The organism is Salmonella sp. 32020114201800008SM, assembly GCF_017572025.1.
GTDB classification, from domain to species: Bacteria; Pseudomonadota; Gammaproteobacteria; order Enterobacterales; family Enterobacteriaceae; genus Salmonella; species Salmonella enterica.
On record NZ_JAGEQM010000003.1, the window covers coordinates 1 to 57,513 of the forward strand.

61 protein-coding genes and 2 pseudogenes (1 of these 63 only partly in view) are annotated in these 57,513 nt (G+C 51.0%); 17 read left to right on the forward strand and 46 right to left on the reverse strand.

The genetic code is table 11. The features are described 5' to 3' along the window. Nucleotides 1-277: 277 nt before the first annotated feature. Nucleotides 278-499, reverse strand: a pseudogene (locus tag J4613_RS09345) (recombinase family protein); the annotation flags it as partial. 209 nt (nt 500-708) lie between these two features. On the opposite strand from J4613_RS09345, the gene sopE reads away from it, so the two are divergent. Next, the gene (sopE, locus tag J4613_RS09350; RefSeq protein WP_000161705.1) at nt 709-1,431 is read left to right on the forward strand and encodes an SPI-1 type III secretion system guanine nucleotide exchange factor SopE; all 723 of its coding nucleotides are present in this window, start codon (nt 709-711) and stop codon (nt 1,429-1,431) included. A 196-nt stretch (nt 1,432-1,627) separates the two neighbouring features. On the opposite strand, the gene J4613_RS09355 is transcribed toward sopE, so the two are convergent. The 9 genes and pseudogenes from J4613_RS09355 to J4613_RS09400 all read right to left on the reverse strand — a co-directional run bounded on the left by J4613_RS09355 (nt 1,628) and on the right by J4613_RS09400 (nt 11,196). Beyond that, on the reverse strand, nt 1,628-2,209 hold the full coding sequence (locus J4613_RS09355; protein WP_000143158.1) for a tail fiber assembly protein: 582 nt from the start codon (nt 2,207-2,209) through the stop codon (nt 1,628-1,630). Then, a complete protein-coding gene (locus J4613_RS22660; protein ID WP_000593434.1) occupies nt 2,199-3,023 on the reverse strand; it encodes a macro domain-containing protein in 825 nt (274 codons plus the stop codon). Before J4613_RS22660 ends, J4613_RS09355 begins: the two co-directional genes overlap by 11 nt. Continuing rightward, nucleotides 3,020-5,395, reverse strand: coding sequence for a phage tail protein (locus J4613_RS09370; protein WP_001532020.1), 2,376 nt, complete (start codon nt 5,393-5,395; stop codon nt 3,020-3,022). Before J4613_RS09370 ends, J4613_RS22660 begins: the two co-directional genes overlap by 4 nt. 53 nt (nt 5,396-5,448) lie before the next feature. After that, nucleotides 5,449-5,691, reverse strand: coding sequence for a hypothetical protein (locus J4613_RS09375; RefSeq protein ID WP_000178849.1), 243 nt, complete (start codon nt 5,689-5,691; stop codon nt 5,449-5,451). A gap of 38 nt (nt 5,692-5,729) precedes the next feature. Then, nucleotides 5,730-6,512, reverse strand: coding sequence for a DUF1983 domain-containing protein (locus J4613_RS09380; RefSeq protein WP_072105270.1), 783 nt, complete (start codon nt 6,510-6,512; stop codon nt 5,730-5,732). 119 nt (nt 6,513-6,631) lie between these two features. Continuing rightward, nucleotides 6,632-9,080, reverse strand: a pseudogene (locus J4613_RS09385) (host specificity protein J). 71 nt (nt 9,081-9,151) lie between these two features. Then, nucleotides 9,152-9,856, reverse strand: a complete 705-nt coding sequence (locus J4613_RS09390; RefSeq protein ID WP_020867839.1) for a tail assembly protein — start codon at nt 9,854-9,856, stop codon at nt 9,152-9,154. Next, complete coding sequence (locus tag J4613_RS09395; RefSeq protein WP_000606356.1) at nt 9,754-10,491, reverse strand: C40 family peptidase; 738 nt, start codon at nt 10,489-10,491, stop codon at nt 9,754-9,756. The genes J4613_RS09390 and J4613_RS09395 overlap by 103 nt, the downstream gene beginning before the upstream one ends. Nucleotides 10,492-10,500: 9 nt before the next feature. After that, complete coding sequence (locus J4613_RS09400; protein ID WP_001152416.1) at nt 10,501-11,196, reverse strand: phage minor tail protein L; 696 nt, start codon at nt 11,194-11,196, stop codon at nt 10,501-10,503. Nucleotides 11,197-11,285: 89 nt separating this feature from the next. Between J4613_RS09400 and sodC1 the strand changes: the two genes are divergently transcribed. Next, on the forward strand, nt 11,286-11,819 hold the full coding sequence (gene sodC1 / locus J4613_RS09405; protein ID WP_000877926.1) for a superoxide dismutase [Cu-Zn] SodC1: 534 nt from the start codon (nt 11,286-11,288) through the stop codon (nt 11,817-11,819). Between the two features lie 89 nt (nt 11,820-11,908). On the opposite strand, the gene J4613_RS09410 is transcribed toward sodC1, so the two are convergent. The 27 genes from J4613_RS09410 to J4613_RS09535 form a co-directional block, all read right to left on the reverse strand. Continuing rightward, nucleotides 11,909-12,433 (reverse strand): Ail/Lom family outer membrane beta-barrel protein, encoded by a 525-nt coding sequence (locus J4613_RS09410; protein WP_111742388.1) that lies wholly within the window; start codon nt 12,431-12,433, stop codon nt 11,909-11,911. A 98-nt stretch (nt 12,434-12,531) separates the two neighbouring features. Further along, nucleotides 12,532-12,864, reverse strand: coding sequence for a phage tail protein (locus J4613_RS09415; protein ID WP_000978295.1), 333 nt, complete (start codon nt 12,862-12,864; stop codon nt 12,532-12,534). After that, a complete protein-coding gene (locus J4613_RS09420) occupies nt 12,861-15,848 on the reverse strand; it encodes a phage tail tape measure protein (RefSeq protein ID WP_065305406.1) in 2,988 nt (995 codons plus the stop codon). The genes J4613_RS09415 and J4613_RS09420 overlap by 4 nt, the downstream gene beginning before the upstream one ends. Before the next feature lie 79 nt (nt 15,849-15,927). Next, nucleotides 15,928-16,257, reverse strand: a complete 330-nt coding sequence (locus tag J4613_RS09425; RefSeq protein WP_010989009.1) for a phage tail assembly protein T — start codon at nt 16,255-16,257, stop codon at nt 15,928-15,930. Beyond that, a complete protein-coding gene (locus tag J4613_RS09430; protein WP_000478858.1) occupies nt 16,254-16,652 on the reverse strand; it encodes a phage minor tail protein G in 399 nt (132 codons plus the stop codon). Before J4613_RS09430 ends, J4613_RS09425 begins: the two co-directional genes overlap by 4 nt. A 45-nt stretch (nt 16,653-16,697) precedes the next feature. Continuing rightward, on the reverse strand, nt 16,698-17,447 hold the full coding sequence (locus J4613_RS09435) for a phage tail protein (RefSeq protein WP_000132755.1): 750 nt from the start codon (nt 17,445-17,447) through the stop codon (nt 16,698-16,700). Nucleotides 17,448-17,458: 11 nt separating this feature from the next. Then, on the reverse strand, nt 17,459-17,860 hold the full coding sequence (locus J4613_RS09440) for a phage minor tail U family protein (RefSeq protein ID WP_000196703.1): 402 nt from the start codon (nt 17,858-17,860) through the stop codon (nt 17,459-17,461). Then, complete coding sequence (locus tag J4613_RS09445) at nt 17,857-18,423, reverse strand: phage tail protein (RefSeq protein ID WP_111742389.1); 567 nt, start codon at nt 18,421-18,423, stop codon at nt 17,857-17,859. Before J4613_RS09445 ends, J4613_RS09440 begins: the two co-directional genes overlap by 4 nt. Then, nucleotides 18,404-18,703 (reverse strand): ATP-binding protein, encoded by a 300-nt coding sequence (locus tag J4613_RS09450; protein ID WP_000774239.1) that lies wholly within the window; start codon nt 18,701-18,703, stop codon nt 18,404-18,406. The genes J4613_RS09445 and J4613_RS09450 overlap by 20 nt, the downstream gene beginning before the upstream one ends. Continuing rightward, nucleotides 18,696-19,019: a DUF2190 family protein gene (locus tag J4613_RS09455; RefSeq protein WP_001107908.1), complete on the reverse strand. Its 324-nt coding sequence runs from the start codon at nt 19,017-19,019 to the stop codon at nt 18,696-18,698. Before J4613_RS09455 ends, J4613_RS09450 begins: the two co-directional genes overlap by 8 nt. Nucleotides 19,020-19,109: 90 nt before the next feature. Beyond that, complete coding sequence (locus J4613_RS09460; RefSeq protein WP_077909833.1) at nt 19,110-21,188, reverse strand: ClpP-like prohead protease/major capsid protein fusion protein; 2,079 nt, start codon at nt 21,186-21,188, stop codon at nt 19,110-19,112. After that, nucleotides 21,112-22,659: a phage portal protein gene (locus J4613_RS09465; protein ID WP_001009205.1), complete on the reverse strand. Its 1,548-nt coding sequence runs from the start codon at nt 22,657-22,659 to the stop codon at nt 21,112-21,114. The genes J4613_RS09460 and J4613_RS09465 overlap by 77 nt, the downstream gene beginning before the upstream one ends. Beyond that, nucleotides 22,656-22,862: a hypothetical protein gene (locus J4613_RS09470; RefSeq protein ID WP_000196190.1), complete on the reverse strand. Its 207-nt coding sequence runs from the start codon at nt 22,860-22,862 to the stop codon at nt 22,656-22,658. Before J4613_RS09470 ends, J4613_RS09465 begins: the two co-directional genes overlap by 4 nt. Next, complete coding sequence (locus tag J4613_RS09475) at nt 22,859-24,997, reverse strand: phage terminase large subunit family protein (RefSeq protein WP_000989238.1); 2,139 nt, start codon at nt 24,995-24,997, stop codon at nt 22,859-22,861. The genes J4613_RS09470 and J4613_RS09475 overlap by 4 nt, the downstream gene beginning before the upstream one ends. After that, on the reverse strand, nt 24,954-25,487 hold the full coding sequence (locus J4613_RS09480; RefSeq protein ID WP_000371784.1) for a DUF1441 family protein: 534 nt from the start codon (nt 25,485-25,487) through the stop codon (nt 24,954-24,956). Before J4613_RS09480 ends, J4613_RS09475 begins: the two co-directional genes overlap by 44 nt. A gap of 210 nt (nt 25,488-25,697) precedes the next feature. Continuing rightward, nucleotides 25,698-26,183 (reverse strand): lysis protein, encoded by a 486-nt coding sequence (locus J4613_RS09485; protein WP_086010216.1) that lies wholly within the window; start codon nt 26,181-26,183, stop codon nt 25,698-25,700. Nucleotides 26,184-26,499: 316 nt separating this feature from the next. Then, entirely contained in the window at nt 26,500-27,039 is a 540-nt protein-coding gene (locus J4613_RS09490) for a lysozyme (RefSeq protein WP_000301013.1), read from the reverse strand. Further along, nucleotides 27,017-27,319, reverse strand: coding sequence for an HP1 family phage holin (locus tag J4613_RS09495; protein ID WP_001682303.1), 303 nt, complete (start codon nt 27,317-27,319; stop codon nt 27,017-27,019). The genes J4613_RS09490 and J4613_RS09495 overlap by 23 nt, the downstream gene beginning before the upstream one ends. 202 nt (nt 27,320-27,521) lie before the next feature. Then, nucleotides 27,522-27,710: a hypothetical protein gene (locus J4613_RS09500; RefSeq protein ID WP_001534381.1), complete on the reverse strand. Its 189-nt coding sequence runs from the start codon at nt 27,708-27,710 to the stop codon at nt 27,522-27,524. 504 nt (nt 27,711-28,214) lie between these two features. Beyond that, complete coding sequence (locus tag J4613_RS09505; RefSeq protein WP_001047630.1) at nt 28,215-29,012, reverse strand: antitermination protein; 798 nt, start codon at nt 29,010-29,012, stop codon at nt 28,215-28,217. Further along, on the reverse strand, nt 29,002-29,148 hold the full coding sequence (locus J4613_RS09510; protein WP_001617856.1) for a YlcG family protein: 147 nt from the start codon (nt 29,146-29,148) through the stop codon (nt 29,002-29,004). The genes J4613_RS09505 and J4613_RS09510 overlap by 11 nt, the downstream gene beginning before the upstream one ends. Beyond that, the gene (locus J4613_RS09515) at nt 29,145-29,756 is read right to left on the reverse strand and encodes a recombination protein NinG (protein WP_046593564.1); all 612 of its coding nucleotides are present in this window, start codon (nt 29,754-29,756) and stop codon (nt 29,145-29,147) included. Before J4613_RS09515 ends, J4613_RS09510 begins: the two co-directional genes overlap by 4 nt. A 2-nt stretch (nt 29,757-29,758) precedes the next feature. Next, nucleotides 29,759-29,965 (reverse strand): hypothetical protein, encoded by a 207-nt coding sequence (locus tag J4613_RS22665; RefSeq protein WP_001241016.1) that lies wholly within the window; start codon nt 29,963-29,965, stop codon nt 29,759-29,761. Then, entirely contained in the window at nt 29,965-30,567 is a 603-nt protein-coding gene (locus J4613_RS09520; protein WP_000929790.1) for a DUF1367 family protein, read from the reverse strand. The genes J4613_RS22665 and J4613_RS09520 overlap by 1 nt, the downstream gene beginning before the upstream one ends. A gap of 62 nt (nt 30,568-30,629) precedes the next feature. Then, entirely contained in the window at nt 30,630-30,878 is a 249-nt protein-coding gene (locus tag J4613_RS09525; protein WP_000911593.1) for a hypothetical protein, read from the reverse strand. A 271-nt stretch (nt 30,879-31,149) separates the two neighbouring features. Next, entirely contained in the window at nt 31,150-31,248 is a 99-nt protein-coding gene (locus J4613_RS22670) for a hypothetical protein (RefSeq protein WP_223151200.1), read from the reverse strand. 318 nt (nt 31,249-31,566) lie between these two features. Further along, complete coding sequence (locus J4613_RS09535; RefSeq protein WP_001237395.1) at nt 31,567-33,546, reverse strand: alkyl sulfatase dimerization domain-containing protein; 1,980 nt, start codon at nt 33,544-33,546, stop codon at nt 31,567-31,569. A 396-nt stretch (nt 33,547-33,942) separates the two neighbouring features. On the opposite strand from J4613_RS09535, the gene J4613_RS09540 reads away from it, so the two are divergent. Then, nucleotides 33,943-35,073, forward strand: a complete 1,131-nt coding sequence (locus J4613_RS09540) for a GGDEF domain-containing protein (RefSeq protein WP_023139984.1) — start codon at nt 33,943-33,945, stop codon at nt 35,071-35,073. Nucleotides 35,074-35,359: 286 nt separating this feature from the next. Here the strand turns inward: J4613_RS09540 and J4613_RS09545 are convergent, their stop codons facing one another. The 5 genes from J4613_RS09545 to J4613_RS09565 are packed head-to-tail and all read right to left on the reverse strand — an operon-like array spanning nt 35,360 to nt 38,011. Next, the gene (locus J4613_RS09545) at nt 35,360-35,755 is read right to left on the reverse strand and encodes a DUF977 family protein (RefSeq protein ID WP_000089415.1); all 396 of its coding nucleotides are present in this window, start codon (nt 35,753-35,755) and stop codon (nt 35,360-35,362) included. Nucleotides 35,756-35,767: 12 nt separating this feature from the next. Beyond that, a complete protein-coding gene (locus tag J4613_RS09550) occupies nt 35,768-36,310 on the reverse strand; it encodes a replication protein P (RefSeq protein WP_157872077.1) in 543 nt (180 codons plus the stop codon). Continuing rightward, nucleotides 36,222-37,229 (reverse strand): DUF1376 domain-containing protein, encoded by a 1,008-nt coding sequence (locus tag J4613_RS09555; protein ID WP_001524722.1) that lies wholly within the window; start codon nt 37,227-37,229, stop codon nt 36,222-36,224. The genes J4613_RS09550 and J4613_RS09555 overlap by 89 nt, the downstream gene beginning before the upstream one ends. 46 nt (nt 37,230-37,275) lie before the next feature. After that, nucleotides 37,276-37,770, reverse strand: coding sequence for a hypothetical protein (locus J4613_RS09560; protein WP_001524723.1), 495 nt, complete (start codon nt 37,768-37,770; stop codon nt 37,276-37,278). Further along, nucleotides 37,757-38,011 carry a helix-turn-helix transcriptional regulator gene (locus J4613_RS09565; protein ID WP_001033909.1) on the reverse strand — a complete coding sequence of 85 codons (255 nt, stop codon included), beginning with the start codon at nt 38,009-38,011 and terminating at the stop codon, nt 37,757-37,759. Before J4613_RS09565 ends, J4613_RS09560 begins: the two co-directional genes overlap by 14 nt. Before the next feature lie 96 nt (nt 38,012-38,107). Between J4613_RS09565 and J4613_RS09570 the strand changes: the two genes are divergently transcribed. From J4613_RS09570 to pncB, 10 genes are all read left to right on the forward strand, one after another. After that, nucleotides 38,108-38,533: a helix-turn-helix domain-containing protein gene (locus tag J4613_RS09570; protein WP_001224472.1), complete on the forward strand. Its 426-nt coding sequence runs from the start codon at nt 38,108-38,110 to the stop codon at nt 38,531-38,533. Between the two features lie 309 nt (nt 38,534-38,842). Further along, nucleotides 38,843-38,998: a DUF1391 family protein gene (locus tag J4613_RS09575; RefSeq protein WP_071992601.1), complete on the forward strand. Its 156-nt coding sequence runs from the start codon at nt 38,843-38,845 to the stop codon at nt 38,996-38,998. A gap of 381 nt (nt 38,999-39,379) precedes the next feature. Continuing rightward, a complete protein-coding gene (locus J4613_RS09580; protein ID WP_000613374.1) occupies nt 39,380-39,664 on the forward strand; it encodes a YdaE family protein in 285 nt (94 codons plus the stop codon). Between the two features lie 74 nt (nt 39,665-39,738). Further along, a complete protein-coding gene (locus tag J4613_RS09585; protein ID WP_000799632.1) occupies nt 39,739-40,074 on the forward strand; it encodes a hypothetical protein in 336 nt (111 codons plus the stop codon). Between the two features lie 137 nt (nt 40,075-40,211). Further along, nucleotides 40,212-43,379: a RecE family exodeoxyribonuclease gene (locus J4613_RS09590; protein ID WP_111742391.1), complete on the forward strand. Its 3,168-nt coding sequence runs from the start codon at nt 40,212-40,214 to the stop codon at nt 43,377-43,379. Further along, nucleotides 43,342-44,499: a RecT family recombinase gene (locus J4613_RS09595; protein ID WP_001539618.1), complete on the forward strand. Its 1,158-nt coding sequence runs from the start codon at nt 43,342-43,344 to the stop codon at nt 44,497-44,499. Before J4613_RS09590 ends, J4613_RS09595 begins: the two co-directional genes overlap by 38 nt. Before the next feature lie 42 nt (nt 44,500-44,541). Further along, complete coding sequence (locus J4613_RS09600) at nt 44,542-44,781, forward strand: DUF4060 family protein (RefSeq protein ID WP_001237031.1); 240 nt, start codon at nt 44,542-44,544, stop codon at nt 44,779-44,781. A 40-nt stretch (nt 44,782-44,821) separates the two neighbouring features. Next, the gene (locus J4613_RS09605; protein ID WP_000065276.1) at nt 44,822-45,070 is read left to right on the forward strand and encodes an excisionase family protein; all 249 of its coding nucleotides are present in this window, start codon (nt 44,822-44,824) and stop codon (nt 45,068-45,070) included. A 44-nt stretch (nt 45,071-45,114) separates the two neighbouring features. Further along, on the forward strand, nt 45,115-46,407 hold the full coding sequence (locus tag J4613_RS09610; RefSeq protein ID WP_001262307.1) for a site-specific integrase: 1,293 nt from the start codon (nt 45,115-45,117) through the stop codon (nt 46,405-46,407). A 194-nt stretch (nt 46,408-46,601) separates the two neighbouring features. Next, the gene (pncB, locus tag J4613_RS09615; protein WP_208293653.1) at nt 46,602-47,804 is read left to right on the forward strand and encodes a nicotinate phosphoribosyltransferase; all 1,203 of its coding nucleotides are present in this window, start codon (nt 46,602-46,604) and stop codon (nt 47,802-47,804) included. A gap of 80 nt (nt 47,805-47,884) precedes the next feature. On the opposite strand, the gene J4613_RS09620 is transcribed toward pncB, so the two are convergent. Beyond that, a complete protein-coding gene (locus J4613_RS09620; protein ID WP_111742392.1) occupies nt 47,885-49,318 on the reverse strand; it encodes a sodium:alanine symporter family protein in 1,434 nt (477 codons plus the stop codon). Between the two features lie 245 nt (nt 49,319-49,563). Further along, on the reverse strand, nt 49,564-50,778 hold the full coding sequence (gene dpaL, locus J4613_RS09625; RefSeq protein WP_000544852.1) for a diaminopropionate ammonia-lyase: 1,215 nt from the start codon (nt 50,776-50,778) through the stop codon (nt 49,564-49,566). Between the two features lie 316 nt (nt 50,779-51,094). On the opposite strand from dpaL, the gene J4613_RS09630 reads away from it, so the two are divergent. The 4 genes from J4613_RS09630 to aspC all read left to right on the forward strand — a co-directional run bounded on the left by J4613_RS09630 (nt 51,095) and on the right by aspC (nt 56,230). After that, nucleotides 51,095-51,556 (forward strand): Lrp/AsnC family transcriptional regulator, encoded by a 462-nt coding sequence (locus J4613_RS09630; protein ID WP_079951479.1) that lies wholly within the window; start codon nt 51,095-51,097, stop codon nt 51,554-51,556. 200 nt (nt 51,557-51,756) lie between these two features. After that, on the forward strand, nt 51,757-53,157 hold the full coding sequence (asnS, locus tag J4613_RS09635; protein WP_000117870.1) for an asparagine--tRNA ligase: 1,401 nt from the start codon (nt 51,757-51,759) through the stop codon (nt 53,155-53,157). Nucleotides 53,158-53,763: 606 nt separating this feature from the next. Continuing rightward, the gene (ompF, locus tag J4613_RS09640; RefSeq protein WP_000977709.1) at nt 53,764-54,855 is read left to right on the forward strand and encodes a porin OmpF; all 1,092 of its coding nucleotides are present in this window, start codon (nt 53,764-53,766) and stop codon (nt 54,853-54,855) included. A gap of 184 nt (nt 54,856-55,039) precedes the next feature. Then, nucleotides 55,040-56,230 carry an aspartate transaminase gene (gene aspC, locus J4613_RS09645; RefSeq protein WP_000462653.1) on the forward strand — a complete coding sequence of 397 codons (1,191 nt, stop codon included), beginning with the start codon at nt 55,040-55,042 and terminating at the stop codon, nt 56,228-56,230. A gap of 61 nt (nt 56,231-56,291) precedes the next feature. On the opposite strand, the gene J4613_RS09650 is transcribed toward aspC, so the two are convergent. Both J4613_RS09650 and J4613_RS09655 read right to left on the reverse strand, forming a co-directional pair. Then, a complete protein-coding gene (locus J4613_RS09650; protein WP_001109471.1) occupies nt 56,292-56,939 on the reverse strand; it encodes an MBL fold metallo-hydrolase in 648 nt (215 codons plus the stop codon). 27 nt (nt 56,940-56,966) lie between these two features. Then, on the reverse strand, nt 56,967-57,513 hold the 3' portion of the coding sequence (locus J4613_RS09655; RefSeq protein WP_000357052.1) for a YcbK family protein. 2 nt of this gene lie beyond the right edge of the window; the window shows 547 of its 549 coding nt (coding positions 3-549); its start codon straddles the right edge of the window (only 1 of its three bases is visible, at nt 57,513); it ends in the stop codon at nt 56,967-56,969.

Genomic DNA, 57,513 nt, shown 5'->3' on the forward strand with positions numbered 1-57,513 from the left:
CAACCTGCCACGGGGCGGACAGGTTGAGAATGTGGGCATAGAGGGATTTCTCATCCATGATGGTTGCCTCTGGTGATGAAAATTATTGCATTATCATGCACTCAACCACCACAACAGGGGAAGACCCTTTTATATACAGTTGTTTAATTTGAACATGCGCGCAAGATACAGGAGTCGCTACGGCTGTTTAATTATTCATCTCTTCGTTTGTAAGTTTCTCTCTTAATTCAAATTATGGTTTTGTAAATTTTCTGGTGGTATTGCCATATGCGCATATCTAAGCCAGTTTAGAGGCCGGGAACTTTCTGTACAGCGTCGACAGCACCACATCATAAATAATCGCTACCTGCTGCCGCGGTACTCCTGCCCTAATCAGGAGCCCAGCCTGCGCCCATTGTCCCGTTGTTAGTTTCGGTCGTCGGTCACCAATTCGCCCCTGCTCCCTTGCCGCTGCCAGCCCGGCGCGTGTCCGCTCGACAATGAGCTCACACTCCATTTCAATGCCAGAACGGCAAGGCTCCTCCTGAGCGAAATGGACATTTTTTGAAAGTTTCTGGAAAATAAAAATAGTACTATTTGAGAATTAATTGAATCAGCCGATTTTTTCTAATTCATCAATCAGATGGACATAGCATTTGCTATAAAAAATAAAAGTATTCCTGCTATCTATATATAAATGAGTTATGTACATATAAAAGGAGCATTACCGTGACAAAAATAACTTTATTTCCCCAGGATTTTAGAATCCAAAAACAGGAAACCACACTACTAAAAGAAAAATCAACCGAGAAAAATTCTTTAGCAAAAAGTATTCTCGCAGTAAAAAATCACTTCATTGAATTAAGGTCAAAATTATCTGAACGTTTTATTTCGCATAAGAACACTGAGTCTTCTGCAACACACTTTCACCGAGGAAGCGCATCTGAGGGCCGGGCAGTGTTGACAAATAAAGTCGTTAAAGATTTTATGCTTCAAACGCTCAATGATATAGATATTAGAGGTAGTGCGAGTAAAGACCCCGCATACGCCAGCCAGACCCGTGAAGCTATACTATCGGCAGTTTACAGCAAGAATAAAGATCAGTGTTGTAATTTGCTCATCAGCAAAGGGATCAACATAGCGCCTTTTCTTCAGGAAATTGGCGAAGCAGCGGAAAATGCAGGTCTGCCCGGAACAACCAAAAATGACGTTTTTACGCCAAGCGGCGCAGGGGCCAATCCTTTTATAACTCCGTTGATTTCATCAGCAAACAGTAAGTATCCACGTATGTTTATCAATCAACATCAGCAGGCATCCTTTAAAATCTATGCGGAGAAGATCATTATGACAGAAGTTGCACCACTGTTTAATGAGTGTGCTATGCCGACTCCACAGCAATTCCAACTGATACTAGAAAACATTGCTAATAAATATATACAATACACTCCCTGAACACAGAAAAACCAAAAAATATGCGGAGCCTCTTCCTGATTAATATGAACCAATAGTATCCATAATTTTCCCCAGGAACTAACTCCGGAGCTAAACCGTCATTTACCAGTGCTAAAATTATACACTCAACCATCAAAATAATAGCCATTGCTGCTATATAACATATAGCAGCAATCTCTACTACATAGCTATATTTTTATAACTGAGATGGTTTCTCCGGCCAGTCAGGATTTAAGGTATCCACCCGGTTTACCAGCACCCTGTATTTTTTCCATTCGTCGAGCTGCGCTTTCTCATCATCTGTTGCGATATCAAGATCAACAGCATCCTGTAACGGCGTGATTTTTTCAGATGCTATTTGCAGGAGCCTGTTTTTGGTTTCTTCAGCTTCACGAAGTCTGGCTGCGGCCTCCGCAGCTTCATCATTCACCCAGACCTTAGCCTTACCATCCCATTTCTGGTATTCACCAACTGGTGAAACTGATGTGACATTTTCGGGCAACGGACCAGGCTCGGAGATATAAACCTGATTGCCGGTTGTTGTGTCGTAAACCGTCTCGCCGCGGTGATCCTCCTGCAGACTCCACGTTTGGGTTTCAGCGTCAAAAACAGCTATATGACTGGAGGGAATATCAGGAGGGGCGAGATCAGTACAGTTTGCCGGTAATCCCGTGTGCGGCGGGATATATGCATCACCTGCGCCAATAAATTCGTTTGTATCTGAACGAAGATTAAAAATTTTAATTGTCTGCGGGGTATCGCTCATTTTAAACGTCATTTTTTACTCCGGATAAATATTCTGGATTCAGGTGATTGTCATGATAATCGAGGCCGAGAAAAACATGATGCCTATGAGCACCAATATAAATATCATCAACCTGATGACGGGGACTGATGCAGGTGTTACCTGATTTTTTGCAATACGTTCTGTAATCACCAAAACCGATATATTCCGTTCTGGCGTTCGGACAAAGCGTCTCTGACGGACAGTATGCCGTTGTGCTGAATACAGCATTCTGGCGGGCGCTGGCGTATTGCCAGTTGATTGCTTTGGGTGGATTACTGAAACTTTCCCACGCCAGCTTCATTTGCCGGGCGACGCTGTCCGGGGGGACCTGACCACATCCGGCCCCCATTGCAGGTAATGCAACAGATGTAATTTTCCGGTCTTCTCCGGCGCTTTTATTGTGCTGAAAAATTGCCAGTAACGCAGCCCGTGTTGCATTATAAACCGCGTCGGTGCCGTCAATAATCAGCGGAACGCGCATCATCGGGGCGTGAACCAGCCACGGATGTTTACTGTTACCCGTTTCAATAACAAAGGCGGTGCCGACGGGCTGTTCCCCCAGATATTCACGGATGATATTTTGCTGTACACGTTCCTGTAACTGCGGCCCAAAATATGCTGTTATCGCAGCATCCACGCCGCCATCCATCAAACCGAAAGAGTTCGCCGCACTGACCATGCAGTCAAATTCCGGTATGGTTTCAAACGGTCCTGGGATAATTTCCACATTTTCGGTATTCTGAAAAGAATGTTCAAAAGCCACGGCCATTGCCGGCACGGGTGCTGAAAGAATTAATTTAATCACGCCAGCCTCACAATATAGTTAAATGCAATGTTTTTAACCGTGGTTTCTGCATTACCGTCTGCGTCCACAATAACGACGTGTCCGTGTGGACCGATATACATGGTGTGCTCGTGTCCTCCGATATAAACTGTATGCGCATGGTCGCCAGCGGCCTGTGTCCATGCACCACCTCCAGGCTGAAATGAGGTGTGATTGGAATCTCCCCAGTATGAATTGATATAACCGCCGAACTGGTGAGTATGATTGCCCGTGGTATTGGTCGATTTCGTGCCGTAATCAAAGGATGAGGTAGATTTTGTCCCTAAGTCAGTATCCTGCGCCCGCGCGGTGTGCGAGTGCGATTTATTGCCGTCCATTTCTTGCGACAATACGGCACGTCCACTGATGGGCTTACCCTTTATTGTCCAGCCTCTCATGTCAGGGATAACGCTGGACGGATACGCTATAGCCAGTAACGGGTAAGCAGATTTATCGAAGGACTGCCCATACATAAAAGCATAACCACCATCCGGGAGCACATCAGACGGCCATGCAATCGCCGCCCCTACTGGATACGAATCCGGTGGCGGATTTAGTGAGGTGTAGAACATCGCCCATTCTGACCACTCAGCGTCGGCGGTATCTCGATGGCTGCGAATATATGCGGGCGCAGGAGCACCATTAACCCCACTCCATCCGATTAATACCTCTCCATCACCGGTTCCGGTCAGACGCAAAATATTCCCGTATTGCGTTGGATAACCGTTATTGTAAACCTCGCCCATTATCAGGCCGCCATCGCTGCCTCTTGTCGTGCCAGTCAGTGCCGGAAGCGCGCCGCGTGATGCAAGCCTGTTCGCTGCGACAGCCGTACCACCAGCAGGCAACGCACCAGCAGCCTTATCAATTGTGCTCCGTAAACCAACGTATTCGATAAGACCTTCAATGCTTTTTCCTGACAGCGCCGTCAGTGTATCGTCCAGCGGCTGCTTGCCCGCCAGTTTATTCATTACAGTGGTGGCAAAGCTCGGATCGTTACCCAGCGCGTCCGCCAGTTCCTGCAGCGTATCCAGCGACTCAGGTACGGAACCGACCAGTGCAGCAATCAGTTTACGAACAAACTCAGCGTTTGCAGTCTGAAGTCCCTTAGCGTCATCTGGCGGCGTCGGTGTGGTCGGTGTTCCAGTGAATACCGGACTGTCCAGCGGCGCTTTGGTCTGTACCTCAATCATGACAGCTTTGACCGCCTTTGGCGTGGCTGCCAGCGCTTCGCTGTCACTGTCCGTGGCGCTGCTTAACTTAACGATACCTTTTTTCGTCAGGCTGGCATCTTCCAGGGAAATCACGTCCGCGATATCTTCTGCCCGTTTTGCGGCCTCTTCTGCTCTGGTGGCTGCTGCTCCGGCAGCAGTACTGCTTTGCGCCGCCAGTGATGCGCTGGTATCAGATGCAGCGGCGTGAGTGGATGCCTCCGATGCTGATGACGAGGCGGCTGTTGCGCTGGCCGCTGCTGTACTTGCTGACGTTGCTGCATTTGTCTCAGATGTTTTCGCTGCGGCTGCCGATGCGGCTGCCGCCTTTTCCGACGCTGCCGCCGCAGTGGCTGACGCACCTGCATCACCGGCACTGGAAGCCGCCTGCGTTTCTGACGTCTTCGCGGCGGTTTCGGATGCTCCGGCGCGCTCTGCTGATGTCTGCGCCGCCGTCGCGCTGGCGGCTGCGGCAGCAGCTGAATCTCCGGCGGCAGTACGGGAGGCATCTGCATTCGCTTCAGATGTTTTCGCTGCGGCTGCCGATGCGGCTGCTGCCGTTCTGGCTGTGTCAGCCGACGCCGCGCTGGCTGATGCCTCCCCGGCTTTTGTGGTCGCCGTACCTGCGCTGCTCTCCGCAGATGCTGCGGATGAGGCTGCCTGTGTGGCTGATGCTTCTGCCGCTCCGGCTGCATTCACTGCTGCCGTGGCGCTTTCCGATGCCTGACCTGCTGATGTCTGCGCCTGTTCAGATGCCTGCCCTGCGGCGGTGGCATTCCGCGATGCCTCCGATGCCTGGCGGGCAACTTCTTCCACCATCGCCTCAAAACGCCGCAGCGCCTCCGGGCGGACGTCGTCTTCCGTCATGGCCCCCAGAAAATCATTCAGGGTGCCCGGCTTTGAATCATCGTAAACCGTAATAACTCCGGCATGTGACGGGGGATACCCTTCCACCAGGAGCGTGACAGTGTACTGCCCCTGCTCCACATCCATGCTGTAGCGCCCGGCGTCATCCGGATTTTCCGATGCCACCGTATTCACGACCACCGTCGTACTGGTCCGGCAGGCCTTCAGCTGAATGGTGCAGTTCTGTACCGGCGTTCCCGTACCATCTTTCAGTACGCCGGAAATAAGTACTGGCATATTGCCTCCATAAAAAAGCCCGCCCGCAGGCAGGCTTCAGATTCATTCACATCTCAGCACTGATTATCCGGGTCACGTAAATATGCCGGCAGAGAACACTGGACGCTCCGCGTGATTGTTTTTCCCTTTGCCTCGCGGTGCTGTTTCTGCCCACGGTCGGTGCCGGTATAAATCCGGGTCTGGTTTTCAATATTGCTGTTGCCGCTTCCTCTTCCGTTATCGGCAACGGCAGCAGTGGAAAATAAAACGGACAGGGAAAGCCCTGCCGCCAGAGAAATTACGCGCGACATAGTCATATTTGTTCCTCATTAAACGAAAGGGACCGGAAATCCGGTCAGTTTGTGAAGTTGCTCCCCGACCGGGAAACCATCACCAGCGGCCAGACGGAAGCTTCAGTGGTGTACTGCCCGCCGACCCTCAGAGAAACGCTGATATCCACGACAGGTGAAGTGGTGTAGACCGAAAAGACAACTGTCTGATACATGGCCGGAAGCCCTGCGGTATACGGGATAACCTCCGCCGTTTTCACCTGGCCGTTAATATTTATCGTGACGGTGATGGCACCGGAGCCACCGTTACGCTCACAGTTAGCCATCACCGTGATGGTTTTCCCTATCTGATAGGTGGCGCTGTCGGTATACCGTGTTGAGGTGCTGCGTTCGTCGTTCTTCGCTCTGATGCTCACGCCCTGCATGACTTTTGAGCCGCAGATATCACCGACAAACTCTTTTGCTTCTATCACGCCAGAAAACTTACCGGAGGTGGCATTGATTTCTCCGGTAAACGAGCCAGACACAGCGTTAATATGGCCGCTGATATCCGCATTTTTCGCAGTCAGCTTTCCGTCCGGCGTCAGGGAAAATGCCGGAGGATTACCGCCACTGGTGATAGTCGGCGCGCTCAGGTATTTCAGGAACGCCTCGTTCATGATTATCTGGTCGCCCTGCATGACGAATCCTGGCGTCTGGTTTCCGTTTGCCGGGTTAATATAAGCAATGCGATCCGCCGCCACCAGGAACTGGCTTATCTTCCCGTCAGGCGTGTCTTCCATACTCAGTCCAATTCCGGCCACATAATATTTGCCGTCTTTGGTCTGCTCTATTTTGACGCCCCACATGGCGTTCCATTTATCGTTAGCGTCCTTCCACTCCTTCGAAAACTGTTGCAGTTTGCTGGCGTTATCCTCCGTCAGGTCAATTTTTTTCAGCAACTCTGTACCAAGATACGCCTCCGTAATCAGTCCTTTAAAAAAGTCCAGATACCCTTTCGCGTCATCACTCGGACGCCCGGACACTTCCGCAAACACTGATTTTCCAGCCAGATTTACACTACGCACGTAAAACCAGGCATCATGCAGTGGTTTCAGTCCATCCTTTATCCAGAATGACCCGATGCCCAGATACTGCGCTTTTGACTGAATGTCTGCTGCGGTCGTCAGCTGTGTTGCGGAGTACCAGAATTCATACTGCACACTGGCATCATAAATGGCCTGGTACGGCGTCACCGTTATCTGAAAATAGCCCGGCGTCAGTTCAATGGTGGACGGTGCCGCCGGAGCCTGAATGCTGAACGTGACCGATGACGGCTCCCCCTGCTGCCCGAATCCGTTTATTGCCCTGACTGTCAGCGTGTAGTCACCCAGCGGTAATTCGTGGAAAGCGTACTCTGTCTCACTGGTTGTGGCGGTTGTCACCAGACGCGCGGGGTCGTCATCTTTCCCGTTTCTGATAGTCAGTCTCACGACAAAACGCACACCTTTTACCACCCGCGGCGTATCCCATTTCGCTTTGGCCTGATACAGGGTGCTGTCGTTATCCGTGCTGACGGTCAGATGTTGTACAGCGGGCGGAATAATGCTGTTGGTGGTCCCCGGTAACGGGTCAAAGTGCGCCCCGTTGTCCACAATGGACTCTTTTTCCGGAACGTGCTGCAAGGCAGTGATGGCGTATGTGCCGTCGTCATTCTCCTTAATACGCACGCAACGGAAAAGGCGGCGCTTCAGGGAGGGCAGTTTCAGCCCCCAGATACTGTACGGCTGCACGGTTTCCGGCAGGACTTTCGTTACCACCCGATCCGGTGCGGGCTGCGACTGAATCTCCGTACTGAACGGCTTACCGTCAGGCCCGACAATATTCAGCGTGGTGGCGCCGCTTTCCGGTAGTGTTATTTCCCGGTCAAGCGTCAGCGTGCGGGTGGAAATATCCAGGTCAGTGATACGCCCACCGACCGACACCCCGGCGTAATCGTTGTCGCAGACCTCAATAATATCGCCCGGTGTATGACGCAGACCTTCCGCACCGACAGAAAAATCCACGGTCTGCGTTTCCAGCAGCTCCGTCATCATCACCCACAACCCCGTCCGGTGCGCCTGTCCACGTGAGGTACAGCCGAACGCGTCCATTTTCAGCAGATTGCGTCCATAACGGGCCTGTGAGGCATGGTCTTCCACCAGCTCCGTGGAGGTTTGCCAGCCATTCAGCGGATCGGTGTATCTCACTTCTATCGCGTTATGGCGGTCTTTCAGGGCACTGAAGCTGTATTTAAAGCGCCCGCCCACCACGTTACCGTTGGTGTAGGTCCATGCTTTATCGGAGGGGCGGTCCTGGATGAAGGTCATTTTGCGGCCATTCCATACCGGCATACAACGCATCACCGAGCAGAAATCCGCCAGAACGTCATACGCCTTACGCTGGGTGGTAATATACGCATTAAGCGTCATGCGGGGTTCCGTGCCGCCAAATCCGTCCGGCACCGGTTGATCGCAGTACTGCGCGATGGCGTACAGCGCCCATTTATCCACATCCGCCCCCCCGATACGCCTGCCCAGCCCGTAACGGGGGTGGGTCAGTTTATCCATCGTGCACCACGCCGGGTTATTCGTGTACGCCGGTTTAAACGCCCCGTCCCACAGGCCGGTATATGTGCGGGTATCCGGGTCATAGTTTGAGGGGACCTGAAAAATACGTCCGCGCAGGTGGTAGTTACGCGTGACCTGCTGGCTGCCGAACTGTTCCGCATCCACCAGCAGACCGGCAACCGCTGTGCCAGGATAACCCTGCCGGATATCGATGATTTCCGTATACGACGACCACAGCGTTTTGTTCTGAAGCCTGTCGGTGGTGCTGTCCGGTGTCACCCTGACCATGCGGACACTGAACGGGCGCGGCGGTAAATTATCAGCCACTACCGATGCCAGATATTGTGTTGTGATCTTGCCGTTAATAGTGATATCAAATTCTGTGTTCCAGATCCCGCTACGCTGAAACTGTATCAGCAGATTCACGGAGGACGGGTTACGGTCCCCCTTGTCCGTGGTCTCCTGCAGCATCTGTACACCAAAGGTGAAGCGTAGCCGGTCGACATTCTCTGAGACAACAGTACGGGTAACGGGATTATCGTGTTTCACTTCCACACCCAGCACCGTTTCCGCGCCGGAAGCCTCAAAACCTTCCAGCGGTGCCTGTGGTGTCTCCCCCACCTGATATACCACGGTCACGCCGTGAATATTACTGTTACCGTCCGCGTCCACCACCGGCGTGTTATTAATCAGCACGCTCTGCAGACCGTTCACCGGGCCGACTATCGGTCCCTCACTGAGGGCATCAATCACGCTCAGTTGTTGTGTGGACTTCAGATCGTCCTTCGCCTCACGTGGTGTATGCCCCTTCCCTCCACCTTTGCTCATTCTCCTGGCTCCATAAATAACAAAACCGCCGTAATGGCGGTCATGTGTATCAGCTCATGTTGTCATGATTATCACTGCCGGATGACGACAGACGGTCTGGTAATCCCGCCGTCCTGCCGCGACGTGGTGTTTGCCTGTAACGGGGAGCCGATCACCACAACTTTTCCCGACGTGCTCTCATCCCGGGTACTCATCATCTGCGATATCACCCGTGACCCGATTTTCATTTCACCGTACAACACCGGCACCGGGTTCCCCTGGGCCACCATATTTTCCTGGGAAGAAAAGTACGTGTTCTGTTTCCCGTTATCTGTCTGACCCACCGTTGGTGTTTTGGGTACAGGTGTCAGCATCTGCGCCACACCACCCAGCGCCATACTGGTTCCTGCGGAAAACAATACTGCCGCCGCTACAGCATTCAGACCGGGAATAAATGACGCGCCAATCAGCGCTGCCCCGGCTACCACCTGCCAGATACCGTTTTTCGCTCCCGCCATACGCGGTACAATATGAACCACTGCCCCCGGCGGTAACGATTCGTTCAGTCTGGCAGTAAGGGTATCCGGCGCCATATCGCTCCCGGCAATCCGGACCTGATACCAGCCCTCATTCATTCGCTGCCGGAATCCGGGGAGTTGTATCGCCAGCGCATGTATGCCTTCCGCCGCTGTCTTTATGCTGAGGCTGATGCGCTTTCCAAATCGTTGTAAATCCCCGTAAAGGCAGATTCGCACCATTGCCGGTGCCGCCATATTGAGTGTGTCCGTCGTTGCCATTTGTCGTTATACCCCTCTCGTTTACTCAACTGCTCCGGAATATGGTGCAACAGTTCACCGTTGCCGCAGTAAATCGCCGCATGATTGGGCGTCGGTGAACCAAAACAGCAAATCAGCACGTCGCCGGGCTGCGCATCCTCCGGATTCACCCGGTAAAATCCCGCCGCCTCCAGGTGATCCAGATAGAGGCTTTTACCCTGACTCCACCAGTCATCTTCCCTATCGAAATCCGGCATATCAATCCCGGCCAGATGGTAGGCATCACGAAACAGCGTGTAGCAGTCCGTCACGCCATGCTCAAACTGCCGCCCGGTCAGGTGTGGCACGCAGCGGAATTTATGTATCCTGTTATCACGGACCAGCCACCAGTCCAGCCCGCTTTGTATCTGGAGGGTACGATCCGCACTGCTGAGACAGGGCTTACCGTCAGGATGGCTGTGTACCAGCGCCACGATGTCGCCGCGGTTCCGGGCATTCAGGTAATCCTCCGGGGATATACGAAAATACATCGTGGGTTCAGCAGACAGATTTTCACACGGAAAATACCGCTCTCCCTGTGCCGTTCTGACCACATAACCGCACGATTCCGCAGGCGCACACTGTCGGGCATGTGCCAGAATGTCATCGTTAATCATGGGAACCTGTTAAGACAGTTTGTTGATGGAAGCGAAAAATCCGGCATTCACCAGATTGTTACGCATTTCACAGCCTTTCATGCAGTGGCTGCATTTATCCTTTTTCGGGTCTGAGGTGGGCTTATCGAACTCATCGGCCACGGGCGGGCCGTCGTATCCGCAGTTTTCATCCCGGTAATCCCACGGACAGGAGTCCGCTAGCATGGTACGCCCCGGCACCACAGAACCGTCGGTTTCTGCCGGTGATGCCAGAATAATGGTAGCAGTTGATGAATCCAGTTCTGACAACTGCTCCACGTTATAGCGCGCTACCGCCTCCTGCTCCGGGTCAGCGCCCGGATTGCCGTTACTGAAATTCACCGCATCAAGAAACTTGCTGTAAACCTGATGCCTTACCACTGACGCGCCGACGAGACTTTGCAAATCCTCCGCCATTCCCGTGACCAGACCAAAGAGATTGGCAACAACGAGGTTCGGGCGGGGAGATGCGCCTTTCCCGTTCATCTCAAAATCCTGTACCTGTATCGGGTACGGTTCGTACTGCCTCCCCTGCCAGGTTAACGGCTCGCCTTTTTCGTTCGGTTCGTTACAGAAGAAAAAGCGCTCACCGCCAATCGCGGTTAAATCAAATTCCCACAAATCCACCTTCGCGGACTGCTCCGCTTTGGTGGTCTCGCTCAGGGTTTCCTGTGGTATATCCTGCATATATGAGAGATCCTTTATTATTTATCTTGCAAAAATATTCCTTCTTTTATTAATGGTATTTACGATACAACCAAAAAACGAGGTAACTAATGAAATACACAATATTGTCGCTGGTAGCTGGTGCGCTCATCAGTTGTTCAGCAATGGCAGAGAATACCCTGACTGTAAAGATGAACGATGCCCTGTCCAGCGGAACAGGAGAAAACATAGGTGAAATCACAGTTTCAGAGACACCTTACGGTCTGCTTTTCACTCCTCACCTAAATGGTCTTACGCCAGGAATTCACGGCTTCCATGTCCACACAAACCCAAGTTGTATGCCGGGAATGAAAGACGGTAAAGAGGTTCCGGCGCTCATGGCCGGAGGACATCTTGACCCCGAAAAAACCGGGAAACATCTTGGCCCATATAATGACAAAGGGCATTTGGGGGATCTGCCTGGACTGGTTGTCAATGCAGATGGTACAGCCACGTATCCGTTACTGGCACCACGCCTTAAATCACTGTCAGAACTGAAAGGTCACTCATTGATGATCCATAAAGGCGGTGACAATTACTCCGATAAACCTGCTCCACTGGGTGGTGGCGGTGCACGTTTTGCCTGTGGTGTCATTGAGAAATAACAGCAACATAGCCATATCGTCATAATTTCGTTTTACCCATAAAAAAGCCCTCTCACTGGAGGGCATTAAATCTGTATCGATGTTAAAGGTCAGAAGCTGTAACCTACGCCAAGCACCCAGGTTCCAGCTTTGACGTCACTGTCAGCATCAGTGGAAAAACTTGTATGCTCATAAGACGCATTAACGGCAATATTTTCAACCGGGTTAAGCTGAATACCTGCCCCATAAGCAAAGGCGGTTTTATTGTCAGAATTTCCCCAGTTATCCTTAATATGTCCGTTTGCTGTACCAATCATCACGTAAGCATTCAGATAGTCGTTAAAACGGTATGAAGGACCAACAAGAAGGGAGGTATAATCAGCATCACCTACCTTATACCCATAGTTATTAACATCAGCCGAGGTGTATGTAACTGAACCCATCGCCCCGAATCCACTGTCCAGATCTTCCCAGTTATATTTGATGTTGGCACCGTTCGCATTACCGGAAAGCCAGCCGCTTAAATCTGTGTAGGCATATCCAATTGAAACGGTATTTTTATACCCTGCTGCGTTAGCCACGCCGATGCTACCTAACGCCAGACCAACTAAAACCGCCACGGCAATCTTTTCCATAACATTTCCTTTTTTTGATTATTGACTGTGCGGGCTCAGTGAAACAGCAGCAGGTTAGAAAGTTCAATCATATTTATCGATCGTTTCGATCAAAAATACTAAGAAATAACCTGCTCAAATGTCGCGGTGAATGTTGTTTTCAGCAATCCCGCTTTCACACTCCATTTCCGGCAGACAACCTTAATCTGCCGGTATCCGTAAGGCGGAGTCCACAAAAACGCCTTCACACCGTTATGCTGTGACAAAAAGCCCTCCAGTGCCGGACCATCCTCCCGGTCAACGCGGATAGTCACACTGTATTTTTTCAGGTCATTATTGATCCCGGATGCACGCCGCTGCTCGTAGCCATCACCGAACCTCACCACCGACACCTGTGGTTCCGAATCCACCCCCATGTCCGGGTCAACTTTCCAGTGAAAGGTTTTCATCATCGATATGCCCCGCTCAGCCTGCCGCCGTCACGCCCCTGCTGCTGCACGAAATCAGCCGCCGCCTTTTTACCCAGATCATAAACCGCCTTCAGCGCCTGCGGCGTCAGCTCCGGCCCCGTGTTGCTGATTGCAATATGATACTGCGGCGCAAACATCGCCATCCCTCCGGAACCTGCTGCCACAACCCCCAGCTTACCGTCAGTACCGCGACGAAGCGGCAGTATAGCCTCCGGACCGGCCTCTCCCATTACTGCCGCCCCTCTGGCAAATGCAAAGAACGTCGGTCTGTTAACAATACTGCCGCTGTACTGACTGAGTCCTGCTGAGCGGTACACGCCGCCGTCCGCATTTGGAATGACCGACAGCGCCGCTGAACTGTATGCCCCGGATGGTGTACTTCCGCCTGCTGATGCGCCAAAGCCGAACATACCCAGTACTGAACCCAACAGTTTAGAAGCCGCAATACGTGCCTCCATTTTTGCCAGGTCAGCCAGGATGGAGACCGTCAGGCTCCGGAAACTGCCCTTTCCGGTCACGGAAAAATTCGCGATACTGTCCGCCATGCCGTTAAATGCGTTTGTGAAAACGTTCTCCGTCATGCCTGCCACGTTGCCCCCCTGCGCCAGAAAGTTATCCAGCGCCCGCGACGCGCCCTGCGTCCAGTCTCCCTGCGCAGCATCCACTTTCGCGTTATAATCCGCCCACTCAGCCAGTCGGCGATCGAGACTGGCCTGAAGTTCCTGCTCCGCCTGACGGTATTCGTCAGAACCGTATGTCCCTTTTGCCTTGCTGTCGCGCTTAAGCTGCTCCAGTTGTTCCTGGTAGTGCTGTTGAATTTTCAGATGCTCTTCGTACCGGCCACGTTGCTGATCGCCCATACCCATTGTGGCCAGCGCCAGTGCGTGCTGCTGCCTGACGCGGGATTCTTCGTCAGCGAGCTGGCTGGTTAATGTGAGCGTCTTTTTCTTCAGTTCATTAAAGGCATTCTGGTGTTGCAAATCCTGTTGTGAGATATCCAGCTTCTGTAGCGCAAGCGCTATTTCATCCTTATGTGCCAGTACGCTTTGTTCATCCGCCGTCAGTTTTTTACCGGACAAATCAGCGATGCGCTGCTGAAATGACAAAAGCTGCTTATGCGCTTCCGTCATTTTTTCGGTCGTGGAAAGCTTCGCGGCGGCAATCAGCCCTTCAGTCTGCGCCTGTTGCTGGCTGTACTGCAAAAGCAGTCGCCCGGCCTCGTCGTTGTGGTAAGCCTTTGGCTTTTCCTTCTGCCGTGCCATTGCTTTTTTATGGCGTTCGTTTTCACGCTCCAGCGCGGCATTGCGTACCGCAGCATCGGCATACTGCATGGCGGTAATGCGCGCCACCTCCCGTTGATGCCGCAGGGATTCAGTTTCATTATCCCGGTTCAGCGCGGCGTTCTGCTCGTTCCGACGTTTCTGCGTTTCCTGATAATTACGCTCTGCCTGCGCCTTCGCATCCAGCAGGTCCTTCTGGCGTTTCTGTTCCTGAAGTTCGTTCAGCTGCTGCTGATCGTATTCAGTCTGGGAGGAAGACACCGTCCAGGGCGTTTTTCTGCCGCGCGCGATTTTTTCCTGCAGTGTCGCGATCTTTTCATCGAGCGTGTCTTCCCGCCCGATATCCAGCATCCGATCCCATGCCCACTTCGCCGCATCACCGACAGCATTCCATGCTCTTTCAATCCAGCCCAGATTGTCGTGTACGTCCCCCATCCGCTTATTCATTTCTTCCGAATACGCGGACATGGCAATTTTCGCGGCATCAGCCACTCTTCCCTGCTCGCCCAGTACCCTGATTTGTTCAAGCTGGGTGGCGGTCAGAAAATGCAGTGTCCTGTCCAGTTCTTTCGCCGCATTCACCGGATCATCCCGCAGGCGTTTAAACTGGCGGATGGTTTCATCCACTGATTGTCCCACGTTTTCCTGCATTCTGGTCGCGGTACGGGATACCATTGCCACTGCCTGCCCGGTAAACGCTCCGCTACCGACCACCTGTGCCAGCACGCCTGCAGCATCGTGCTGCGTGACGCCATTTCCGGCGAGCGACTTCGCCATCGCATTAAGCTGGCCTGTGGTTTTTCCGGCATAACTCCCGGTCAGAATAAGCTGTTTATTGAACTCCTCACTTTCTTTCGCCCCCTCATAGTACGCCTTACCCAGTCCGTAAACCGCCGCAGCCACACCGCCAACCAGCCCGCCGAGCATCATGCCCTTCGGCGACATCAGTTGCTCAATCCACCCGGCCCGGTTGGCCAGCGTGATACCGGAACCGCGAAGGGCGCCAAAATTTCCCCGTGCCAGTTCACCAATCAGTACGCCTATCTCGCGGCGCGCCATTGCTGATTTCAGTCCCAGTGCATGAGTGGATTTTGTTGCGGTATCCAGTTTGCGGATATAGACATCGGCGGCACTGCTAACCCCCAGTTCAGCCGCCTTCACCCGCAGCAACTCAGTACGGGAGAGGCCCTGTACCGCCGTCTGCTCTTTCAGTCGACGTATAAACTGTGCTTTTTTCTGCGTGGCCAGCGCCTCCGCATCGGTAAGTTCGCGTGTCTTTGCAGCAGCTTCAGACACCAGCGCCAGATAATCGCCCTGTGAAATATCTCCGCGTCCTTTCGCCTGTCGTACCTGCGCCTGGATACGCTGTAACTCCTGCAGACCACCGCTTAACTGTTTTACACTGTCAATCTGACGGTAAAATGCCGCTGCGGCTGCATCCTGAGCCTGTGCAACCGCCGCTGCCTGCGCAGCTTCCGCCCTTAACTTCTGATTCAGGTCGACAGCCCTTTCTCTGGCCTCGTTCGCCTCACGCGCCAGTTGTGCCATAGCGTCACTCTGTGTGCGTGTGGCAACCTGTGATTGCGCCATAGCGGCACTGATACTTTTTGCCGATGCCGCCACACTTCTGGCGCTGGACTCCATACATCGCTTGATGCGTTTTTCAACGAGATCACTGCTGTCCACCAGCTTCCCCAGCCCGTTACTGGCAGTCTGAAGACCGGCGGCAACTTTAGCTGTATCAACATCCATGTTGATGACGATATCACCGACTTTCTGGCTCAAATCTCACTCCTCCCGGAATACCGACTGCCACTTCAAGCAGATCCTGCTCCGTCATGCTCTGTACCGCTCCGGGTAATGTCAGCAAACTGAAGTCCGCTGCATCGATTTCTTTCCCCGTCACCAGCATGAACACCTGCGCTTTCAGCGTGGAAAACTCCGCATCCAGCAGGGCATCACTGAAACTGTTTTCCCGAAAGAAATCAGCCCACTCACTAAGTTCAGTTGAACTCATTTCGTCCAGCATCCGGCGCCAGTCAGGCCGCCGGAACTCCCGGGCCAGTTGCCGGACAAAATGAAGCTCATTATTCAGGACTTTTCCGGCGTCATGTCCTCTGATTCATTACCTGAATCACTGGCGTTATCTTTCTTATCCGCAGACAGCCCGCTGAGCATCAGAACACTTTCTGCGCCTGCGTCCAGCGCCTCATACGACCACTTCGCCTGTACTGACTGATAAAGCGTGTCTGCATCCTGAGAAGAATCACCATTCAGAAGCGAGCGGGATACCAGCCAGGCATTAATTTCCAGTGCCATTTGCATATAAGCCACGCGCTTATCCGCTTCCGTCGCACCATCCATATCCGTGTCATATTTCGCAGTACGTTTCTGGATGAACTCCAGGTACTCAATACGTTGCAGGCCGGATAACTCGAACAATGCCACCGACGCATCCCCCCGGGTAAACGTCTCTTTCTTTAAAAACATGATTTATTCCTGAAAAAAATGCCCCAAAACAGGACGAGAGGTGGGTTATGCCTGAACAGTAATATCCGCAATAGCGGTAAAATTACCGTCTGTTGTCATGCCAATAATTTTCACTGTACCTGCCTTAACACCTTTTACAGTGGCAATATTTTCCGCCTGCGTGACGGTGGCTGTAGTCGGATCTGACGTTGCGATACGCAGTGATTTATCTGTCACGTTATCCGGTTTCACCGTGAACGTAACCGCTGTTGTGGCGCCGACCTTCACGGTGGCATTTGTCGGTTCCACTGTCAGTCCGGTAACACTAACCACTTCCGGTGCATCCTCTTCAGCAATGTACGGACGGCCCACACTGGTAATTTTTACTGTACGGGCGATCTCATCCTTACTCTGCACCGTTTTCCCCAGCGAGCTCACCCAGCCTCTGAACACATCAACAGTGCCGTTCGGATACTTGATCCGGAATCCGCGCTTCTGCCCGGTCGTGAACAGTTGAATAAGCTTTTTCTGTACGTCCTCACCTGGCTTCCACGCCAGCGTCACAGAAGTATCCCCGGCAGACTTCTGTCCCTGTGTGGTACTTTTCCAGTCAGCGTTCTCGTCATCAAGATAGTTATTATCTTCTGCATCTGCCGTCAGTTCTCCCGGCTGCAGGTCTTTTACGTTTGCCAGCCTCAGCCAGTTATTATCACTTAGCGGGCTGGCGAACGGATCACCCTCGCTGTTGTACATCCAGAATGTGGTATTTGCGCCTTTTACCGGCGCAAGTGGATTAGGAATTGTCGTGTCTGTCATTCTCTTTTCCTCTACATGGAATAGGTGATGTCGTAACTCAGATCGGCTGACCCCCACATCGCCATTTCATCGTCTCGCTGATAGTTATACCCCTGCGCCGACATTGTCCGGATGATGTCACCCAGTCCCGCCACGCTCCCCAGTGCCGGATACACCCTGTTCTCCATCTGTTCATCCAGGGCGCTGTCCGGTGCAGTGGCTTTCAGAAATACTTCCACATGTAGCACCGCGCTCCAGATATCACCGTCCACCTCAGTACCGGTATACTGAGCATCACTCAGGTACACCGCCACCGCAGGTAACTCATCCTCCTCCACCACGACCGGACGACCGTCAAAAAACGTGGTGGAGCCATCATCGGTCTTTTTTAATGCGGCAATAATGGCCTGCCGTACTGCACTGTGTCGGGTCATTTTTTAGTGAATCTCCTCAGTTCATAACTGATTTCATGCTTCAGCTCTTTGGGCATCTCCGTTTTCATCTGTAAAACAACCTGCGTGTTGAACGCATGGCGCAATGCATCAGCAACCGGGATTTTCACCACATTAAGTGGGTATCTTCCGGCACCGGAACGCTCAAATACCTGCCACCATCCGTTCGGAGCCTGCGCAATAAACCCCCGGTCAAAACGGTATTTTCCTATACGTAGCGGCTTACCTTTTCTCCCCCTCATCGGGGTTGATGGTGGCGAACTCAGTAACCTGATGGCAGTCAGCGGATCACAGTTCACATAAATGTTGGCAAAAGGCTTGTCCGCTCTGGCCAGCCTGACTCTGGCGCGACGTTTTACCGTTCTGACGGGAATACCCTGCCGTCGGTTGTCTCCGGCCACCACCAAAGCAGCAGCACTGCGAACTGACACGCTGACCACCCGTTTTGCCACCCGGTTAATGGCCCGAATTTTTGCCCGGGTCACATATCCACGATCAATTTCTTTAAGTACTGAAATGGCCTCTTTAAGCCCCTTTACCTCCATTGTTCTCCTCCAGAGTCAGTTGTGGCTTACCGTTAAAACGCCGGATACGGGTCACGGTAAACTCACTGCCCCGCAGTACCACCCTGTCTCCCCGGCGCGGGATAACGTTGCCTGAAAACACCACTACGTTTTTTCCGTTTCCTTCAACAGGCCCCAGTTCAGCCAGAAAATCAGACTCCACCACTATGCAGTCAGTCCCGTTGATGTTGACCTTCATGCCGAAGCGTTCTGCGATAAGTGCATCCATGCGCCTTTTCATCCCGTCAAAAAGGTCAGCCATTAATTTTTACCGGAACGGTTTCATCACCGTTTGCCGCTGGCGCCCATACCACCCCGACATACGGCAGGCTGCCGGTTGCATCCGTCTGAACCACGTTATCCTTCAGATACACTTTTTTCCCGACGGCAATATCCTCTGTTGTCAGTTTTGGTATGCTGAATACCCCTTCTGCGATGCCGGTTCCGGCGCTCCCGGCGGCAATATCGGTAACAGCCACAGCGAACATATCGCCGACCTGTACCAGATCTCCGCTCTTTAGTGACGTGGTCGCCACAATTTCAATCGTTTTGCCGTCTTCCACGTAATTCTTAGCCACGGTTATTCTCCTTTCCGGCACGCCGTGCCGGATTTCAGGTATAAAAAAAGCCCGTCAGGGCCGTATCGCTTAATGTCTGCTTTTAGTGGGTTATACGGTGCATTTCACCATACCGCGATAATCCACCGGCGCAACGCCCGCATCAATACGAACTTTCGTGGTTACGCCATCCACCGTGAATCCTTCCTGCTGGTCGATATACGGCTCATCCACGCCGTTAAGGTAAGCCACCTCAACGGTATCGCTGCCTTTTGCTGCAGTAAGATAGAAAGTGGACTGACTGGCGTCATCAAGACGAGGCTCCGCGATCACCGTGGCGAAATCTTTCACCGGGTTAATGATCCCGGCGTTAATATCCGCCCCCTTGACACTGACAGATTTAATCACCTGATTTGACACAGACTCCAGCGCCGTCGGCACCAGTACAAATGCCGGACGGATATTGAGGTGGCGATCGCCCTCTTTCTGCATCCGCATTAGCTGGCGCGCTTTATCCAGGGACGCCACATCCATAACGGCTTTTTCAAGGACGTTTGCGTGTTTCGTCTTGTCAAACAGCGCCACATTATCACTGGACAGTTTCTGGTTACTGATGAGAACGTCATAAACCAGATCGGCAATGGTGGCTTTTGCCGCACGTCCCAGCTTCATCGGGACATCCGTCAGCATATTCATATCATCATTGATGATGGCCTGGCGGGTAATGCTGAACAGCTCCCCATAGGTGGCGAGCGCAATGGTCGCCTGTTTATCCCCTGTGGTGACGTATTTGTATTCCGCTCCTTCACGAACCTGACGCAGTGAACTGAATCCCCCCATACCCACACGGTGCGCAATCCTGAAATCAGACAACTGTCCTTTTTTGGTCCAGGCATCGAAGGTTTCCGGCGCTTCCTGCCAGCCCTGCAGAATGGACTTGTTTGCAACATCCAGCAGAATGTTACCGAAATCGGAGGTGCTGTGCGTAAATGCCATGCCGATCATCTGCATGGGATTCATGCTGGACACGCCTGTACCCCTCGCCACCAGCGAAATTCGCGCCAGTTCACGCAGGGTCATACAGTTGTACGGGTTATCCTTCTGCGCTTCTTCATAGCCTGCGCGGGCCATCACGGCAGCGCGAACGGCGTCGCCGGTAATATTACCGTTTCCGGTATACATCCCGGCATGAAACTCTGCGCGATTCTGCGGACCATTCAGCTGGTTAGTCGGCGTAATACCTTTCGCCATCTCGGCCAACAGTCTGTCCTTCGCCATTTCCAGAGAGCAATCCACATCAGCAATGCACTCTGCCATCAGCGAGGCATAACGATCGCCGGAAAGTGAAAACACATTCTGAATGCCGGTGATACGGTTACGCTGTTCTTCCTGCAGGCGTGCGCGAATGGCATTTTCATCTACAGCCGGCGACTGAGCCTGCGACTGAATCTGTGACTCAGGGGCTTTTGCCTGTGGCTGCGGTTGCGCGCCTGCATTGCCCTGCGGGGCGATAATCATACCTTTAATGCTCTGTGGCATATGCTCAAACTCCTCAACACGTTTTGAATGAATACAGGCCATTGCTTTTACAGGCTGTATCAGTTTGTCGGCAAACCCTTCACTGACGCACTCCGCGCCGCTCATCCAGGTCTCCTTTGCCAGCATGGCAGCAATATCTTCAGGCGTTTTTCCAGTTTTTTCGGTATAGATGGGGATAATGACGCTTTCGATCTTGTCAAGCAGGTCAGCATATTCCCGGATATCCTCCGCCTCCCCCCCCGCCACTCCGCGCGGCTTATGAATCATCATCATGGCGTTTTCCGGCATAATGATGGGATTACCTACCATCGCAATAGCGGATGCCATTGAGCAGGCCATTCCATCGATATACACCGTTTTTTGCGCCGGATGATTTTTCAGCAGGTTATAAATGGCTATTCCGTCCAGTACTGCTCCGCCAGGTGAATGAATATGCAGATTTATCCGGTTAATCTGTCCCAGTGCAGCCAGTTCTTCTGCAAACCAGCGAGCCGAAATTCCCCATCCACCAATCTCGTCATAAATGCGGACCTCCGCCGTGTTATTGACTGCAGCCCTGATGGAATACCAGCTATTACTGCTTCCCTCCCCGCGTTCGTTCCCTGTGGTCATCACCGGCGGCATTTTTATCGCCGCCACTGTTGTCTTCACTTCCGGCATTATCCTGTTCCCCCGGGTCATGTGCCGGGTCAGTATCAAATACCAGTCCCAGCTTACGGTTTTCGTCAATTTCCGCCTTACGGCGGCGTTTCACTTCAGCAGGTGCGCCGCCACGGGCACGCACCCAGTCACTCTCTGTTGCCGCCCCGCCGCGTATCAGCACCCGCCAGGCATTCGCCTCTTTCAGCGGATCTATCCACGGCATAACCGGACCGGAATACACGGCATTAAACAGGGTCCCCATGTCCGTGTCCGTCGGCACATCTATCACACCCGCCGTAATCGCCGTCGCCAGCCATCGCCGGTAAACCGGGCGACTGACGGCAGCAATAAAATTATCCTGTAGAATGGTGTATCCCTCCTGAGCCTCCACCAGCTCCTGACGCTGGGCGCTGTAGGTGCCGTCGTAGTTTCTGGCAATAGAAGAAAAACTTCCGCGTACACCTGCGGCAACCGCTCGCAGTTGCCCCATACGGAAAGACTCCAGGTTGGCATTTGGCCTGTCAGATTTGATGGTGCCGATATCCTCTCCCGGCAACAGGTCTTTCAGAATGGTGCCGGGTTCAATATCCAGATCGCGGTCTTTATCCGCATAATCTGGCGCGTCACCATCCTGTACCATTGCGTCACTGCGCCGGATAAACATGGCAAAAGCCGCCGAAATACGCGCGGCCAGCCTTTCACTGTCCTCATACTCCTTCAGATCCAGCAGCCGGATAATAACCGGCGCCAGCAATGTGACGCCCCGCGCCTGATTCAGGCGACGGGTGAATTTAAGATGCAGCATATTTTCTGCATCGATAAGCTTGGTGGCCACCATAGCGGTGGCAAATCCCGGCCAGGATTTACAGACGATGTAACTTTTTGGCCTTTGCCAGTCGTTAAAATAGATCCCCTGAACCAGATTATTTGTACTGTCCGTCTGTTCCATCGGGACATAATCCGGTTCCATCGCCTCAAGCCAGAACGGTACGCCCGCCACCGGCTCAAGCCCCGGCATTTTTCCCGCCACCATCTGGGAGAACACCTCCCCGTCCCGCAACCATGTGCGTAACAAAAGGCGCTCCAGTACCGGGCGCGTATATTGTCCGGTCACGTCCGGCGACACGGACCACTCTGCCCATCTGGCGTGGATTTGTTCCGCCAGCGCGTTATTCAGCGTTCCGGCCACCGTCAGTGGTTGTGGCTCAACGATGATCCCCTTAGCCCCGATAACGCGCTCTTCCATCTTATCGAGCGCCCCCACCACCAGATCGTGATTGTTATCGAACCAGCGGGCCTGCTCCCGCAGGGACTTTCCGGCAATCTGGTTTAGTTGATTGGCGTTGCGGTTTTCACGCTTAATTTTATGTGTCCGGGTGGGTATTGCAGCCTCGTAAGCTTTTATTACTGCCCGCGATCGGAGTCTTGATACAGCCCATCCCGGCGACATCATGCTGATAGCTTTATCGATAAAATTCATGACAACCTCGCCCGGGTGAAAAGCCGTCGCGGATTATTTAACCGCTGTAACCTGTCTTCAATCTCGCGGCGCCCCTTCCTGATTTCCTCCAGGCTTTCCATTGTCATTGACTGACCGTTAAGCATGATGGACTTGCCTTTCAGTACAGCAAGCTCGGCCTCCAGATAGGCGTTGTACAACTCCTGTAGCCCTGCCCTGGTCATAACCACCCTCCTCCGGAACCACCGCCCCAGGCGGGTAAAATTTTTTTCTTCCTGGCTTTCACGGCTTTCTCTCCTCCTTCGTGTTGCCCCTGCTGGCGAACCTCAACAGGCTGCGTGGTTTTTGCGGCGTCTTTTTCCGGTAAGCGAGCCCATCCTGGTGGTTTTTCCCAGTTGATTCGCTCATAGCCACGGAGAATAGCCAGCGCGTGGGCGTAACACATCAGATCGAGCGCCTCGTTATTACCGCGTCCCGGTTTTTTCCACTTTCCGTCTGCGCTGCGCTCTTCATAGGTCAGTTCCTCGTAGAACCACGGCCCCAGCCAGTCAGGAAAATGAATGTAATTCGCCCCCGGCTCCTCACGCTCCAGTGCGGCAGCTACCCTGTCTTTCAGGGCATTGGTCTGTAACAGATACAACGGCACATCCCCCCTGGCTTTTGCCCGACGTTCTGAGCGTTCGGTGTTATCGGGATAGGTTTTGGTGATCAGCTTCTCGCGTCGGGTACTGTCTCCCTTGAACAGATAAACGCGCCCGGCAACGCCTTTTCGCTTACACCTTCGCCAGAACGCGTAGGCATTATCGGTAACACCGTCTTCACCACCTGAGTCCACCGCCATTGCCAGTACCGGCATAAACTGTTCAGGATCTGCCGCCAGCGGATACGTCTTTTCCAGCACATCCGTTCTCAGCAAATCCCAGTCTTCCGGTCTTGCAGCCGGATTGACAGGCTGGCTTTCGCCATCCTCATTCACTCTCAGGGAATAACGGATGTTGTAGCGGTCAATGATCCAGCGTTCACCATATGCGCCATAGCCCACTACCTGGACCACAAAGCGCCGCTTTTTACCGCCCTGTACGTCAACGGTTGCCACAATAAAACGCACCCCGTCAGGAACGGTACGTTTTGATACGTCCTCAGCGCGTGCCATCAGCGCGTCACCGCTGCGTGCCTCCAGCGAGCGACGGGACTGATAGGGTAATCCCCAGTCCGTATTGATGACGGCTTTCAGGGTTTCCTCGCTGCCGGTTCGTTCGTATTCCTCTTCGGCGGTCAGCAGCTTGTAAACCAGTTGCGCCCAGGTCTGATAAGCCGCCGCCGGTCCCTCCATCCAGAAACTGGCGATACGTGAGCGGCGGGCTTCGCCGGTAATATTGCCGTCGCGGTCAATGTGCTGACCTTCCCGCAACCAGACGCCACGATTATTCAGCTCACGCTTCTGCTGTGGTTCAGTCAACTTATGGCAGTGTGGGCACTGAATCCGCGCTGCTTCACTGGCCTCCATAGGGTCGGCAATATGGCGATAGCCGGTCATATTCGCCATTGATGGCTGAAAATATTCGCCACAATGCGGACACGGCCAGTACCAGCGACGACGATCGCCACGGTTGTACAGGGAAAGTATTCCTGTGGTCGGCGGTGCTTCGTGCGGTAATGACGGTTTCCATCTGGTATCGGTAATTTCCCGCCCCGGCGAGCTCTCCACCAGTGTCATACCCAGCGACATAAACGTTGTGGTACGCTTCGACGCCAGCGAGAATGCATCCCCCTCACCATCAACATCTTCGGGGAACCGATCGTAGTCAGTCAGCGCCACACATTTAAAATCCGAAGACGAAAAAACATTGATTGATGGCCAGCCAATTTTCAGAAACGAGCCATCACGAAACGTTTTATCATGCACATTATTATCGTTACGGTGAGGGCTGAGTCTTCTTGCTATCGCCGGACTGTGGCGAAACATCTTTGCCAGACGCCGCTTTGAGTGCTCCTGCGCCTTGTCCTGAGTCATCTGAACCACCAGCATGTCAGACGGATCGCAGACAATATTGTAGGAAATCCAGCCGTCAATCAGCCCCAGCGTCTTACCGGTTCTTGCCGGGGCGACAAATACCACGGCATCGTAGCTGCGTGATGACAGGCAGTTCATGGCTTCCACCACATAGGGGGTCAGGGTGGATTCCCATGCCACAGAATTTCCCGCATCGCGTGGTACGCGCATATATTTTCTGACCGCATCCGATATCTTCATCCTGCGCGGCGGCCTGAACATCGATGAGATATCACATCCGGCAACAACAGCAGAGGCTAAACTATTCCTGCTCTTCCTCTTGCCCTTCGTCACCGTTGTCATCATCATCTCCGTTTATAGCATCCGCGCAGGCCTGGTATGTCATGCTGGCCAGATCTTCCCTGAGTTGATCAATAATTTTTTGCGTCATTTCCAGCGCATCAGGCGGCAATGCCGCATCCCTTTCCAGTAAGTCCGGCAGTATCTCCAGTGTCTTGACGACCGTTTTTGCCATGACAGCATAAACGCTCAGCACCTCGCTGGCCGGGATCAGAGTTCTCATCTCCTTTTCCAGCTCAATACGCGTCATTTCCGACTGAAACCATGCCCGTCGATCTGAGGGTTTCATCTTATTGGGGTCATTCTCCCCGGTAACAGCCGGCATCGTCATCATGGCGGTCAGAATATCCACCAGCCGGTAGATTTTCAGGTTACTACCGTTCCCACCTGAGGTTTTTACGCCCTTCAGCCTGCTGGCGATGGTCTGTCGGTGTGCACCAGTGATGGCCGAAAGCTGTGTGATGTTTAATTCGAGGCTTTTAATTTCCTGATCCACAGTCGTGCTCTTTTCCTGTATACGGTGAAAATGGCGTTCAGTGTCGAACAAAAAACGTACCACTTCGACACTGAAAACAGTAAATGTATTGATTTTTAAGGTTATTTTTCAGTGCTGACAGAGACTAAAAAATCAAAAATCAGCCGATTCCCGCGAGCCCGAAGCCACCCGTGGCGCACCCTGCCCAGGAGTACCTTTTTGATATAGTCACTATTTATTATTATTTTTTCCTGCATTACTGTGGCATTGGGTACGAATGTACGCCTGCGCCCCTTCGAGTTGCTTTTGCATCGTCTTTACTCGCTCTCTGAGGGTGAAATAATCCCGTTGAGCGGAGTCTGCCAGTCTGGGGCTGGCTGCATTATCCACGCGGGCGGTGGAGGTGGATTTACCTGTCGGCACTGTGGGGCATGTTGCGTTGACGAGCAGGCGACGACGGCCAGCGGCAACATCATCGCGCAAAGCATCATTCTCAGATTTCGCATCAGCTAATTCCTTTGTGTATTTTGCATCGAGGGCGGCGACGTCACGCTGGCGCTTCGTCATGTCAGTAATTGTCGCGTTCGCCAGCGCCAGCTTATGAGTAACGGTGTCGCGCTGCTCTTTGTACTTCACCGCGTTACCGTGGTAGTGGTCAGTGGCCCATGCCAGCGCTGCGATCACTATCAGCAACGAGACTATTACGCCGGTGGTTATACGATTCATGTCACCACCAACGGATTTGTCCTATCAGATAGCCAATAGCGGCGACAAACAGTACCAGCCAGATCAGGACAAATTTCCAGTTTGGTAATTGCTCAATCATTAGTCGCAACTCCCTAATCAGTTTGCTAATATCAATCACAGGTTCTCCCTTGCCTTCATCAAGGTGCAGAAACAGAAAACCCCGACTGTTTGCAGCAATCGGGGTTTTCGCTTTTATATCCTTCGTAAATCAGAAATCGGCAGATTTTGTGTTATCCGCGTCCGTGGCGCCATGTCATTTTTGGTGAATTATTCCGCTGACAACAATTTATTGTTCAATACCCCAGCACGCCAGCGCCGATTCCTGGTCGCGTCGTATCACCTGGCCGTAACACTGATTTTCCCTGTTGTGGCAGTCTTTGCCGCCGTCATATATCCAACGGCGGATTTCTGCACACGCTCCCTTACGATCTCCTGCGTTGAGCTTCCGGTAAAACGTGGACGGAAAACATTTACCGGGACCGATGTTATACGGACAGAACGACGCAATACCGGTTTTCTGCGGTTCAGTCAGCGGTATATGAACATGTTTATTTACCCATGACAGCGCTTTATCCCGCTCGATGGCGTTGTAATGGTCGCACTGGCTTTGTGTCAGTCGCTGGCCTTTCACGACGGGTTTACCATCGATACGGGTCACGCCACGGCATACTGACCAGACGCCGCCGTTATCACGAACGGCCACCAGCGTATTTCCTTCCCGCTCCTGTAAAAACTGGTCGAGTAGCTGCGGTGCGCTGGCACCGGCGGCAATCAGCGCCAGCATGGCGGCGGAAAGACCGTATTTAACTTTTGTCCTGACCGCCATTACTGCCCTCCGGCATTTCAGATACCGCCAGCATTTTTAACGTGCTGTCATGGTCGTTTTTTTCCAGAATCCGGGCGATTAGCCTGTTACGCTCTTCCATCGCGGCAGCCTGTCTTGCCTGAGCCTGCTCTGATTTCTTTTTGTAATGCTTATTAACCAGAAACGTACCAATACCCAGAACAATACCTATCAGCGCGCCATAGTCGTTTAACGTCCACTGGGCGCATATGCCGCTGATTAATGCCCAGATGTAGGCCAGCCATGTCGTATGTTTATCCATTGTCATAACTTCCCCTGTCCGGGAAATGGACTACCCGGATGTCGGGTAAGTGGAAAAAGAAAGGCCGCGCAATAGCGCAGCCTTGTGATGGGTGCGGGAGCCAATCCCCGCTACGTGGCAGTGGTATACAGACAATCAGGGGTATGATTTACGCAGCTAATATTTCAAGCCGTCTTCCAAGCGCCGCCAGCGCGTTCTATATCTAAGCTGGTGGTTGTAACAGCCCCGACAGTACTTCTGCTTCACCGTTATGGCAGATATCATCGCCCCTTGTCAGATGCCAGACACCAACAATAAGCTGTCCTGATTCCAGATCGTCAACTGTGTCGTTCGTATAGTATGCCACCTGAACAACACCGTTATGCTGAATCCAGTAATACCCTTCTTTCATTCACACCTCCGCAAGACTAAGCAAATAGTATAGGGCGAAGCAGAAAATGCCGCGGTGCAAGAAACCACAACTCAAATCCTGTTGTACAGGCTGCTCTTTCCAGTCATAGCCTCACCACCGATAGCTCAGATGGCGCAGTGTGAAGTAGGAAGGCCGCCCGGTGGATTAACGACAAAACTCAGAGGGATTATTCCGGACGGCACAAACAGAAAAGCCCCGGCAATCACCGAGGCTTAAATTGTTGCCGGTTACCGCTCCGGCGCGATCAGCAAAAGCTATCGCGGTATCAGATAGTGGCCCTGCCTGTGTGAGCTTTGCGGTCGGCTGGAACATGTAGACTCCGCATCACTCCCCGCACTTTGTCTTATTGGCGTCGGGAATCCATAAAAGAAAACCCCGCCGAGGCGAGGTTCTTAATTCTTGTAACGTCACAGGCATAATAACCCATCGTTGGAATCAGGTTAGCCATTTTCCGTTAAGTTTGCAATAGCTAAATTATTTTGGTCATCGAGTCACGTTTCCCAGAACCTTTTCTGCATACGATTCCTCAATATGGCAATGCTCCACCAGCCGATCGAAAAACAGTTTATAGTTGTACCGCCATACCATTTCCGTTACTCCTAGTGCTTTAAAAATCTCGGTATCTTTGAGACGTGGGTAGCCTCTTCCCTTGCATCTTGGGCATTTTTTATAAACCGGCACGCCCTGCAACTCAGATTTTTTCTTATCGAGAATTTCTCCGCGTCCCCGGCAACGACATTCATTTTTCACATGGCCTTTGCCATCACACGCCTTACACACTACGCGCACCTGCTCACGAACTGATTTCCACACCTCCCAGTCGGACGGAGAAATACCTTTCGTATCTTTTACCCATTTTGGTGGCTTACCATCCGGGTAGGTAACCTTGTTCGTGAAAACCTCAGCATCAATTAATTTAGCACCATGACAGCTACTGCACGTCACCAGGCTGGCCGCGCTGAGGGAATAATCGCGAAATACATAACGCGCCATAGTGTCGAGAAATTTTGAACGCTTACCCTCTTCCATTTTCCGTAATGCCCCATGCCGTTCTGCACGCTGCTCTGCTAATAGTCTGATATAGGCGATGATATTTTCAGAAGATAAAACCCCAGCTTTTGCAAGATACAATTCAATACCCACTGCGGCTTTTGCAGTAAGTAGCCCGAGGGATGCCATTACGTCAGTAATAGTCAGCGTATCAGACGTTATTCCGCATGGTACTGCGCCGGGCATCATGGATTTAGGTGAAAAATATTTCGGTAAGGACTCAAGATTCATTTCGATGCTCCCGTTTTGCTTCAATGCGGACGTAATTACGAAGAATGCGGTATGCCACAGGAAAAGATCCCCGGTATCGATAAATTCGGAGACGCAACCAGCGCATGCGGAGTATCTCGATCAGTTCTGGTTTCATGCGGCCTCCAGCTTTTTTAGCGCACGCAGATCCGCCAGTGCCGCGAGCCTGATTTCCTTCAGCTCCTCGACCGTCCAGCGGTGCGGGGTGTTATTGTTCTCGAGTGCCAGCACCGCCGCCTCACCGTAACGCTCAACCAGCGCGGTACGATATGCTTCGATGTTCCCTGATTTGTAGACGTTGCAGACATCACACTGAAGATGGATGTTGAAGCGAGTGAAGCGCAGATGCCCGGCGGCGGCCGTAGTCCTGTAATGGCCTGCATGCCATGCGAACGCCGTCTTCGTTCCACAGGAGATGCAACCGAGTCCTTCTGCCAGTTCGGTTTCGCGGCAAATGTCATTTACGGCGCGCTGCGTCAAGTCAATCCAGTGCTTCAGCGGCTTAACCGCGGCTTTCCGCTGGCGCCAGGCGGCGCGTTCTTTTTTCTCAGCGGCGCGCTGAAGGGATTGCGCCTTACGTTGCGCGGCTTCGCGAGATTTTCTGGTTTGTTCTTTGCCGACGGCGCTGGCACACTGGTACGAGCAAACGATCTGCCCCTCGCGTATCGGGTGAAACCACTGGCGGCATTCTTTGTTTGCGCACTTACGGCGCGGTAATTTAGCCATGCTCACCCCCAGACCTTTTGGCGTAAGGATTTTGGCGTCCGCACCCGGTGTGCATATTCAGGTAATTTCGCGCTGACAGTCCAGGTAATGAAGTCAGGGTTCAGGCTCTTTTCTGTCCTTATGCCCCGCTTCTGATAATCCGATATCAGAGTGTCGGCCTGCTCGGTTGTACAGTCGTGATGATGGAACCAGGAGTATTTCATCGCCATCACCCCGCAAAGCTCATGAGCTGGGCGGCGGCGTTCTCGGCCTCGCGCTGAGTACGGAATGTACGTGATAAAATCCAGCGCCAGAGAACATCAAGCGCGGATTTATACAACTGCTGAAATTCGACCTCATCCATGCTGGAAAAAGCGATGCTGCGGGGATGTTTGCGAAGGGTGCCGTCCGGTAACTGGATGGCGTCATAGTGACCAGCCTCAACCGTCACCCATGCGCGGTAGGCATCGAATGATTTACACAGGCTAATCCCGTTTGTTACCCGGCGGTTTGCAATCTGTTCCAGATACTGTTCAGCCGCATCCAGTAATGCGCTTTCATTCCCGCCATATGCAGCGAGAAACTTTGCATAACCGTTTACCAGTTTGCGCTCATTGGCAGAAATGGCGCCGCCGGTGGGTTCCCAGTATTCAAACCCAAGATTAAGCAACGCGAAAAAGCGGCGATGGAATGCAGGATTCCTCACCTGACGGAACTCAGCCACCAGCACGGCGCCGAGTTTGATTTTTGATTGCAGAATATCACTGGTCTCCGGCGTTGCGGGGATCAGAATTCCAGATGACTGCTTGATGAGTTGTAATTCGTGCGCCATGGTATTCTCCGTGGCGCAGTAGATTGGGAGTTCAGCCCGCAAGCGAGTATAACAAAGGATGATTATTCATGATAACCGGCTCTGATAGTTAGCTCATTAATCAGGGTATCGCTCCCCATGATGTCATTTTGCAACAACGGCAGAAACCGGACATAGCGGCCATCCCGATACATCAATGACCTGTTGCAGTCAGGAAAAAAATCCATTTCAGCAATTACTGTCATGTCATCACGGCGAATAACAGCATATTTACAAGTGAATGTTTTATTTAAATTTTTCACGGTGTCTCCATAGATAACGAACTTGAGCATTTTTAAAGCATCTTCATGCTCACCATGAATATATAGGAGACTATTAATTATCATCATCAATAAATATGGTTATTTTTTGACCATGTGCAATGACATTTTCTCTGTGTTCTATTTATAATCTTATAACTGGTTATTTTTTGACATGCTCATTTCCCGGACATTAAAAAAACCGCCGGCGCAGGTATTAAGTACGGGTACATTGAGGTTGTCTGACACATCACAGGTGACGGAGATTCATCCCCCAAGGTCTCTTACTTAGCAATGAAGACAACTACCTCCTCTCTGTCTGGCCGGTTCGATCGCAGTCTCTCCTCGTTACTGGTGCAGTCACTGTGACAGTGATGCAGATGATAATCAGGACGATTAACATCGCTGCGGTTGACTTATCCGGCAAAATTATGCTGCCATGATGCCAGTTAACCATACTGGCATCATGGCCAACCGGCATCGAAAAGCATGTTGACCAGACTCGCAGGCCATTGAATCACGCAACAACCAGTTACTATCATCTGATGAAAAAGGCTGTGCATAACAGAATCAGAACTGACTGGTATCAGGGCCATGTTCTTCAGCAGCAAATACATAAGATGAAGCAAGATATAAAGAATGAAGGAAAAATCGAGTATAAAAAACGTACAGAATTGTCTGAAGTAACTTCCCTGCAGCATTGACGCCGCAGGGAATCTATTTATGGTGTAACTATATTGAACCAGAACTCAAACTTGTCCATATAGCCCAGCATCTCATCCAGTTTCGCAGCATTACCGGTAACGTTGACTTCTCCTTTATCTTGAGCCTGCTTCAGAGTTTCTTCCTTCAGGATAATTTTATTCAGCGTGTCACGGTTCAGAGTAATCGTGGCATCAGCATCTTTCGCTTCAGCATTAGCCGTGTGGTTCAGCACGCCATTTTCCAGCTCAAGCTTGTACTTTCCGCCGTCGCTGCCAAGGTCAATATTAAATACCGCCCGGGCATTACCCGCTTTTTCACCGTTGATATGTACAGCCAGGAAGTCGAAGAACATTTCAGGGGTCATCGCCCGAACGGTATCCGGACTTGCTGTATTTGGCGTCGGACCTTTAACCACACCGTTACGCAGCTCCTGCGCACCGGTCAGGTAGAAGTTACGCCATGGACCAGATTCAGCCTGATACCCCAATTGCTCCAGCGCATCGGCTTCAAGGTTACGTGCATTCTGGTTATTTGGATCGGCAAACACGACCTTACTCACCACCTGAGCAACCCAACGGTAGTTCCCCTGGTCAAAGTCTGCTTTAGCTTTCTGAAGAATCGCATCGGCACCGCCCATGTATTCAACAAATTTCTTGGCCGCTTCTTCGGGTGGCAGCTCATCAAGGGTTGCCGGATTGCCATCGAACCAACCGAGATACAGCACATACGTTGCTTTTACGTCATGGCTGATGGAGCCGTAATAGCCGCGGTTGGCCCAGGTTTTTGCCAGGCTATCCGGTAGTTTGAAGTTGGCCGCTATTTCGTCGCGAGTCAGACCTTCATTGGCCATGCGCAGAGTCTGGTCATTGATATAACGATACAGGTCTCGCTGGCTTTTCAGCAGACCAACAACATTCTCGTTACCCCAGGTCGGCCAGTGGTGCTGGGCCATAATAATTTCAGCTTTGTCACCCCAACGCACTATAGCTTCGTTGATATATTTCGACCACGGCAACGGCTCACGAATTTTTGCGCCACGTAGCGAGTAAGTGTTATGCAGGGTGTGAGTGACGTCCTCTGCGGCTTCGATGAGTTTCTTCTCTTCGATGAACCACAGCATTTCCGAAGGGGCTTCCGAACCAGGGGCCAGCATAAAGTCGTAAGTCAGGCCATCAATCACTTCTTTCTGGCCGTCTTTATCGATGATATTAGTGGGCGCAATCAGTGTCACCGTCCCCGCAGAGGTGGTCGTCCCCAGTCCGGCGCCAACCTGGCCGGAGGCATCTGGTTTCAGGAGGTTGCCATACATATAGCTGGCACGGCGGCTCATCACGTTGCCGGCCATAATATTCTCGGCTACTGCTGCCTCCATAAAGCCAGCAGGCGCATACACTTTCACCTTGCCGGATTTCACGTCCGCTTCATCGACAACGCCACGCACACCGCCATAGTGGTCAACATGGCTATGAGTATAAATGATGGCGACAACAGGCTTATTGCCACGGTTTTTGAAATACAAATCCATACCGGCTTTGGCTGTTTCCGCAGAAACCAGCGGATCGACAACCGTAATCCCCTCTTTACCTTCGATAATCGTCATGTTGGATAAATCAAGGTTACGAATCTGGTAGACGCCGTCTGTGACTTCAAACAAGCCACTGATATTGATTAGCTGGGACTGACGCCACAGACTAGGGTTAACAGTGTCAGGAGATTTTTCCCCTTCTTTTATGAAAGCGTACTGCTGTGGATTCCAGATGACATTCCCTTGCTCTCCCTTAATCACCTCTTCAGGTAAACCAGCGATAAAGCCTTTATGGGCATTCGTGAAATCGGTGTTATCAGAGAAAGGAAGTTGGTTATAAAGCGCATCGTTAGCTTGCTTGGTTGAAGCAGTGGCACCTTTTGGGGCTTCCTGTGCAAATAAAGGTGTCAGCGCAGTGGAAGAGAGTAGCCCCGCCAGCGCAAAACTTTTAACGATCAACTTAAGTCTCATTTGTACCCCTCATGTAAAAATATTCTGTATCACTCAGTCTGGTAGATTAATTATCTGTTAATTCAAACAATTAAAGTTATTACTGACCATTTTCTCTCTTTTAAATATAACCAAAACGTTACATTTCGCTATTTATGGATACAAATAAATCGTGTTTTACGTCAGCCAGTTCCATCCTCTTTTAGTAAGTGGGGTAAGCTCGCTTCCCGTTTCCGGGAGACAACTATAATTATTCCCCCTACTACAGAAGCTTTGACTATAAGTTCGTCACTGTGGAACAAAAATCATCTCATCAGCCAAAAATGCTGCCTGGCCTGATAGCTTTTCCATTTTTCACTGTGAGGTATCTGCGCACTACACTGGATAGTAATTATTCATTATATGAGGCGGTTAAGGATGGGGCAGGATTCGGACGACAGGCGCCGTACTTCCAGTGCTGGAAGGATATGGCAGGATCATAAAGATATGGTCACGCAAGCGCTACGTGTAAGTATTCCGTGGTTCACATTTGTGAATATCAGTTTTGCGCTTATAATTTTATTTCGCCACATACTCATCAGTGACTTTGACAAGTCGATCAGTGCACAGACTGGAATACTGCCTTTAATAGACGATATTATGGGCAGTATTATTATTTTTTCGTTCCTGATACTCCTTTTCATTTACCGCCTTCCGGCCAGATTTACTCCTCTTTGTCTGGTGATGCTGCTGATTCTCAGTCTGATGTGGAGCTATTGTAGCTACTGTTTTATTGTCTGGTGGCAACTGCCTTTTGCCTGGCCTCTCAGTGTCATCCTTATGCTTACCGCGCTGGCTGCGCTTTATTATCATCTGCCAGCGTTGCTACTTTTCATCGTCCCGTTATGGCTGACCGCCCTGCTGGCCAGTGTGCAGCTTAACCAGTATGTGAATATCCGGTTTTTATTAGTCTGGCTTACTCTTACCGCCATACTCATTTATGGTCGCTTTATCCTGCAGCGCTGGTTTGATGAAGCCTGGTTGCGTTACCAGGAAAACCGGATGCTTATCGCGCGTCTCGACGTTATGGCTCACCAGGATGCACTGACCGGGACCGCTAATCGACGTTCAATGGAAATTTTTCTTGGGGATGCTCTCCGCCAGACGGAGCCGTTTGCACTGATCATGCTCGATGTGGACTATTTCAAAAACTATAACGACCATTATGGTCACCAGGCTGGCGATGCCTGTCTGGCAAAGGTGGCCGGGGTAATGAAGAGGTCGGTTCGTACTCCGGCAGACCTGGTGGCACGTTACGGGGGCGAGGAGTTTGTCGTTGTGCTGCCTTCGTCGTCGCTGAATGAAGCTGCACTGGTTGCTGAACGTATTCAGACAAACCTGCGTGAAACCGCAATGCCGCATGCAGCATCTGCGGTTAGCGAAACGGTCACCGTCAGTATGGGCATCACCCTTTCCACAGCCGGTGACACTGTTACCGGCATTATTGCCAGAGCGGACGAGGCCCTTTATCGGGCTAAACAACAGGGACGTAATCGTTGGGTAAAGTAAAACCAGTTGCCCGGTGTTTGATACAGATGATCACCTTGCCATACTCAGATAATTAAAACTGAATATTTGGAAGCAAAAAAGACAGTCGGACTCACGGAACCTTTGCGCTGGTACAGCCTGAATATCAGATAAAATTATGTCCAGCCGCAGACAACCAGTTGACAGTGGAATATTCCTGGTGTTGTGAACAAGGCGACATTCACAACACGACTGTGCTCACGGAATTCAAATGCCGAACGGGTGATTACGATATTCGCTACCTCTGCAAAGTTATATTATTCGATTTTCATGCAGATTTCGCCTCCCGGTGATGTCCCCGATAAAATGCCAGTACCCTTTGCATCGTCACGCTGTTCCGGCACTCCGTACAGATAACGTTTCTGGTCCGGTCGTAGGAACTCACGACACCTTCCGGCGTTTTCAGAAAGCGGGTAATCCTGGCATCTTCACGTTTCTGCTTCCAAAGCAGGAAAGCCTGTTCCGAAGGAAAAATACCGCTTCTCCCGGCCTGATACAGATCCCCACAACTTTCCGCCTTTTCCAGGTAGTGGCGGGCTGTAAAAATGGTTAACCCTGTTATCTTCCGCAGCTCTCCAAACGTCATCCGACCGTGTGTTCGTACCAGTTCCGTCAGGCGCTTCTGTATTTCAGCTTTCTGCGCCGGTGTGTAATTTCTGCTCATAAATCCCCCCTGTTAAAGCCTTCCCGCCGCCTTACGCCGTCTGAATTCTTCCATCATCAGTTGTGCCGGGGTTGGCCCTGCAGGATGACGCGGCGCTGCCAGTTGACGGCGTACCGGCGGTATGCTGAAACCATTACCGACGTGTTTTGTCCACTTCGCCAGTAACCGTTCTGCAAGTCGTTTCAGTTCGCCTTCCGTCATCTGGTGCTCAACGCCCGTTCTGCGCATCTCGGTGCAGATGTGATACAGAACCGGCTGAGGCCACGGATATTTATCACTGCCGGAGTAGCGCCAGGACTCGTTACGCCAGTGACGATATTCCGCCAGCACCGCATCGGCTGTGAGACCAAACGCATTAGCTCCGCTTTCAGAAACCAGCGAAATAAACTCAGCCAGGTCCGGCGGCCATGTCTCAGCCGCCCGGCATCGCTCCATACACTGCTGACAAATCAGCCGGATTTGGCGCTCAGTCATCGCCCCAATCTGGGCCACCCACAGCTTCGAAGGCGCCGCGCCATTCTTCTGCGTCCATCGGTTCGAATAAATTTCCCCCATGACTTCCCAGAGTCGCCAGGCCGTCTCCGTCGCTGGCGATCCCGTTTTCGCGTTCCCACTGCACGCGGGCTGCCCTGATTTGCTGTACTGCCCGCGATGCGGTGCTGTCTGGCTGGATTTCTGCATGGCTTTCTCCCCTGCTGGCTGGTTTCGCCTTTGCCCTGACGTGGTTTACGTGACGGGCGAATTTTTGTTCCCACTGGATTTGTGTGAACACCTTTCCCTCCGACGTCCAGTAATCCCTGAACGCGACAAGCTCCGTAGGTAAATACTCCGGCTCTGGTAACGCAACGCCCCACTGGGCGGCCCGTTGTCGGAAATCCAGCGAGGGATGCCAGTCATCCATCATTGAGAATTTCCCGATCGGCTCGTTCAGGCCTTCCCGGTATTCCGGTTCAGTCACGACAGGCTGTTGCATAATTCCAGGCTGACTAACCGGAGCACTCGCGCGCGCACGCGCGTTATGTGTGGGGTTTAATTCTTTTAGATCTATATCTTTATTAGTTCCCTTTTTGTTGGCTTCCTGTTTAAACACCGAACCAACACCTGTTGAACATGTGTTACTTCCACTGGCGGCCTGCGTTTTCTTCCTGTTCCTTCTGGACTGAACAGATGCTTTCCCTGCTGCCGACTTTTTCGCCAGAACATCCCTGACCGCAGCGAGATCATTCTCGATACGCTCATGAATCCATTCAGTGCCGTTATCAATGAAAAATTCTCTCAGGGACTCTTCCACAGCCCCCCAGCGTTCACTGCTAATCCGAGCAATTTTTGCCAGCCTGCTTTTCGGGATAGCTCTTCCGGTCTGCCAGTAATTGAACATCAACAACAAATAGGCTCCATGCTCCTCGGCAGAAAGGTGCATGGTGTCCGCCAGATAATCAGCGATGTAAAGCTGCATGTATGGAAGTGTGGCCATAAAGCCTCTCTACGCTCTTTTCCGGGCGATCTGAAAACATAAAAAATTACTCACTGGTCATGTCTCTGGTACTGCTGGCGATAACCGCTACGTAACGCCTGTAACGCATATATGGCCTCGTCACACTCCCGCTCAAAATCCGCCAGCGGCGCGCCAAGAAGTACCGCGCTTGCCACTGCGGTTTTTTTAAAAGCTGTAAAAGCAGGTACTCAATGCTCTGCCCTGCCGTTATTCGTTTATGCAGTTCCGGCGCACTTTTGCGGATCGCCTCCAGAATAGCGGGGATCAGCGCAGAGAATTTCTCGCAGTGCTCCGCCGTTTCCCGTTTCCGCCAGCGCTGAAAAATGTTTATCCGGTTACGGCGCCATGCGTCGTAATCCACCGTTCCGTCGTCACGCTCGATACGGTGAACCGCTATTTCCGGTCGCGCCGGCTGCTCCAGGAATGCGCGGGTGATCAGTTGCGTGGCGGTTTCCTGGGTTATCTGTAGATATGCCAGCCATGACGATAACGCCTGACTGGCTGTTTCAGGGGTGATCATGGTTGTTCACCTTCGCTAATATGGTTCTGCTATCGTTCACATGAGGCGGGAAAACATCATCAAGAACACAGCGAGATCCCAGATGGTTAAGTGTGGCAACAATTTTTCGGCACTCCTCCAGTCCGGGTGTGCGAAAATTTGCTTCGTAGTTCGCCAGACGGCTCTGTATCCATCCCAGGTGAGTCGCAAACTGCCGTTGAGATAGCCCCAGTTGCTTTCTGTATGTTGAAATTTTGTTCATTTAAAACCTCCGCCAACAATTCTAAACACAATATGTGTTGCATGGTCAAGTTGTTTTGTGTTTTGCGTAAATCACGCATCGTGATAAAAGGGAGCCATGAGAAAAGAAAATGAAAAAATTGCCGCCAGCCGGCTTAATGATGAGATCGCAATGCGCCTCAAGGGGCGCAGACAAAAGCTCGGCCTGTCTCAAGGTAAACTGGCTGAGATTTGTGGATGGACTCAGTCACGCATAGGAAACTATGAAGCAGGAAGTAGAAATGTTGGGGTGTATGATGCAGTTGTACTTGGTGAAGCACTAGGTATTTCCCCACCCGAACTTCTGTTTGGTGAAAAGGACTCCTCGCAGGCATGGCTAAGTGATCAACATAAAAAATTACTTGAGTTATTCAATCAGTTACCAAGCTCAGAGCAACAACGAATGATTGATCTCTTTGAGGTTCGTTTAAAAGAGATTGATGACTATGTTGAAACGTATCTAAGAAATCGCCTTAAAAACTCAACTCAACCACCAGAAAACTAACTTAAGACTTGACCTGAATAGTTTAAAACCTGCCACTGGCGGGTTTTTTATTGCCTCAAGCCCAGCAGAACGCCCTCCCTCAACCAAAAACACATTATGTGTTGACAATTACACGTCATTCCGTGTTTAATGAATTCATCAAGACAACGCCAGACCAGATAACAGCCGGACAATACCAAGAGTTATCCCGCTGCTGAGTCGGGCTAAGTAGCCAGCCTGAGGCATACGAACATGACGGCAGTTGTTGTTAAGTAACAAGCGCAGTAGATAAAACGTTCCGCCGCCGGGCGTTAAGCGGATGAGGGGAAAATGAAAGCAATCGACTTAGGCAACAATGAATCTGTGGTTTATGGCGTATTTCCCAACAATGACGGTACGTTTACCGCCATGACGTTTACCAGAAGCAAAACTTTCAAAACTGAAGCTGGCGCACGACGCTGGTTAACAAGAAATCATTGCGAGTAAGAGCCAGACAGGAAACCGGATTCAGAAAAGCATCCGGCGCAACACGAAAGCGCACTACGCAGAACCTTCCCTTGTCAGGACTGTCGTTTAATCCACTGCGACAGTGCGCTTCCGGTTGCGAGTGGAACCCGTGACATTGCTGTGTGTAGCCTTTGGCGGTACCAGTTCATTCCTTTCTGGTTTCCGCCCTTTTTGAAGCGAATTTTGTGGTGTGGTGAATGCGGCTAAGCGCACGCGGCACAGTTAAAAAGACATAACGGTCCTTCATGTTGTGGGTGGAAATAGTAGTCGGCGGTAATGGTTAACTGGTTATCGTCACCTGGAGGCACCAGGCACCGCACCAACAAAATTCGCTTATAAACAGGCAAAGAGGATAAAACGATGATACCTGTCATTACACCTCGTTCCGACTGGATGCGCAGTCCGGCTAAACAGCAGACTGCAATAAACAGAAAGCCGGGCTTGATTCGTAAAATTTATACTCTACTCACCCAGAAAGGAGACCCGACATTAATTAACTGCGCATATTGTCAGAAAGCAATACCGGAAGAGACCGCATACGAATATGAACTGATATATATGCACGGAACGCTTATTTCACGTAAAAAACAAAAATATTGCAGTAAACGCTGTGCCAGCCATGACCAGATGGCACATGAACTTTAATTAATCATTTACTGAAACAATAAAACTATGCCAGCAATGGCAGGGATTCACTCAACCTGAAAAAGGAAATAAAAATGAAAAATACAACGCCTGATGTAGCAGTATTACAGGAACTAAAAGAACTCACCAGCCGTATATTTAAAATATGCGAGCAAAACAATATGCCGGTAGTTATTGGCTATTCATACGAGTTAAGCAGAAACGAAGATGGCTATTCAATAAATAAATCAATAACTGCATATGCAGATGAAAAAACAGGGGCATGGGACTCCACTATAGCCGCAGCAGCCATGTTGCTCAAAGTGAAAGACGTCCCCCGGGAGGTTATTGGTGCATTGAAGAGCTTGTCTGTTGCCAGTGATTTTGCACGGGCGATGTCTGAGGCCTCAAAGGAAAAAAGCCTGCATTAAATGCAGGCGCTTCCCCGGCTTTACATCCCGGCGATGCTGAGGTGAGCGACCAGACCCACCAGAGACATGACCAGTGAGCACCCGGAGAGGATTTTCACTGGCAAAACGATTTTAATCTTAACTGAGGTTAAAAAACAATGAGCATTAAGCAGGAAGAATATTCATTTTATTACAAGGTTAAAAATGAAAGTGCCAGGAAACGCCTCGGCTTTAAAGCCGGTTTTTTCTGGTGTACAGCTAAAAAGCAGTCACTCGCCCTCTCCCGTGGCGAACTGGCTATGGATGCTGCCGGATTTGATGAAGCTGATTTTGCCAGACCTGTACGCGTACATTTTCCGGTAGAAAATGACATTCCTCCCGAGGGTGTCTTTGACACTAAATTTTGTGAAAACCGCGAACCCGGTGGCGAAGACGGCAAAACCCTGACACTTATCCCCGGCGCAGCTTCTGCTGTTAAATCAGATGAAACAGAACGCGCCGACGGTGCTGGCACTCCTGCCGGAGAAAACGGCATACAGGAATCTCATAACCCGCCAGCAAACCCTCAACTGACCGTGGTTGCGACACTGCCGTTCCGCCATCGCGTTCTGGCACAGTATATTGGCGATGGAGAATATCTTTATCACGTCGATACAGGCCAGAAAAAAGAAATCGCGTGTCTGGAGATGGATACTCAGAATACCACTGTCCAGAACCTGATACTCGCCGCAGAAAATGTAGAGCCGTTCAAAAAAGCTATCGAGCACGATATTCACAAAGCAGTGAATGCGTATAAACAGGTATTTCCTGTCGATGGAAAAGTGCCTGAGTTATGCACCACTATTAAGTTTTTTAAGGAATGGTTCAGTGCTGAACACATTAACCGCGGCCTGCTGGTTAAGGAATGGGCTGAACGCCTGAAGAATAAACCTGCACCCGTTAAAAAAACCGGGCCACATAAAGTAATTGTCGACGACGTAAATAAGCCAGAGCGTCCACGCCGTAGCGAAAAACCGACACACAGAACGATTAACTATGAGCTCGCCTGTGGTTTCTGTGAGGAGCTGGATCTGAATAACCTGCGTCCTGCAATGGATTTTGCAAAACGTATCATCGCCGAAGACCGGGAAGACTGGAAGCGAATGTCGATGACAGTGGGCATTATCCCCGACATCAAAGGCTACGACCGACAGACCATTATTGACCTGGTACGCAAAGCGCCAAAGGCCGTACATAACGGTAATCCTGATCTTCGCCGGACGTGGTGCGAAAGCTTTCTTGCCGTTCATGGTGTTCGCGATCCGGACTGGTACGAATATGCGCCTGATAACACCCCAACAACCCATGAAGAAAATGCGGCAAGGCTTCGTCAGGCGGGTAAATGTCTGCGGGATATTGAGGCAGGGAGATTTCAGTGTGATGAAGAAAAACCACAACCGGCAGGCGAACTGGCAGATGAACCAGCAACGCCTGAAGCAGTGGAACAGGACACAACTGAACATCATCCGGACCCGCAGCCGCTGGAGAATGAGCCACCTGTAAGCCAGACAGAAGCAGGCTACCAGAAAATACGGGCAGAACTGTACGAAGCACGTAAAAACATTCCACCCAAAAGCCCGGTTGATGTTGGTAAACAACTGGCAGCCGCACGCGGTGAATACGTCGAGGGCATCAGCGACCCGAACGACCCAAAATGGGTGAAGACCGGGACAAGCCAGCCGACCACCGAACCTGAACTGGTTAAAAATGTTGGCAACGGTATTTTCGACGTGTCCGCTTTAATGCAGAACTCATCAACTCATGGCACAGAAACGAATCCGGAGATCACCAGCAATGTGCAGGTTCAAGAAGCTGACAGTGATGAAAAACAGGCTGGTGATGCGGTGCAGGCAGGCGAAGGCGATCTGGGTACTGGTAAAGAAGCAGTTACCGTAGAGGCTGAAACGCACCAGAACAACGATTCTGTGAGCCAATCTGAACCTGAGGCGCAACAAAACGTACCGGAATCGCAACAAGAAGAGCCAGAAGCAGCCTGGCCGGAATACTTCGAGCCGGGCCGCTATGAAGGTGTACCAAACGAGGTTTACCACGCCGCCAACGGGATCAGCTCAACTCAGGTGAAAGATGCTCGCGTGTCGCTGATGTACTTTAACGCGCGTCACGTAGAGAAGACTATCGTCAAAGAGCGCTCTCCAGTGCTTGATATGGGCAACCTGGTACATGCTCTGGCTCTACAGCCGGAAAACCTCGAAGCGGAGTTCAGCGTAGAGCCGGAGATCCCTGAGGGTGCTTTCACCACCACCGCCACCCTGCGCGAGTTCATCGACGCGCACAACGCCAGCCTGCCAGCGCTGCTGAGTGCTGACGATATCAAAGCGCTGCTGGAAAAGTACAACGCCACCCTGCCGTCGCAGATGCCGCTTGGAGCTTCGGTAGATGAAACCTATGCATCGTATGAGCAGCTTCCCGAAGAATTCCAGCGCATTGAAAACGGCACCAAACATACAGCCACGGCGATGAAAGCCTGCATCAAAGAGTACAACGCCACCCTGCCCGCGCCGGTTAAAACCAGCGGCAGCCGTGACGCGCTGCTGGAGCAACTGGCAATAATCAACCCTGACCTGGTCGCTCAGGAAGCGCAAAAATCGTCGCCGTTGAAAGTATCTGGCACGAAGGCCGATCTGATTCAGGCCGTGAAATCAGTCAACCCGGCAGCGGTATTCGCCGACGAATTGCTGGATGCGTGGCGGGAGAACACCGAAGGGAAAGTGCTGGTCACCCGCCAACAGCTCAGCACCGCGCTGAACATTCAGAAAGCCCTGCTGGAGCACCCGACCGCCGGCAAATTGCTGACTCACCCAAGCCGCGCTGTCGAGGTTAGCTATTTTGGGATTGATGAGGAAACCGGGTTGGAAGTTCGGGTACGCCCTGACCTTGAGCTCGATATGGGCGGCCTGCGCATTGGCGCCGACCTGAAAACTATCAGCATGTGGAACATCAAGCAGGAAGGCCTGCGTGCGAAGTTGCACCGGGAAATCATCGATCGGGACTATCACCTGAGCGCGGCCATGTACTGCGAAACTGCGGCGCTGGACCAGTTTTTCTGGATTTTCGTCAACAAAGACGAGAACTACCACTGGGTCGCCATCATTGAGGCGTCTACCGAGTTGCTGGAACTTGGCATGCTGGAATACCGCAAAACAATGCGAGCGATAGCAAACGGCTTCGACACTGGTGAATGGCCAGCGCCTATCACAGAAGACTACACCGACGAACTGAACGATTTTGATGTGCGCCGCCTTGAAGCGTTGCGCGTACAGGCATAAGGGGAAAATCATGGAAAACACAAATATTGTTACCACTGAGCAGCAGGCACCAAACACCATTTCTGCCAGTAACGCAATTTTTAACGTTCAGGCACTGGGTCAGTTAACAGCTTTCGCTAACCTGATGGCAGACTCACAGGTGACGGTACCGGCACACCTTGCAGGGAAACCAGCCGACTGTATGGCTATCGTCATGCAGGCTATGCAATGGGGCATGAACCCTTACGCTGTGGCTCAGAAAACACACCTGGTTAACGGTGTTCTTGGTTACGAGGCACAACTGGTCAACGCAGTAATCGCAAGCTCCAGTGCCATTCATGGCCGTTTTCATTACCGCTATGGGGGTGACTGGGAGCGCTGCACCAGGACACAGGAAATCACACGCGATAAAAACGGTAAAAATGGGAAGTACACCGTCACTGAGCGCGTTCGTGGCTGGACGGATGAGGACGAGATCGGCCTGTTCGTTCAGGTTGGTGCCATTCTGCGAGGTGAATCTGAAATCACCTGGGGAGAACCTCTTTACCTCTCCGGCGTTGTTACCCGCAATTCTCCGCTATGGGTTTCAAACCCTAAACAGCAAATTGCCTATCTGGGCGTTAAATATTGGGCTCGCCTGTACTGCCCGGAAGTGATCCTCGGCGTGTACAGCCCTGATGAGGTTGAGCAACGAGAAGAACGCGAGATTAACCCTGCTCCAGTCCAGCGCATGAGCGTACAGGAAATCACCAGCGAGGTTAGCACCAGGACCAGCGCGCAGGAGTCGGCAGCTAACGTTGATGCTGTTGCCGACGATCTTCGCGAACGCATTGATACAGCAAGTTCCGTTGATCAGGCAAAAGCAATCCGTGCGGATATCGAATCACAGAAAGCGTTGCTGGGTACTGCGCTGTTCACCGAATTAAAAAACAAAGCAGTGAAGCGCTATTACCAGGTCGATGCACAGAACAAAGTCGAGGCAGTGATCAACTCAATTCCAAACCCTGGCGAACCGGAAGCCGCAGAGATGTTTGCTAAAGCTGAAAGCACGCTTGGCGCTGCTAAACGTCATCTTGGCGACGAACTGCACGATAAGTACCGCGTCACCCTGGACGATATGAAACCGGAATACATCGGCTAATTGCATCGGGAGGGGTTACGCCCTCCCGCCTGAGGAGGTTTTATGCGCCTTATAAATCGCAGTAAGCAATCGCCATTGGGCCGTCGCGCATGTGATGTTGCACTGGCGGCGCATCATGAAAAGTTCGGCGATTACGGCAGACAAAAGCACGTTACCAATTACACCGTTGTAGTGGATGGCGTAAAGGTGCCTGTTGAAGTAGTTAACCGGGCCACCAGCTACGTAGCCACCGCAATGATCGGCGTCCGGAAACTTAGAAATCTGCCAGCACAGGCAAACTGAATATTAGCGATGGCCCGCTGCGGGGCCACTGGAGAAAACGATGAGCAACATTATCCAACTGACGCCAAACAAGTGGGTTAGCGAAAAAGTTCTGATTGCGGTTACCGGGCTTAAGCCCGGAACCATTACCCGCGCCAGAAAAGAATCCTGGATGCTGGGCCGCGAGTACCTGCACATTTCACCAGACGGAAATCCGAAGCCTTCGAGCGAATGCATATACAACAGAGAAGCCGTTGATCAGTGGATCGAGGCGCAGAAAAAAAATCAACCAGGTGCGAAGACAACATGAAAAGCAGTACACTCGTCAATGCTCCTGGACGTCAGGAGGGATTAATGGCTAATGCATCATACCCGACAGGCGTCGAAAACCACGGCGGTTCGCTCCGCATCTGGTTTCTGTATAAAGGTAAACGTGTCAGGGAAAACCTTGGTATCCCTGACACTGCAAAAAATCGCAAGATAGCTGGCGAACTGCGTTCTTCGGTTTGTTTTGCGATAAGGATGGGGAATTTTAACTATGTGGAAAAATTCCCAAACTCACCGAACCTTGCCCGGTTCGGTCAGGATAGAAAGGAAATTACTGTGCTGGAGCTTACCGAAAGATGGTCCGAGCTGAAGAGAATGGAGATCAGCTCTAATACCATGAGTAGGTACGAATCTATCATAAAAAACATGCTTCCACTCATCGGCGAAAACAAAATGGTTTCTGCGGTGACTACTGAGGATTTGCTGTATGTCAGGAAGGAGTTGCTGACGGGCTTTCAGGTAATGAAGAAGGATCACCGGACTCAGGTTAAAGGCCGGAAATCGTCCACAGTGAATAATTACATGATGCTGATGGCCGAGATCTTCCAGTTTGGAACAGATAACGGCTATGCAAAGGAAAACCCGTTTAGCGGAATTAACCGTCTCAAGAAAGCGAAAGGGGAACCAGATCCACTCACGACAGACGAGTTCATCAGGTTTATCCAGGCATGCGGACACCAGCAGATGAGAAATCTCTGGTCACTGGCAGTCTATACCGGAATGAGGCATGGGGAGTTGTGCGGTCTGGCCTGGGAAGATATCGATCTGCATGCCGGGACGATCATTGTGAAGCGCAACCTTACCCAGACGGATGAGTTCACCCTGCCAAAAACCGACGCAGGTACTGACAGGGTGATATATCTCATTCAACCAGCTATTGATGCCCTGAGGAATCAGGCCCAGTTGACACGCCTTGGCCGGCAGTTTGAGGTTGAAGTGAAGTTGCGGGAATATGGACAATCTGTCATTCAGCCCTGCACGTTCGTATTCAGCCCTCAATGCGTCAAACGTGGACCTCGCACAGGATATCACTACGCGGTTAATTCCATTAATAAAATTTGGGCCCCGATAATCAAGCGTGCCGGCATTCGTTACCGTAACGCGTATCAGTCACGACATACCTATGCATGCTGGTCATTATCAGCTGGTGCTAACCCAAACTTTATAGCAACGCAGATGGGGCATACCGATGCACAGATGGTTTACAAGGTGTATGGAAAGTGGATGTCAGAGAAGAGCGCAGAACAGGTTTCTCTGCTCAACCAGGCACTTTCCCGCTATGCCCCATCACTGCCCCAAAGCATGGTAGCAGCGCAGTAGAAATCCTTAAATTCAAGGGGTTAGCAGTCGCATCGCTACATTTTTATAACATGGGGCACGAAATGCGCTCGACCCTAAAGACAGCTTATGGTGTGATCGGGGTTCAATAAATCGCTAAACAAGGTATACTCCAGCGGTTTTCTTAGTTGTTTATTGTACTAAACGCTCCCGTGAGAGGACGCAACAGCGCACCTATGACACAATTCGCTTCTCCTGTTCTGCACTCGTTGCTGGATACAGATGCTTATAAGTTGCATATGCAGCAAGCCGTTTTTCACCACTACTATGATGTGCAGGTAGCGGCTGAGTTTCGTTGCCGTGGCGACGACCTGCTGGGTATTTATGCCGATGCTATTCGCGAGCAGGTGGACGCGATGCAGCACCTGCGCCTCCAGGAGGACGAGTTCCAGTGGCTCTCCGGCCTGCCCTTTTTTAAACCGGATTATCTGAACTGGTTACGCGAGTTTCGCTATAACCCAGCTCAAGTCTGTGTCACCAACGATAACGGCAAGCTGAATATTCGCTTAACCGGCCCGTGGCGTGAAGTCATTATGTGGGAAGTGCCGCTGCTGGCCGTGATCAGTGAGCTGGTTCATCACTACCGCTCGCCAAACGCGGGTGTTGATCAGGCGCTCGACGCGCTGGAAAGTAAGCTGGTTGATTTCACTGCGTTAACCGCCAATCTCGATATGTCCCGCTTCAACCTGATGGACTTCGGCACCCGCCGCCGTTTCTCTCGTGAAGTGCAGCAGGCGATAGTTAAACGTCTCCAGCAGGAGTCATGGTTCGTCGGCACCAGCAACTATGATCTCGCGCGTCGCCTGGCGCTGACGCCGATGGGCACTCAGGCGCACGAATGGTTCCAGGCGCATCAACAAATCAGTCCGGACCTGGCGACCAGCCAGCGTGCCGCGTTGGCCGCCTGGCTTAACGAATATCCGGACCAGCTTGGTATCGCATTGACAGATTGCATTACAATGGATGCGTTTTTACGCGATTTCGGCATTGAATTCGCCAGCCGTTATCAGGGGTTACGCCACGACTCAGGAGACCCTGTCGCATGGGGCGAAAAGGCGATTGCCCATTATGAAAAGCTGGGGATTGATCCGCTGACAAAAACGCTGGTCTTTTCAGATAACCTTGATCTGCAAAAGGCGGTCGAGCTCTATCGCCATTTCGCCTCTCGCGTGCAGTTAAGCTTCGGCATCGGTACCCGCCTGACCTGCGATATCCCTCAGGTAAAACCGCTCAATATCGTGATTAAACTCGTGGAATGTAACGGAAAGCCGGTGGCTAAACTTTCCGACAGCCCCGGTAAAACGATCTGTCATGATAAAGCGTTTGTGCGCGCGCTGCGTAAAGCGTTCGATCTCCCGCAGGTGCGTAAAGCAAGTTAACCATGCCTGTGCGAAGCGCCCGGAAAGTGGGCGCTTTGTTACTCTTCTGACCATCTTACCTGTTCTGGCCGCGATGGTGACTATTCTTCCCCTTCACTCTTCGACATATTTACGTGCGTAATTTGCGTTGTTTTTTCAGAATTAGTGTCCCGCTGTGTACGCGTTCTGAATAAATTGAATTCGCTAATAAATTCTTTACGCAGCAAGAACAGAGCAATTACGTTGGGGATAACCAGAAAACCGACAGCAATATCAGCCATTAACCAGATTACCGGGATTTCCATATTAACGGCAATCAGTGGCGGCAAAAAATATAGCCATTTAATGATGCGTTCTAGCTTATCGCCAAAAATATAGTTTATCGAAGTGCGAAATTTAATATATGAGCCAAGATAAGAAGTAAACAGAATCAACGCCACACCGAGACAGAGAACCTGAACAATAATCGGATGCCATGTTTCTTTTAAGGCGGCAAAGATAATCTGAATACCTTGATAACTGGCGTCTGTCCACATACCAGAAGCAAGTACAGCAAATGCAGTAAAGTTACAGGTAATCATTGAGACAAAAAAAACTTCCACTGCCCCCCACATTCCCTGACGGAAAGCGTAATCCACGTTGGCAGTAGCATGTACTGTGGCCGAGGTACCCATGCCGGCTTCGTTAGTGAATATTCCGCGACTGGCTCCTTTACTGATGGCCATCATGATGGTTGACCCGACAAAGCCACCGGCTGCTGGCGCAGGGGCAAAGGCATAATAGAAAATACTTTTTATAACCTGTGGGATAGCCTCGATATTCAATACCACTACACCAGCGGCACCAATGAAATAGGCAATGGTGATCGGTGGAAGTGCAATCGTACAGAATTTACCAAGACTGGAGAGTCCTTTTAAAATAACCAACGCGCCTACGATGACAACAAATCCTCCGATGACGCTTGTTGGGATGTCAAACGTATAGTGAATGACCGCCGCCATCGTATTAGTTTGCACAAAACAGGCATCCGTAATAACCAGAATCATTAATGCAAACGCATATAATCCTGCCAGGGGATGCCATTTTTTATTGAGCCCTTTCTTAATATAATGCATTGGGCCGCCATAATATTCGCCATTCTCACCTTTACTTCGGTATTTCACCGCCAGCGTCACTTCAACCATTTTGGTCATCATACCCACGACCGCAATGATCCACATCCAGAAAATTGCCCCAGGCCCGCCAACCGCAATAGCCGCAGCAACACCTGCGATCGTTCCCGCGCCTAATGAGCCGGATAGCACAGTGGCAGCCACCTCTATTGATTTTAAGGATTTTTTAGACGCTGCCTCGCCAGTAGTGTTTTGTTTATTTTTTCCGGCAAGTGTACCAATTGTATTACGGTAAATTTCTTTTAAATTGATAATCTGGAAAAATTTGAGGCGTACTGTAAAATAAAAACCAATGCCGATGACACACAAAAATAATGGGCCACCCCATAGAAATTCAAAGAGTTGTGAAAGTTGCTCTAACATAATGACCTCGGATTTAAATTAATTCGTTCAGTCTCAGAAATAATCTTTCCAGTTCAGCGTAATCCTGAATTTTGCCAACAACACTAAACTGGAAAGTCAGCGGGTAGGAGCATCCCTTACTCACTAAATGCCGTTTTAATGGTATATTGTTATAAAGTATTGCTTCCTGCATTAGGTTTATTATGCGTATAAAAAACGCATTTTTTACATGCTACCTTTATTATCTAATTTTTTAGTCGTAATGTTTAAGCACTGCGTCCGTTCCAGACTATATCTTCATAAATATCTGGGGACGTATCGCCTTCGGTACTAATAAGCAGAACATGAGCACTGGCATCAAGCTGTAAGCGATTAGCAAGATCCTGATAATGCATATTGTTCATCAACTCATAAAGTAATCCTACGCCAATAGCTCCGGACTCGCCGGAAATAAAAGGCGTATCCGTACCTGGACGCGGCGCGGCAGAAATACGCATACCCTTAGCCGCCAGACAGTCATCAGCGGAAATAAAACAACTGGTGTTGTCCCGAATAATAGGCCAACTGATAATATTCGGCTCCCCACACGCAAGCCCGGCCATTATCGTCGCCATATCGCCAGTGACGCAGTGAGGTTGACCATCATCCATAACTGCGGATTGATAAAGACAGTTGGCCTGATGCGGCTCAACCACAATAATATTAGGGATATTTTCCTGCATTTTTTCAACAAAATAACCCATAACACTGCCAGCAAACGATCCCACCCCCGCTTGTAAAATAAGATGGGTTGGCAACGGACTGTTTGTTTCTGCGAGCTGCTCATAAGCTTCAACCGCTAGTGTCATATAGCCTTGCATAATCCACGTTGGGATCTCTTCATACCCTGTCCAGGCTGTATCCTGCAAAAGCACCCAGCCTTTTGTTTGCGCCATTCTATGGGCCAGTCGCACTGCATCATCGTAGTTCAGATCGGTGATGGTGCATTCAGCTCCATGATGACGAATATTCTCTGCCCGGATTAACGATGATCCCTTAGGCATATAAACGACGGCTTTTAGACCTAATTGCTCCGCCGCCCACGCCACACCACGGCCATGATTGCCATCCGTCGCGGTAACAAAAACACAATCTTTAATTTTTTCTTTAATCTCAGGAGTATTAAGGGCAGCAAAACTTAACGAGTTAATATCACATTGCAATTTATCAGCGAGATATTTTCCTACAGCATAAGAGCCGCCCAGACCTTTAAAAGCATTCAGGCCAAAACGCCAGGACTCATCTTTAATATGGATGGACCCTAGTCCAAGCCGCCGGCTTAGATGCGCCAGATTATGTAACGGCGTGACGGCATAATTGGGTAATTTTTTATGAAATGCTAACACCTCATGCCCAACATTTCCGTTAAGCAAACTTAAGGCCGCTCCTGTACCATATTTTTTCCGACGTGTATTAAACTGATATTTAATAAGCTCATGCATAATGATACCTTTTGTTAAAGTTTATTTATTGAAATAATATATTTTTGTCAATTATTGAGTAGAAACAAGCAAAGAACTCGCGTTTTGTGGCTGTAGTAGTGGTTATCCTCACTTTAATAAACGTACTGATAAAAGAGTCGCACAATATCTATTACGTCCTTTTCTTTATTCCACTGATTATGATAGTACTATGCTTATTGCTGTTAAATGGCGCGAAAATGCCCATCGTCGTGCAATTTTCACCTTTTTTTAACGGCCTGGACGCGGCAAAATTGCGCACAGTGATAGTCATCACATTAAAGAGGTTATTTGCGATATGAAGCTTGACGCCTGGGATAAAAACATTCTGACATTATTGCAGCGCGATAATCGTCTTTCTCAGCGGGAAATCGCCGAACAGGTCAATCTTTCACCTTCGGCAGTGAATCGTCGTATCGCGGCACTGGAGGAGGCGGGCATAATTAAAGGCAATGTCAGCCTTATTGATGCTGGCAAAGTGGGACGCCCGGTCATGATTGTGGTGCAGGTGGTGATCGAAAACGAGCGATTCAATTTACTGGAAGAGGCTCGTCAACGGTTTGTCAGTTGCCCGCAGGTGCAGCAGGTCTACTACGTAACGGGCGATTTCGACTTTTTACTGGTGCTCAATGTTCGTGACATGGCGGAATATGAAGCGCTTACCCGTGAGCTTTTCTTTTCCTCAGGCAATATAAAGTCTTTTAAAACGATTGTCGTGATGCAAAACGCCAAGCAAGAGATGCGCGTCCTGATCGAGTAACGTGCGCAAAGCTTGCAAAACCAGCCTAAATTCTCAATGGTTCGCGAGCAGGTGCGAACTTTTTACAGGTTTCTTTCTGAAAACCTGCTTCCAGATGCGATTTCTGCTTGTCTGATTGCAGATGCCAGGTAACATAGGAATACCCCCATTTCGGGTGGACAAGTGTTTATTTTTTCCGACTATTAACTAGAGAGAATATTATGAGCGTTGTGCCTGTAGCCGACGTACTCCAGGGCCGCGTAGCCGTTGACCAAGAAGTCACCGTGCGCGGATGGGTGCGTACCCGCCGAGATTCAAAAGCTGGCATCTCCTTCCTCGCCGTTTATGACGGCTCCTGCTTTGATCCTGTACAGGCTGTCATCAATAATTCTCTGCCCAATTATAATGAAGAAGTATTACACCTGACGACAGGCTGCTCCGTGGTAGTAACAGGTAAGGTTGTCGCGTCGCCGGGACAGGGGCAAAGTTTCGAAATCCAGGCCACGAAAGTAGAAGTCGCAGGCTGGGTGGAAGATCCGGATACCTACCCGATGGCGGCAAAACGCCATAGCATTGAGTATCTGCGTGAAGTCGCGCATCTGCGCCCGCGCACCAACCTGATTGGCGCGGTAGCGCGCGTCCGCCATACTCTGGCGCAGGCGCTGCATCGCTTCTTCGATGAGCAGGGTTTCTTTTGGGTCTCCACCCCGCTGATTACCGCTTCCGATACCGAAGGCGCTGGCGAAATGTTCCGCGTCTCAACGTTGGATCTGGAAAACCTGCCGCGTAACGACCAGGGCAGAGTAGATTTTGACAAAGACTTTTTTGGCAAAGAATCATTCCTGACCGTCTCCGGCCAGCTCAACGGTGAAACCTATGCCTGCGCGCTGTCCAAAATCTATACTTTTGGGCCGACCTTCCGCGCGGAAAATTCCAACACCAGCCGCCACCTGGCGGAGTTCTGGATGCTGGAGCCGGAAGTGGCATTCGCCGATCTGGAAGACAACGCCCGTCTGGCGGAAGCCATGCTGAAATATGTCTTCAACGCGGTTCTGGAAGAGCGTGCGGATGACATGAAGTTCTTTGCCGAACGCGTGGATAAAGACGCTATCGCTCGTCTGGAGCGTTTTGTCTCTACCGACTTCGCTCAGGTGGATTACACCGATGCGGTCGCCATTCTGGAACGCTGTGGTAAGACATTTGAAAACCCGGTGTTCTGGGGCGTCGACCTCTCTTCCGAACACGAACGTTATCTGGCGGAAGAGCATTTCAAAGCGCCGGTAGTGGTGAAAAACTATCCGAAAGAAATTAAAGCGTTTTACATGCGCCTTAACGAAGATGGCAAAACCGTGGCGGCCATGGATGTGCTGGCGCCGGGAATCGGCGAAATCATCGGTGGTTCCCAGCGTGAAGAGCGTCTGGATGTGCTGGATGCCCGTATGGCCGAAATGGGGCTGAATAAAGAGGATTACTGGTGGTATCGCGACTTGCGTCGCTACGGTACTGTACCGCATTCCGGCTTTGGCCTGGGCTTTGAACGCCTTATCGCTTACGTCACGGGTGTGCAAAACGTGCGCGATGTTATTCCGTTCCCACGGACCCCACGCAACGCCAGCTTCTGATTTTTACGTCACACTCAAGGCCAGCTATGCTGGCCTTTTTTTTCGCCTGAATGTCAGTTTTATTCTCAATAAGTAAATAAATTTAATTACAACCCTCTGAATTACAACATCTTGTTACTGTATATTTCACGAAAATATTTACACATAAAAATTAATCCTTAATTTTATTGCGGATTAGATTTTTCTGCTCTAATAGCACAATTTTTCACCACAATTACGGACATCAAGACTTCTAAATGGCTATTTTTATGAAATAGCTCGTCTGCTGCTTTTTCAGGCACAACGGTGCCACAAGCCAATAATTACAATAAAATCATAGTGATAAAATAAAAACGATCAAATCAAAGCGAGAACTCAAGGGAAGTTTGACGTTGTTCACAAAGTTCCGCAAAAATAACATTTGTTTACATATTTTTTCCTTTTGAAACTAAATCTTTATATTTGTAGCACTTTCACGGTAGCGAAACGTTAGTTTGAATGGAAAGATGCCTGTCAGACACATAAAGACACCAAACTCTCATCAATATTTCTGTAAAGTTTTATTGACGAAATTTATTGACGGCAGTGGCAGGTGTCATATAAAAAAACCAATGAGGGTAATAAATAATGATGAAGCGCAAAATCCTGGCAGCGGTGATCCCTGCCCTGCTGGCTGCTGCAACCGCAAACGCAGCAGAAATTTATAATAAAGATGGTAATAAGCTGGATCTGTACGGTAAAGCCGTGGGTCGTCACGTATGGACAACGACCGGCGATAGCAAAAATGCCGACCAGACTTATGCCCAGATTGGTTTTAAAGGGGAAACGCAGATTAACACCGATCTGACCGGTTTCGGTCAGTGGGAATACCGTACTAAAGCAGACCGCGCTGAAGGCGAACAGCAGAACTCGAATCTGGTCCGTCTGGCTTTCGCGGGTTTGAAATACGCGGAAGTGGGTTCAATCGATTATGGTCGTAACTACGGTATCGTTTACGATGTTGAATCCTATACCGATATGGCCCCCTACTTCTCCGGCGAAACTTGGGGCGGCGCCTATACTGATAACTACATGACCAGCCGTGCTGGCGGTTTGTTGACCTACCGTAACTCTGACTTCTTTGGTCTGGTGGACGGTCTCTCTTTCGGTATCCAGTATCAGGGTAAAAATCAGGACAACCACAGCATTAACTCTCAGAATGGCGATGGCGTAGGTTACACCATGGCATATGAGTTCGACGGCTTTGGCGTCACCGCAGCGTACAGCAACAGCAAGCGTACTAACGATCAGCAGGATCGCGATGGTAATGGCGATCGCGCAGAATCGTGGGCCGTTGGCGCGAAATATGATGCAAACAACGTCTACCTGGCTGCCGTATATGCTGAAACCCGCAATATGAGCATTGTTGAAAATACGGTTACCGATACCGTGGAAATGGCAAACAAAACGCAGAACCTGGAAGTGGTCGCTCAGTACCAGTTTGACTTCGGCCTGCGTCCGGCAATCTCGTATGTGCAGAGTAAAGGTAAGCAGTTGAACGGCGCCGACGGCTCGGCCGATCTGGCGAAATATATTCAGGCGGGCGCGACTTACTACTTCAACAAAAACATGAACGTATGGGTTGACTACCGTTTCAACCTGCTGGACGAAAACGACTACAGCTCCAGCTACGTTGGCACCGACGATCAGGCGGCTGTCGGTATTACTTACCAGTTCTGATCAGCAGACCCCTTTGTTTTATGCCTCAAAAACAGGACTTCGGTCCTGTTTTTTTATCTCTCTTAGAGAAAATGTGCGTCTTTCAAAAACAGGCGGGCTTTTTAGCGCTAACGGTTGGCATTTTGTAAATCTGCCGTTAACCTGATAGCGGATTTCCCTTCTGTAACTATAATGGAACCTCGTCATGTTTGAGAACATAACCGCCGCTCCTGCCGACCCGATTTTGGGCCTGGCCGATCTGTTTCGCGCCGATGACCGTCCAGGGAAAATTAACCTTGGCATTGGCGTATATAAAGATGAAACCGGCAAAACACCGGTGCTCACCAGCGTTAAAAAAGCCGAGCAGTATTTACTGGAAAATGAAACGACGAAAAACTATCTCGGCATTGACGGGATTCCGGAATTTGCTCGCTGCACTCAGGAACTGCTGTTCGGCAAAGGCAGCGCGCTGATTAACGATAAGCGCGCACGCACGGCGCAAACGCCGGGCGGTACCGGCGCGTTACGCATTGCCGCCGACTTTTTAGCAAAAAATACTCCGGTAAAACGGGTGTGGGTGAGCAACCCCAGCTGGCCGAACCACAAAAGCGTGTTTAACGCTGCCGGCCTGGAAGTTCGGGAGTACGCTTACTACGATGCGGAAAATCACACGCTGGATTTTGAAGCGCTACAAGCCAGCCTGAGCGAAGCACAGGCCGGCGATGTGGTTCTGTTCCACGGTTGCTGTCATAACCCAACCGGCATTGACCCTACTCTGGAACAGTGGCAGGTTCTGGCTGAGCTTTCCGTTGAAAAAGGGTGGCTGCCGCTATTCGATTTCGCTTACCAGGGCTTTGCCCGCGGCCTGGAAGAAGATGCGGAAGGTCTGCGCGCCTTTGCCGCGCTGCATAAAGAGCTCATTGTCGCCAGCTCCTACTCCAAAAACTTCGGCTTATATAATGAGCGCGTCGGCGCCTGCACCCTCGTGGCTGCCGATGCGGAAACCGTGGATCGCGCTTTTAGCCAGATGAAATCCGCCATTCGCGCTAACTACTCCAACCCACCAGCGCACGGCGCGTCCATCGTCGCGACTATCCTGAGTAATGACGCCCTGCGCGCTATCTGGGAACAGGAACTGACGGACATGCGCCAGCGTATTCAGCGTATGCGTCAACTGTTCGTGAATACCTTGCAGGAAAAAGGCGCGAACCGTGACTTCAGCTTTATTATCAAGCAGAACGGGATGTTCTCATTCAGCGGTCTGACCAAAGATCAGGTGCTGCGTCTGCGTGAAGAGTTTGGCGTTTATGCCGTGGCTTCTGGTCGCGTGAACGTGGCGGGCATGACCCCGGATAATATGGCGCCGCTGTGCGAAGCCATTGTCGCGGTACTGTAAAAAGCTGCCGACTGGCGTGACCGATAAAAAAGCCTGCACATTGCAGGCTTTTTCATTCTGCTTACCAGACCGGCATCTCATCTTGCAGGAAGGGATTATGCAGACGCTCGTACCCGAGCGTAGAGAGCGGGCCGTGGCCAGGAATAAAGGTCACATCATCGCCAAGCGGCAATAATTTACGCTTAATGGCGTCAATCAACTGGGTGTGATCGCCGCGAGGAAAATCGCTGCGCCCGACGCCACCTTTGAAAATCACATCGCCGGAGATCAGCAGTTGCGACTGTTCATCAAAGAAAACCACGTGTCCCGGCGTGTGTCCCGGACAATGTAACACCTGTAACGTCACATTCCCCACGCTGACGCGATCGCCGTCGTTCAGCCAGCGATCAGGCGTCAGCGGCTGACACTCATCCAGACCAAACATGCGGCTTTGCGCCGGCAGTCCTTGCAGCCAGAACTCATCTTCTTTTTCCGGACCGATAACAGGAACGCCGTAATGCTGCGCCAGTTCACTCGCCGCGCCGACATGATCGAGATGCCCATGCGTGAGTAAAATTTGCATCAACGTCACGCCGCTGGCGTCCACTTCCTGTTTAATTTTTTCCGCGTCGCCGCCCGGATCGACCAGCGCCGCCAGCCGGGTTTGTTCGCACCAGATTAATGAACAGTTCTGGGAGAACGCGGTGACCGGAATAATACGATAGTTCATACTGCTCCTTTGATTAAGCCTCGCTGATTACCAGTGCCGCGCCGGCCCGGTATCAATATGCACAAAGTTACTACGTGGGTAATATCCTACACCACCTGCGCGCATAGATAACGCCGCTTTGCGAATATTGCTCAGTGCCACGCCCTCAATATGAAAATCCATCGCCTGCCCTTTTGTATGGTAGCTTTTTTTCGCTACGCCGCTGCTACGGGCGCGTAATTCATTATTGGTATCAAGAGAACGGTAGCCTGAGATGAGCTGCACAGGTTTACGCGTCCCTAACAGCCCCTGAAGTCGGTAAAGTTGGTCAAACAGGCGGGGATCGATTGATCGGACTTTATTCGCGCGATAATCACGGAAAAAATGGTTTAACTTTGCTAATTCATCCTGAATGTAGGCTCTTCCATCGAAAAACTCCGCCTTGATTGACTCTCCGGTATGGAGATTGTTTAACGTCAAAATGCGCGGGCGTGGGGTCGAGAGTGTGGCAAACGCTGGCGCGGGCAGGATGGCGGCGCCGAGAGCGACACCACCAAGCGCCAGCAGCTTGCGGCGATTAGCGTCAAATTTGTCC

Coding starts and splice junctions, on each gene's coding strand:
- J4613_RS09355 (WP_000143158.1), bottom strand. CDS start 2,209: ATGACGTTTAAAATGAGCGATACCCCGCAGACAATTAAAATTTTTAAT.
- J4613_RS09370 (WP_001532020.1), bottom strand. CDS start 5,395: ATGCCAGTACTTATTTCCGGCGTACTGAAAGATGGTACGGGAACGCCG.
- J4613_RS09375 (WP_000178849.1), bottom strand. CDS start 5,691: ATGACTATGTCGCGCGTAATTTCTCTGGCGGCAGGGCTTTCCCTGTCC.
- J4613_RS09380 (WP_072105270.1), bottom strand. CDS start 6,512: ATGTGGGGCGTCAAAATAGAGCAGACCAAAGACGGCAAATATTATGTG.
- J4613_RS09390 (WP_020867839.1), bottom strand. CDS start 9,856: ATGGCAACGACGGACACACTCAATATGGCGGCACCGGCAATGGTGCGA.
- J4613_RS09395 (WP_000606356.1), bottom strand. CDS start 10,491: ATGATTAACGATGACATTCTGGCACATGCCCGACAGTGTGCGCCTGCG.
- J4613_RS09400 (WP_001152416.1), bottom strand. CDS start 11,196: ATGCAGGATATACCACAGGAAACCCTGAGCGAGACCACCAAAGCGGAG.
- sodC1 (WP_000877926.1), top strand. CDS start 11,286: ATGAAATACACAATATTGTCGCTGGTAGCTGGTGCGCTCATCAGTTGT.
- J4613_RS09410 (WP_111742388.1), bottom strand. CDS start 12,433: ATGGAAAAGATTGCCGTGGCGGTTTTAGTTGGTCTGGCGTTAGGTAGC.
- J4613_RS09415 (WP_000978295.1), bottom strand. CDS start 12,864: ATGATGAAAACCTTTCACTGGAAAGTTGACCCGGACATGGGGGTGGAT.
- J4613_RS09430 (WP_000478858.1), bottom strand. CDS start 16,652: ATGTTTTTAAAGAAAGAGACGTTTACCCGGGGGGATGCGTCGGTGGCA.
- J4613_RS09435 (WP_000132755.1), bottom strand. CDS start 17,447: ATGACAGACACGACAATTCCTAATCCACTTGCGCCGGTAAAAGGCGCA.
- J4613_RS09440 (WP_000196703.1), bottom strand. CDS start 17,860: ATGACCCGACACAGTGCAGTACGGCAGGCCATTATTGCCGCATTAAAA.
- J4613_RS09445 (WP_111742389.1), bottom strand. CDS start 18,423: ATGGAGGTAAAGGGGCTTAAAGAGGCCATTTCAGTACTTAAAGAAATT.
- J4613_RS09450 (WP_000774239.1), bottom strand. CDS start 18,703: ATGGCTGACCTTTTTGACGGGATGAAAAGGCGCATGGATGCACTTATC.
- J4613_RS09465 (WP_001009205.1), bottom strand. CDS start 22,659: ATGAATTTTATCGATAAAGCTATCAGCATGATGTCGCCGGGATGGGCT.
- J4613_RS09470 (WP_000196190.1), bottom strand. CDS start 22,862: ATGACCAGGGCAGGGCTACAGGAGTTGTACAACGCCTATCTGGAGGCC.
- J4613_RS09475 (WP_000989238.1), bottom strand. CDS start 24,997: ATGATGACAACGGTGACGAAGGGCAAGAGGAAGAGCAGGAATAGTTTA.
- J4613_RS09490 (WP_000301013.1), bottom strand. CDS start 27,039: ATGGCGGTCAGGACAAAAGTTAAATACGGTCTTTCCGCCGCCATGCTG.
- J4613_RS09495 (WP_001682303.1), bottom strand. CDS start 27,319: ATGGATAAACATACGACATGGCTGGCCTACATCTGGGCATTAATCAGC.
- J4613_RS09500 (WP_001534381.1), bottom strand. CDS start 27,710: ATGAAAGAAGGGTATTACTGGATTCAGCATAACGGTGTTGTTCAGGTG.
- J4613_RS09505 (WP_001047630.1), bottom strand. CDS start 29,012: ATGAATCTTGAGTCCTTACCGAAATATTTTTCACCTAAATCCATGATG.
- J4613_RS09510 (WP_001617856.1), bottom strand. CDS start 29,148: ATGAAACCAGAACTGATCGAGATACTCCGCATGCGCTGGTTGCGTCTC.
- J4613_RS09515 (WP_046593564.1), bottom strand. CDS start 29,756: ATGGCTAAATTACCGCGCCGTAAGTGCGCAAACAAAGAATGCCGCCAG.
- J4613_RS22665 (WP_001241016.1), bottom strand. CDS start 29,965: ATGGCGATGAAATACTCCTGGTTCCATCATCACGACTGTACAACCGAG.
- J4613_RS09520 (WP_000929790.1), bottom strand. CDS start 30,567: ATGGCGCACGAATTACAACTCATCAAGCAGTCATCTGGAATTCTGATC.
- J4613_RS09525 (WP_000911593.1), bottom strand. CDS start 30,878: ATGCTCAAGTTCGTTATCTATGGAGACACCGTGAAAAATTTAAATAAA.
- J4613_RS22670 (WP_223151200.1), bottom strand. CDS start 31,248: ATGTTAATCGTCCTGATTATCATCTGCATCACTGTCACAGTGACTGCA.
- J4613_RS09535 (WP_001237395.1), bottom strand. CDS start 33,546: ATGAGACTTAAGTTGATCGTTAAAAGTTTTGCGCTGGCGGGGCTACTC.
- J4613_RS09540 (WP_023139984.1), top strand. CDS start 33,943: ATGGGGCAGGATTCGGACGACAGGCGCCGTACTTCCAGTGCTGGAAGG.
- J4613_RS09545 (WP_000089415.1), bottom strand. CDS start 35,755: ATGAGCAGAAATTACACACCGGCGCAGAAAGCTGAAATACAGAAGCGC.
- J4613_RS09550 (WP_157872077.1), bottom strand. CDS start 36,310: ATGGGGGAAATTTATTCGAACCGATGGACGCAGAAGAATGGCGCGGCG.
- J4613_RS09555 (WP_001524722.1), bottom strand. CDS start 37,229: ATGGCCACACTTCCATACATGCAGCTTTACATCGCTGATTATCTGGCG.
- J4613_RS09560 (WP_001524723.1), bottom strand. CDS start 37,770: ATGATCACCCCTGAAACAGCCAGTCAGGCGTTATCGTCATGGCTGGCA.
- J4613_RS09565 (WP_001033909.1), bottom strand. CDS start 38,011: ATGAACAAAATTTCAACATACAGAAAGCAACTGGGGCTATCTCAACGG.
- J4613_RS09570 (WP_001224472.1), top strand. CDS start 38,108: ATGAGAAAAGAAAATGAAAAAATTGCCGCCAGCCGGCTTAATGATGAG.
- J4613_RS09575 (WP_071992601.1), top strand. CDS start 38,843: ATGAAAGCAATCGACTTAGGCAACAATGAATCTGTGGTTTATGGCGTA.
- J4613_RS09580 (WP_000613374.1), top strand. CDS start 39,380: ATGATACCTGTCATTACACCTCGTTCCGACTGGATGCGCAGTCCGGCT.
- J4613_RS09585 (WP_000799632.1), top strand. CDS start 39,739: ATGAAAAATACAACGCCTGATGTAGCAGTATTACAGGAACTAAAAGAA.
- J4613_RS09590 (WP_111742391.1), top strand. CDS start 40,212: ATGAGCATTAAGCAGGAAGAATATTCATTTTATTACAAGGTTAAAAAT.
- J4613_RS09595 (WP_001539618.1), top strand. CDS start 43,342: ATGTGCGCCGCCTTGAAGCGTTGCGCGTACAGGCATAAGGGGAAAATC.
- J4613_RS09600 (WP_001237031.1), top strand. CDS start 44,542: ATGCGCCTTATAAATCGCAGTAAGCAATCGCCATTGGGCCGTCGCGCA.
- J4613_RS09605 (WP_000065276.1), top strand. CDS start 44,822: ATGAGCAACATTATCCAACTGACGCCAAACAAGTGGGTTAGCGAAAAA.
- J4613_RS09610 (WP_001262307.1), top strand. CDS start 45,115: ATGGCTAATGCATCATACCCGACAGGCGTCGAAAACCACGGCGGTTCG.
- pncB (WP_208293653.1), top strand. CDS start 46,602: ATGACACAATTCGCTTCTCCTGTTCTGCACTCGTTGCTGGATACAGAT.
- J4613_RS09620 (WP_111742392.1), bottom strand. CDS start 49,318: ATGTTAGAGCAACTTTCACAACTCTTTGAATTTCTATGGGGTGGCCCA.
- dpaL (WP_000544852.1), bottom strand. CDS start 50,778: ATGCATGAGCTTATTAAATATCAGTTTAATACACGTCGGAAAAAATAT.
- J4613_RS09630 (WP_079951479.1), top strand. CDS start 51,095: ATGAAGCTTGACGCCTGGGATAAAAACATTCTGACATTATTGCAGCGC.
- asnS (WP_000117870.1), top strand. CDS start 51,757: ATGAGCGTTGTGCCTGTAGCCGACGTACTCCAGGGCCGCGTAGCCGTT.
- ompF (WP_000977709.1), top strand. CDS start 53,764: ATGATGAAGCGCAAAATCCTGGCAGCGGTGATCCCTGCCCTGCTGGCT.
- aspC (WP_000462653.1), top strand. CDS start 55,040: ATGTTTGAGAACATAACCGCCGCTCCTGCCGACCCGATTTTGGGCCTG.
- J4613_RS09650 (WP_001109471.1), bottom strand. CDS start 56,939: ATGAACTATCGTATTATTCCGGTCACCGCGTTCTCCCAGAACTGTTCA.